General features: G+C 39.5%; 52 protein-coding genes and 1 tRNA gene (2 of these 53 only partly in view). 27 read left to right on the forward strand and 26 right to left on the reverse strand.

Annotated elements, in window-relative coordinates:
- The 3 genes from FZC41_RS07165 to FZC41_RS07175 all read left to right on the forward strand — a co-directional run.
- On the forward strand, positions 1 to 972 hold the 3' portion of the coding sequence (locus FZC41_RS07165) for a trimethylamine methyltransferase family protein (protein ID WP_148566716.1). It extends 444 nt beyond the left edge of the window; only the last 972 of its 1,416 coding nucleotides appear in the window; its start codon lies off the left edge, out of view; it ends in the stop codon at positions 970 to 972.
- Positions 973 to 1,099: 127 nt separating this feature from the next.
- Positions 1,100 to 2,560 carry a sigma-54 interaction domain-containing protein gene (locus FZC41_RS07170; protein WP_243136670.1) on the forward strand — a complete coding sequence of 487 codons (1,461 nt, stop codon included), beginning with the start codon at positions 1,100 to 1,102 and terminating at the stop codon, positions 2,558 to 2,560.
- A 184-nt stretch (positions 2,561 to 2,744) separates the two neighbouring features.
- The gene (locus FZC41_RS07175) at positions 2,745 to 3,389 is read left to right on the forward strand and encodes a DUF1638 domain-containing protein (RefSeq protein WP_148566718.1); all 645 of its coding nucleotides are present in this window, start codon (positions 2,745 to 2,747) and stop codon (positions 3,387 to 3,389) included.
- 216 nt (positions 3,390 to 3,605) lie between these two features.
- Here FZC41_RS07175 and FZC41_RS07180 read toward each other — a convergent pair.
- A tRNA-Pro gene (locus tag FZC41_RS07180) sits at positions 3,606 to 3,682 on the reverse strand.
- A 182-nt stretch (positions 3,683 to 3,864) separates the two neighbouring features.
- Between FZC41_RS07180 and rlmH the strand changes: the two genes are divergently transcribed.
- The 8 genes from rlmH (at position 3,865) to FZC41_RS07220 (ending at position 11,839) form a co-directional block, all read left to right on the forward strand.
- Positions 3,865 to 4,344, forward strand: a complete 480-nt coding sequence (gene rlmH, locus FZC41_RS07185) for a 23S rRNA (pseudouridine(1915)-N(3))-methyltransferase RlmH (RefSeq protein WP_148566719.1) — start codon at positions 3,865 to 3,867, stop codon at positions 4,342 to 4,344.
- Positions 4,345 to 4,456: 112 nt separating this feature from the next.
- Positions 4,457 to 5,350, forward strand: coding sequence for an Hsp33 family molecular chaperone HslO (hslO, locus tag FZC41_RS07190; RefSeq protein WP_148566720.1), 894 nt, complete (start codon positions 4,457 to 4,459; stop codon positions 5,348 to 5,350).
- A 1-nt stretch (position 5,351) separates the two neighbouring features.
- Positions 5,352 to 6,881: a 4-alpha-glucanotransferase gene (malQ, locus tag FZC41_RS07195; RefSeq protein WP_148566721.1), complete on the forward strand. Its 1,530-nt coding sequence runs from the start codon at positions 5,352 to 5,354 to the stop codon at positions 6,879 to 6,881.
- 169 nt (positions 6,882 to 7,050) lie between these two features.
- The gene (locus tag FZC41_RS07200; protein ID WP_148566722.1) at positions 7,051 to 8,217 is read left to right on the forward strand and encodes an ABC transporter substrate-binding protein; all 1,167 of its coding nucleotides are present in this window, start codon (positions 7,051 to 7,053) and stop codon (positions 8,215 to 8,217) included.
- A gap of 108 nt (positions 8,218 to 8,325) precedes the next feature.
- Entirely contained in the window at positions 8,326 to 9,219 is an 894-nt protein-coding gene (locus tag FZC41_RS07205) for a branched-chain amino acid ABC transporter permease (protein WP_148566775.1), read from the forward strand.
- A gap of 13 nt (positions 9,220 to 9,232) precedes the next feature.
- Entirely contained in the window at positions 9,233 to 10,339 is a 1,107-nt protein-coding gene (locus FZC41_RS07210) for a branched-chain amino acid ABC transporter permease (protein WP_148566723.1), read from the forward strand.
- Complete coding sequence (locus FZC41_RS07215; RefSeq protein WP_148566724.1) at positions 10,336 to 11,139, forward strand: ABC transporter ATP-binding protein; 804 nt, start codon at positions 10,336 to 10,338, stop codon at positions 11,137 to 11,139. The genes FZC41_RS07210 and FZC41_RS07215 overlap by 4 nt, the downstream gene beginning before the upstream one ends.
- Entirely contained in the window at positions 11,126 to 11,839 is a 714-nt protein-coding gene (locus FZC41_RS07220) for an ABC transporter ATP-binding protein (protein ID WP_148566725.1), read from the forward strand. Before FZC41_RS07215 ends, FZC41_RS07220 begins: the two co-directional genes overlap by 14 nt.
- Before the next feature lie 72 nt (positions 11,840 to 11,911).
- Here FZC41_RS07220 and ppx read toward each other — a convergent pair whose 3' ends face one another.
- The 3 genes from ppx to FZC41_RS07235 are packed head-to-tail and all read right to left on the reverse strand — an operon-like array spanning position 11,912 to position 17,105.
- Positions 11,912 to 13,441 carry an exopolyphosphatase gene (gene ppx / locus FZC41_RS07225; RefSeq protein WP_148566726.1) on the reverse strand — a complete coding sequence of 510 codons (1,530 nt, stop codon included), beginning with the start codon at positions 13,439 to 13,441 and terminating at the stop codon, positions 11,912 to 11,914.
- Positions 13,441 to 15,555, reverse strand: a complete 2,115-nt coding sequence (locus FZC41_RS07230) for an RNA degradosome polyphosphate kinase (protein WP_148566727.1) — start codon at positions 15,553 to 15,555, stop codon at positions 13,441 to 13,443. The genes ppx and FZC41_RS07230 overlap by 1 nt, the downstream gene beginning before the upstream one ends.
- Positions 15,552 to 17,105 carry a Ppx/GppA phosphatase family protein gene (locus FZC41_RS07235; RefSeq protein WP_170253895.1) on the reverse strand — a complete coding sequence of 518 codons (1,554 nt, stop codon included), beginning with the start codon at positions 17,103 to 17,105 and terminating at the stop codon, positions 15,552 to 15,554. The genes FZC41_RS07230 and FZC41_RS07235 overlap by 4 nt, the downstream gene beginning before the upstream one ends.
- Before the next feature lie 188 nt (positions 17,106 to 17,293).
- Between FZC41_RS07235 and FZC41_RS07240 the strand changes: the two genes are divergently transcribed.
- Complete coding sequence (locus FZC41_RS07240; RefSeq protein WP_148566729.1) at positions 17,294 to 17,983, forward strand: DUF554 domain-containing protein; 690 nt, start codon at positions 17,294 to 17,296, stop codon at positions 17,981 to 17,983.
- Positions 17,984 to 18,172: 189 nt separating this feature from the next.
- Here FZC41_RS07240 and FZC41_RS07245 read toward each other — a convergent pair whose 3' ends face one another.
- The 20 genes from FZC41_RS07245 to FZC41_RS07340 all read right to left on the reverse strand — a co-directional run bounded on the left by FZC41_RS07245 (position 18,173) and on the right by FZC41_RS07340 (position 36,502).
- A complete protein-coding gene (locus tag FZC41_RS07245) occupies positions 18,173 to 18,970 on the reverse strand; it encodes a methyltetrahydrofolate cobalamin methyltransferase (RefSeq protein ID WP_148566776.1) in 798 nt (265 codons plus the stop codon).
- A 30-nt stretch (positions 18,971 to 19,000) separates the two neighbouring features.
- Entirely contained in the window at positions 19,001 to 19,663 is a 663-nt protein-coding gene (locus FZC41_RS07250) for a cobalamin B12-binding domain-containing protein (protein ID WP_148566730.1), read from the reverse strand.
- 81 nt (positions 19,664 to 19,744) lie between these two features.
- Positions 19,745 to 21,124: a methyltransferase MtaB domain-containing protein gene (locus tag FZC41_RS07255; RefSeq protein WP_148566731.1), complete on the reverse strand. Its 1,380-nt coding sequence runs from the start codon at positions 21,122 to 21,124 to the stop codon at positions 19,745 to 19,747.
- 21 nt (positions 21,125 to 21,145) lie between these two features.
- Positions 21,146 to 21,535: a B12-binding domain-containing protein gene (locus FZC41_RS07260; protein WP_148566732.1), complete on the reverse strand. Its 390-nt coding sequence runs from the start codon at positions 21,533 to 21,535 to the stop codon at positions 21,146 to 21,148.
- A gap of 278 nt (positions 21,536 to 21,813) precedes the next feature.
- On the reverse strand, positions 21,814 to 22,290 hold the full coding sequence (locus FZC41_RS07265) for a hypothetical protein (protein WP_148566733.1): 477 nt from the start codon (positions 22,288 to 22,290) through the stop codon (positions 21,814 to 21,816).
- On the reverse strand, positions 22,291 to 22,911 hold the full coding sequence (locus FZC41_RS07270) for a GTP-binding protein (protein WP_148566734.1): 621 nt from the start codon (positions 22,909 to 22,911) through the stop codon (positions 22,291 to 22,293).
- A gap of 11 nt (positions 22,912 to 22,922) precedes the next feature.
- Entirely contained in the window at positions 22,923 to 23,585 is a 663-nt protein-coding gene (locus FZC41_RS07275; protein ID WP_148566735.1) for a cobalamin B12-binding domain-containing protein, read from the reverse strand.
- Between the two features lie 12 nt (positions 23,586 to 23,597).
- Positions 23,598 to 24,923 (reverse strand): PocR ligand-binding domain-containing protein, encoded by a 1,326-nt coding sequence (locus FZC41_RS07280; protein ID WP_207725032.1) that lies wholly within the window; start codon positions 24,921 to 24,923, stop codon positions 23,598 to 23,600.
- A gap of 218 nt (positions 24,924 to 25,141) precedes the next feature.
- A complete protein-coding gene (rd, locus tag FZC41_RS07285; RefSeq protein WP_148566737.1) occupies positions 25,142 to 25,303 on the reverse strand; it encodes a rubredoxin in 162 nt (53 codons plus the stop codon).
- Between the two features lie 93 nt (positions 25,304 to 25,396).
- Positions 25,397 to 26,317 (reverse strand): ROK family protein, encoded by a 921-nt coding sequence (locus FZC41_RS07290; protein WP_148566738.1) that lies wholly within the window; start codon positions 26,315 to 26,317, stop codon positions 25,397 to 25,399.
- Positions 26,318 to 26,486: 169 nt separating this feature from the next.
- Positions 26,487 to 27,737, reverse strand: coding sequence for an ABC transporter permease (locus FZC41_RS07295; protein WP_148566739.1), 1,251 nt, complete (start codon positions 27,735 to 27,737; stop codon positions 26,487 to 26,489).
- Entirely contained in the window at positions 27,724 to 28,452 is a 729-nt protein-coding gene (locus tag FZC41_RS07300; RefSeq protein WP_148566740.1) for an ABC transporter ATP-binding protein, read from the reverse strand. Before FZC41_RS07300 ends, FZC41_RS07295 begins: the two co-directional genes overlap by 14 nt.
- A gap of 1 nt (position 28,453) precedes the next feature.
- On the reverse strand, positions 28,454 to 29,386 hold the full coding sequence (locus FZC41_RS07305) for an efflux RND transporter periplasmic adaptor subunit (RefSeq protein WP_148566741.1): 933 nt from the start codon (positions 29,384 to 29,386) through the stop codon (positions 28,454 to 28,456).
- A gap of 94 nt (positions 29,387 to 29,480) precedes the next feature.
- Positions 29,481 to 30,305 (reverse strand): ABC transporter permease, encoded by an 825-nt coding sequence (locus FZC41_RS07310; RefSeq protein ID WP_148566742.1) that lies wholly within the window; start codon positions 30,303 to 30,305, stop codon positions 29,481 to 29,483.
- Positions 30,299 to 30,994: an ABC transporter ATP-binding protein gene (locus FZC41_RS07315; RefSeq protein ID WP_148566743.1), complete on the reverse strand. Its 696-nt coding sequence runs from the start codon at positions 30,992 to 30,994 to the stop codon at positions 30,299 to 30,301. The genes FZC41_RS07310 and FZC41_RS07315 overlap by 7 nt, the downstream gene beginning before the upstream one ends.
- Positions 30,975 to 31,364, reverse strand: a complete 390-nt coding sequence (locus FZC41_RS07320; protein ID WP_148566744.1) for a GntR family transcriptional regulator — start codon at positions 31,362 to 31,364, stop codon at positions 30,975 to 30,977. The genes FZC41_RS07315 and FZC41_RS07320 overlap by 20 nt, the downstream gene beginning before the upstream one ends.
- A gap of 220 nt (positions 31,365 to 31,584) precedes the next feature.
- Positions 31,585 to 33,216, reverse strand: coding sequence for an ABC1 kinase family protein (locus FZC41_RS07325; protein WP_148566745.1), 1,632 nt, complete (start codon positions 33,214 to 33,216; stop codon positions 31,585 to 31,587).
- On the reverse strand, positions 33,203 to 33,553 hold the full coding sequence (locus tag FZC41_RS07330; RefSeq protein ID WP_186855140.1) for a phasin family protein: 351 nt from the start codon (positions 33,551 to 33,553) through the stop codon (positions 33,203 to 33,205). The genes FZC41_RS07325 and FZC41_RS07330 overlap by 14 nt, the downstream gene beginning before the upstream one ends.
- A 57-nt stretch (positions 33,554 to 33,610) precedes the next feature.
- Positions 33,611 to 34,807, reverse strand: coding sequence for a threonine ammonia-lyase (gene ilvA / locus FZC41_RS07335; RefSeq protein ID WP_148566746.1), 1,197 nt, complete (start codon positions 34,805 to 34,807; stop codon positions 33,611 to 33,613).
- Between the two features lie 30 nt (positions 34,808 to 34,837).
- Positions 34,838 to 36,502 (reverse strand): NAD(P)H-dependent oxidoreductase, encoded by a 1,665-nt coding sequence (locus tag FZC41_RS07340; RefSeq protein WP_148566747.1) that lies wholly within the window; start codon positions 36,500 to 36,502, stop codon positions 34,838 to 34,840.
- A gap of 331 nt (positions 36,503 to 36,833) precedes the next feature.
- On the opposite strand from FZC41_RS07340, the gene FZC41_RS07345 reads away from it, so the two are divergent.
- The 8 genes from FZC41_RS07345 (at position 36,834) to larC (ending at position 45,846) form a co-directional block, all read left to right on the forward strand.
- Complete coding sequence (locus tag FZC41_RS07345; protein WP_148566748.1) at positions 36,834 to 38,135, forward strand: DUF362 domain-containing protein; 1,302 nt, start codon at positions 36,834 to 36,836, stop codon at positions 38,133 to 38,135.
- Positions 38,136 to 38,252: 117 nt separating this feature from the next.
- Positions 38,253 to 40,232, forward strand: a complete 1,980-nt coding sequence (locus FZC41_RS07350) for a sigma-54-dependent Fis family transcriptional regulator (protein ID WP_148566749.1) — start codon at positions 38,253 to 38,255, stop codon at positions 40,230 to 40,232.
- Positions 40,233 to 40,928, forward strand: a complete 696-nt coding sequence (gene lipB, locus FZC41_RS07355) for a lipoyl(octanoyl) transferase LipB (protein WP_148566750.1) — start codon at positions 40,233 to 40,235, stop codon at positions 40,926 to 40,928.
- An 11-nt stretch (positions 40,929 to 40,939) separates the two neighbouring features.
- Positions 40,940 to 41,176, forward strand: coding sequence for a biotin/lipoyl-containing protein (locus tag FZC41_RS07360; protein ID WP_148566751.1), 237 nt, complete (start codon positions 40,940 to 40,942; stop codon positions 41,174 to 41,176).
- Positions 41,177 to 41,180: 4 nt separating this feature from the next.
- Positions 41,181 to 41,924 carry an SDR family NAD(P)-dependent oxidoreductase gene (locus FZC41_RS07365; RefSeq protein WP_148566752.1) on the forward strand — a complete coding sequence of 248 codons (744 nt, stop codon included), beginning with the start codon at positions 41,181 to 41,183 and terminating at the stop codon, positions 41,922 to 41,924.
- Between the two features lie 60 nt (positions 41,925 to 41,984).
- A complete protein-coding gene (locus FZC41_RS07370; protein ID WP_148566753.1) occupies positions 41,985 to 43,841 on the forward strand; it encodes a non-ribosomal peptide synthetase in 1,857 nt (618 codons plus the stop codon).
- 60 nt (positions 43,842 to 43,901) lie between these two features.
- Positions 43,902 to 44,651: a nickel pincer cofactor biosynthesis protein LarB gene (gene larB / locus FZC41_RS07375; RefSeq protein WP_148566754.1), complete on the forward strand. Its 750-nt coding sequence runs from the start codon at positions 43,902 to 43,904 to the stop codon at positions 44,649 to 44,651.
- 43 nt (positions 44,652 to 44,694) lie between these two features.
- Entirely contained in the window at positions 44,695 to 45,846 is a 1,152-nt protein-coding gene (gene larC / locus FZC41_RS07380; protein ID WP_148566755.1) for a nickel pincer cofactor biosynthesis protein LarC, read from the forward strand.
- 103 nt (positions 45,847 to 45,949) lie between these two features.
- On the opposite strand, the gene FZC41_RS07385 is transcribed toward larC, so the two are convergent.
- Together FZC41_RS07385 and FZC41_RS07390 are read right to left on the reverse strand one after the other, a co-directional pair.
- Positions 45,950 to 47,161: a sensor histidine kinase gene (locus FZC41_RS07385; protein WP_148566756.1), complete on the reverse strand. Its 1,212-nt coding sequence runs from the start codon at positions 47,159 to 47,161 to the stop codon at positions 45,950 to 45,952.
- A 7-nt stretch (positions 47,162 to 47,168) separates the two neighbouring features.
- Positions 47,169 to 47,840 (reverse strand): response regulator transcription factor, encoded by a 672-nt coding sequence (locus tag FZC41_RS07390; RefSeq protein WP_148566757.1) that lies wholly within the window; start codon positions 47,838 to 47,840, stop codon positions 47,169 to 47,171.
- Positions 47,841 to 48,064: 224 nt separating this feature from the next.
- Between FZC41_RS07390 and FZC41_RS07395 the strand changes: the two genes are divergently transcribed.
- From FZC41_RS07395 to FZC41_RS07425, 7 genes are all read left to right on the forward strand, one after another.
- The gene (locus tag FZC41_RS07395; protein ID WP_148566758.1) at positions 48,065 to 48,739 is read left to right on the forward strand and encodes a polyphosphate polymerase domain-containing protein; all 675 of its coding nucleotides are present in this window, start codon (positions 48,065 to 48,067) and stop codon (positions 48,737 to 48,739) included.
- A 38-nt stretch (positions 48,740 to 48,777) separates the two neighbouring features.
- Positions 48,778 to 49,449, forward strand: a complete 672-nt coding sequence (locus FZC41_RS07400; RefSeq protein ID WP_148566759.1) for a DUF4956 domain-containing protein — start codon at positions 48,778 to 48,780, stop codon at positions 49,447 to 49,449.
- 14 nt (positions 49,450 to 49,463) lie between these two features.
- On the forward strand, positions 49,464 to 51,539 hold the full coding sequence (locus FZC41_RS07405; protein WP_170253896.1) for a CotH kinase family protein: 2,076 nt from the start codon (positions 49,464 to 49,466) through the stop codon (positions 51,537 to 51,539).
- A 292-nt stretch (positions 51,540 to 51,831) separates the two neighbouring features.
- Complete coding sequence (locus FZC41_RS07410; protein WP_148566761.1) at positions 51,832 to 54,960, forward strand: EAL domain-containing protein; 3,129 nt, start codon at positions 51,832 to 51,834, stop codon at positions 54,958 to 54,960.
- Positions 54,961 to 55,139: 179 nt separating this feature from the next.
- Complete coding sequence (locus tag FZC41_RS07415; protein ID WP_148566762.1) at positions 55,140 to 56,258, forward strand: helix-turn-helix domain-containing protein; 1,119 nt, start codon at positions 55,140 to 55,142, stop codon at positions 56,256 to 56,258.
- On the forward strand, positions 56,255 to 57,160 hold the full coding sequence (locus FZC41_RS07420; protein ID WP_148566763.1) for a CPBP family intramembrane glutamic endopeptidase: 906 nt from the start codon (positions 56,255 to 56,257) through the stop codon (positions 57,158 to 57,160). The genes FZC41_RS07415 and FZC41_RS07420 overlap by 4 nt, the downstream gene beginning before the upstream one ends.
- A 151-nt stretch (positions 57,161 to 57,311) precedes the next feature.
- Positions 57,312 to 57,671 carry the 5' portion of a DUF3862 domain-containing protein gene (locus tag FZC41_RS07425; RefSeq protein ID WP_148566764.1) on the forward strand. Its footprint extends 150 nt past the window's final position, so only the first 360 of its 510 coding nucleotides appear in the window; it begins with the start codon at positions 57,312 to 57,314; the stop codon falls past the right edge of the window.

The raw sequence follows: 57,671 nt of genomic DNA on the forward strand, positions 1-57,671 counted from the left end.
CGGGTACAGTCTCAGGTTACCTTTATTGAAACCCTTAAAAATTTTGATAAGACCATTAACTTTTCTACCAATGATATTGAATCTCTTCAAGAGATTATTGACATTGCGGCTGTTGTTGCAGGCGGACATAAAGAATTAACAGAAAAGCCCTTTATTTTTAATTATTGCGAACCAATCCCACCGTTGACACACCCGATTGAGAGCACGGAAAAATTATTTGTCAGTGCAACCAATAAAATACCAGTAGTTTATATGCCTTACAGCATGATGGGTGGTACCTCTCCCATTACCATCGCCGGTGCCTTAACTCAAAATAATGCTGAAATTTTGGCTGGTGTCGTTATTACCCAGGCCGTCAACGAAGGTGCTCCATTGATTTATGGTTCCATGCCCACCGTATTCGACATGCAAACTACCATTGGTTCTTATGGTGCTCCGGAATTCCATAAATCGGTTGCTGCAGCTTCTGAACTGGCAAATTACTATAATCTTCCTTTTTATGGAACAGCTGGTTGCAGTGATGCCAAAACCGTTGATTCACAATCCATTGCAGAAGTACAGATGGAACTTTTCTCTTCTATTTTAAGCAAGGCAAACATCGTTCATGATATTGGTGTACTTGATCACTGTAATTCTGTATCACCTGCTATGGTCGTCCTGGCTAATGAAATGATTAATCAGCTTTCTGCTTATTCCAGTGGTGTAGAAGTGACCGAAGAAGCCCTGGCAATAGACGTCATTAAATGTGTAGGTCATGGCGGTCACTACCTCAATGAAATGCATACTTTAAGCAATTTCAGAAGTGTCTGGTACCCAGACTTTTTCAAACGTCGGATGGTTAATCCTGATCAGTCGGATATCATGGAAATGGTTAATGAAAAAATTGATGCCATTATTAATACCCACAAAATACCTGAACTGGATCCATCTATCCTCTCAAGAATTGAAGAAATCGAGAAAAGATACCAATAAAAACCTTAATTATTAAAATCCCCTTATCAGACAGACAACTTCGCTCAGGGGTTGTCTATATGATTTTTTGGGGAATCATGTTATTATACAATCAAAGTTAAAAAACCATGAAATGGAGAATCAAAAAGTGAAAGATAATAATGAATCCATTTTGGAAGCTTTTGATGCAAATTCTTTTCCCATTCAAGATGTAGAACGTATTGAAGATGTTTGTATCCATGTTGTTGATTCAAGTGGAAAAATTGTATGCTATTCAAAAGGCTGCGAAATCATCGAAAATATGAAACATGAAGATGTTATCGGAAAAAACATGAGTGACATCTATGATTATCTTGAAAATGAATCCATGGAATCTCTGGTTTTAAAAACCGGAAAAAAAGTTCAGGATGTCCATGTGAAATATACATCCCCATCTGGAAAGGTTGCTGATGTCATTAGTAGCACTTACCCGGTTTTTTCCAGAACCAAACCAAATAGAGTAGAAGCCGCCATCTGCATCTACCGAGATATTTCCGATTATATTCATATGGCTTCTACCATAAAAAAATTACAAAATGATTTAAAGTCTCAACAGCTTAAAAATAACGGCACCCAATTTACATTTAAGGATATTATAGGTACTAGTGCGAATATGACTGAATGTATTCGACATGCAGAAATTGCCGCCCAGACCACAGCCCCAATTCTCATTGCTGGCCCAACCGGTACTGGGAAGGAAGTTTTTGCCCAAAGTATTCATAACGCAAGCCCCCAAGCAAATAAGCCTTTTATAGCCATCAATTGCAGTGCTATTCCTGAGAATCTTCTTGAAAGCACACTTTTCGGAACTGTAAAAGGTTCCTTTACTGGTGCGGTTGATTCTGTGGGGTTATTAGAGACGGCTGAAGGAGGCACCATTTTTCTGGATGAAATCAACTCAATGAACCTGGGTTTACAATCAAAGCTCCTTCGTGTACTGGAAACGGGGAAATACCGAAAAGTTGGGGGTAATAAAGAAATCACTTCCAATATTCGTTTGCTCAGTGCATTAAACCAGGATCCTTTAAAAGCCATTGAAGAAAAAAGACTTCGTTCAGATTTATATTATCGTTTAGCTGTTTTTTCCATAAATTTACCCCCACTCAAAGATCGCAGACAAGATATTCTTGATCTTGTCCCTTTTTTTCTTTCAACTGAGGGAACGGCAATGGGTAAACAGCTTTTTGAAGTTTCCAAGGAATCCCAGGAAGTTCTTCTCAGCCATGACTGGCCTGGAAATATTCGGGAACTGAAACATGCTGTAACTCATGCCATCTACTTAGCACAATATCAAGACACGATACTAACACCAGATTTATTGCCTGCATATTTACGAAAAAATATTTCAGATAAAAAAATATATGAAAAGTATCTATCTGTAAGTATAGACGATAAGAATTTAAAAGCTACTCTCAATAAAATCGAAAAACAAATGATCATGGATGTCTTAGAAACAAATAAATATAATATTTCGAAAAGTTCCCGTGATCTTGGAATTTCCCGACAGAATTTACAGTACAAGATACATCTTCATCAAATAAATGTCATTGAAGATAACTCTATAATTTAAAAAATAGTTCGTTTATTGTAAGATAAAAATAAAAATGTAGAAATGGGGATACACTGAAAACCGAGACTGTAAATAATTTTGTATCGAGCTAGAAAGCACATCCCTGTTCTGTCCCCTTATCAAAGAACATTCAGGTGGAGATTTCAGCCCTTACCCTAACACTATTTTACAAAGAGGTAGTTATATGAAAAAAATAGTAATCGGATGCAACGTAATCCGTAAGGAAATAGAGAAATATTATGACAACTCATCGGATTTTGAGTTCGATTGGTTAGAAGATCATTTACATAACATTCCTGAAACACTTCATAAAAAAGTACAATCAGCCATTGATAAACATTTTGACGCTGATGTAATTTATCTTTTGTATGGCCATTGTGGGCAGGCATTATGTGGTATACAAACACGGCAATGTCCAATTATTTTACCTAAAGTCGAAGATTGTATTGATATTTTACTCTGTCATAATCCGCATGTTAACGATATGCGTCGAACATCCTATTTTATTTCGCAAGGCTGGTTATGGGGTAATGAAAACCTTGGTTATGAATATGACCGTATTAAAGAAAAATATGGAGAAAAACGTGCCTTGCGTGTAGTAAAAACTATGTACAGAAACTATCATTATCTAATGTATGTCAATACTGGAATAGAAGAAGATCGAGTTCGTCATGATTGTTCTACCATTGCCGAACGTTTAGGTTTACAACTTCAAGAAACATCCGGTGACATTCATCTAGTTTTAAATATGCTAAATGGTATAATGGATGATCGCTATTTAATGATTCTGCCAGAAGGCTATATTTCCGAAGAAATGTTTCGCAAATAGCATTCACGTTACTCATAAAAATGATTTTTAATGTATGACCGCTCTTTTTTTAATAACTTGCCATAATATAAATACACAATTTTTGAAACGGTCTCCATCAGCTGGAAAAGCAGCGTTGCTTTTCGTTACTTTTTGCAGACCTATTAGCTCGGCAACATGCCTCGCAAACAAAAAAGCACCTTTCTCAAGATGCTAAATATCGATAAAATAAAAAAATGGTCGGAGTGAGAGGATTTGAACCTCCGGCCTCATGGTCCCGAACCATGCGCTCTACCAAGCTGAGCCACACCCCGTTGATAATGTTTTAATTCCAACTGTTGCAATTCCGACTTGTTTATTGTAAACTATATTTAGAAAAATATCAATCCTTTGGAGGAAAAAAATTATGCACACAAAAAATAAATGGTATCGCATCGGCGCATTAGTATTGGTTGCTGTCATTGCTGTTAGTATGCTTGCGTTATATGCATTCTAAATGAATATTCGAATTGTTGCGGTGGGGAAAATCAAAGAAAAGTACCTTAAATCAGCGATTAACGAGTATTTAAAGCGCTTAAGCGCTTATTGTCGTCTGGAGATAATTGAAGTTAAAGATGAAAAAATCCCTGAAAAATCAAGTGATGCCCAACGAATGAAAGCCTTGGAAATTGAGGGGAAACGAATTCTTCCTTATTTAAGAGATGAAGACATTCTAATAACCCTTGAAATCCATGGACATCAAATGGATTCTCCAGCTTTCGCAAAAAAAATTGAAAACTATGGAATTCAAGGAAAAAGCCAACTTACTTTTGTTATTGGCGGATCAATCGGGTTATCATCAGAAATTACCAATTGTTCAAACTGGAAATTATCTTTTTCTGAAATGACTTTCCCCCATCAGCTCTTTCGGGTCTTGCTTTTAGAACAATTGTATCGTGCCTTTAAAATCAATCGTGGAGAAACCTATCATAAATAAGACTTCCTGGGGAAGTTGTTATAAAATTCTGCTTAAGCATCCAGATGAAATGATTGTCATTTGGATGCTTAAGCAGGTTTACTCAAAATCATTAAACTAATAGAGGTGAAATATGCCAGATTATGTAATAAAAGCCACCGCTGGAAATGGACAAATCCGAGTATTTGCAGCCACAACACAAAACATCGTTGAAATTGCACATGCAATCCATCAAACCAGTCCTGTTGTAACTCAAGCTCTGGGTCGACTTCTTACCGCGGGATCCTTAATGGGGTCCATGATGAAAAATGCTGATGAAATGATCACATTAAAAATAGCCGGCGATGGTCCTGTGAAGGGTCTATTAGTAACTGCAGATGCTAACGGTAACGTTAAAGGTTATCCTTATGTAAATGATTTAAATGATTCATATGCGTCACCCATGTCTGTATCAGAGGCTATCGGGGAAGGTTCTTTAAATATTTTGAAAGACATTGGCCTTAAAGAACCTTATGTGGGATACTCCCCTTTAATAAGCGGAGAAATAGCTGAAGATTTGACCTATTATTATGCCCAGTCTGAACAAATCCCGACTTCTGTATCTTTGGGCGTTCTGTTAAATAAAGATGGTTCCGTTAAGCAGGCAGGCGGTTTTATTATTCAGCTGATGCCTGATACCGATGATGCCACCATTGATGCCTTGGAAAAGGCATTGGCAAGTACTCCTTCCATGACCAAACTATTAGATGAAGGAAAATCCCCAGAAAATATTTTAGCAGAGCTCTTTAAAAATATTGGGGTGAAAATCTCAGAAATAGAAGAAGCCCGTTTTTTCTGCGACTGTTCCCGTAATCGTGTCATAAAAGCTCTCACTGCCATTGGAGCAGCGGATCTCATCGATATTATTGCTGATCAGGAAATTATTGAAATCAAATGTGATTTTTGTCAAGAAAAATATCATTTTACACCTGAACAACTTCAATCGATCGTCGATCTTATTCAAAATGAAATAAAAAAAGGGGAATAAAATGCAGTTAACAAAACGTTCAAGCGGAGTTCTCATGCATATTTCATCCCTTCCGGGTGACTATGGCATTGGTACTTTAGGTCTGGAAGCTCAAAATTTTATTGATCTTCTTGTTAGTATGAATTGCACCTATTGGCAAATCCTTCCAACCGGACCAGTAGATGACTACTTTTCACCATATAAAAGCATTTCAGCTTTTGCCGGCAACCCGCTCCTGATTGATTTGGACATCCTTTTTCAATGGGATTTGTTATCAAAAGATGAACTATCAAGTTGTCAGTCTTTTGATTCACCTTATTCAATTAATTACTCAGCTATTATTAAAAATCGTAAAACAATCTTCAAACTTGCCTTCTCTCGTTTAACTCACAAGCAAAATGAAAGAATCCGGAATTATTGTGAAGCCAATAGTGAATGGCTTCCCGATTTTTCTCTTTACTCGGCTCTTTCAGATTTTTTTTCTGAAAATGATTGGACGAAGTGGATTGATACAAACCTTGTTCATCGTAACCCGTCGGCCCTTTCTTCTGTGCGAGCAAAATTAGCAGAAGAAATTAATTATCATAACTTTCTTCAATATGCATATGATAAACAATGGCGAGATCTTAAAAACTATGCCAATTCAAAAGGAATTAAAATCATCGGTGACCTTCCTATTTATGTTGCTCATACTAGTTCAGATGTGTGGAGTCATCCCGAACTTTTCCAATTGAATAATAAAGGTTATCCTCTGGAAGTTGCCGGTGTTCCTCCCGACTATTTTTCTGAGAATGGTCAACTTTGGGGCAATCCCCTTTATCGGTGGGATGTCATGAAAGAAAATGGCTATTCATGGTGGATGAATCGATTAAAAACAGCTCTACTAACCTATGACTACGTTCGGATTGACCATTTTCGAAGTTTTTCTGCCTACTGGTCTATCCCCGCATCTGAACCAACTGCTAAAAATGGTCGATGGGTTTCTGGACCGGGCATTGATTTTTTTAATGCTTTAAATAATTGTTTCCCCAATCCCAATATTATTGCAGAAGATCTTGGACTACAGGACGTTGCACTCACCGAACTTCTGTATCAAACAGGTTTCCCAGGAATGCGAATCATGGAATTCGCTTTTATGGATAACAACGACAATATCCACCTGCCACATAATTACAAACCAAATATGGTCGTCTACTCTGGCACTCATGATAATAACACCCTCTTAGGCACCCTGTTTGAATATTCTATAGAGCAACGAACCTATGCATTTAACTATTGCGGTTATAACGATCAATGGGAAAATCAATGGCAGCTTGGCGGATATCACAGTTTGTCCTGCCGGGCATTTATTCGTACCCTTTGGCAAAGCGTCGCCAATTTAGTAATTCTCCCCATACAGGATATTTGTGGATTTGGAAAAGATACCCGAATGAACAAGCCTGGAACAACAAGTAATAATTGGCTTTTTAGAATGACTCGAGATGGTTTATCACAAATTGACATCGACTGGATGAAACAAATGAATTCAATTTACAAACGTACCATTGGATAAATTCAACTCACCTGCTATAATTAGCCATTTTTTAGCAAATAAAAAATAATAGACAAGTGTCCGCAGTCTTCAAACATTTTTTCAATATAACCTTGCAATGAAACCTTAAGTTTTGGTATAATAATCAAAGGTAAATTTAAGGAATGAAAAAAAAGAGGAGGACTTTACCATGAAAAAATCACTATCATTGCTGTTATGCTTAGCATTAGTTGCTACCATGACCGCAGGATGCTCTGGATCATCTACTTCTTCAGATAACAGCGACGTTATCAAAGTAGGTGTATTCGAACCTTTAACCGGTGCAAATGCTTCCGGTGGAGAATTAGAACTTGAAGGGGTTCAATTGGCCAACCAATTACACCCTGAGGTATTAGGCAAAAAGGTAGAACTTGTCGTTGCTGATAATAAATCAGACAAGGCCGAAGCGACTACCGCCGCTGCTCGATTAATCGAGAAAGACAAAGTTTCTGCAATACTGGGTTCATGGGGATCTTCACTTTCCATGGCAGCTGGCGACATTGTAAAATCAAATAAGATTCCAGCTATTGCTCTGTCCGCAACAAATCCACAAGTTACATTAGGAAATGATTATTATTTCCGCGTCTGTTTCTTGGATCCTTTCCAGGGAACTGTAATGGCCAACTATGCATACAAAACCTTGGGTGCCAAGAAGGTTGCCATTGTTCAGGAAGTTTCCAATGACTATTCTGTTGGCTTAGCTAAATTTTTCACCGATTCATTTACAAAATTAAGCGGTGATGCCAGTGCAATTGTTTCTACTGGTAACTATAACACCGGCGACCAGGATTTCAACGGTATTTTAACCAATATCAAAGCAACCAACCCAGATGTAATCTTTGCACCTGGTAATTACACAGAATCCGCTTTACTCATTAAACAAGCACGTGCACTTGGCATTACTTGTCCAATTATCGGTGGGGATACATGGGAAACCAACGAATTTATCACCGTCGGTGGAGCTGATGTTGAAGGTGCTGTTATGTCAACGTTCTTTGATGATACCAACCCCCCAACTGAAGCAGGAAAAACTTTTGTAGCAGAATACAAAAAACTTTATCCTGATCGTCAAAATATTCCAGCGGTAACGGCTCTTGGTTATGACGGTTACATGATGCTCATGGATGCCATTCAACGCGCTGGTTCTGCTGATCCACAAGCCATTCGAGATGCCCTAGCTACAACAACTAATTTCGAAGGTGCTACCGGTGTTATCACCATTAATGCCAATGGCGACGCTGAAAAGAATAGTGCCATTGTAAAAGTTGTCAAAGATGGTAAATTCACTTATTTAGACACAGTTACCATTACACAATAAAAAAACAGAAATACGAATAAGATAGTTTAAACTTTGAGGGTATTTATTTTTGGATACCCTCAATTCAATTCTAAAGATATAAATGAGGTTATAATTATGGTCGTCGGAATGACACTTTCAACATTCTTACAGCAACTCATTAACGGATTATCGCTTGGAAGTTTATATGCCTTAATTGCCATTGGCTATACGATGGTTTATGGAATATTAAAGCTTATCAATTTTGCCCATGGCGATATATTTATGATGGCTGCTTATTTTGCATATTTTGGGATTTCAGTCTTTTTTCTTCCATGGTATGTGACATTTATTATTACAATTTTACTAACGATGCTTTTGGGTGCCGGAATTGAGCGAATGGCTTATCGCCCACTGCGTGAAGCACCAAAAACATCACTTTTAATCTCTGCTATAGGGGTTTCTTTTTTGCTTGAAAATTTGGCAACCTATCTTTTCTCTGGCAAACCTCAAGCATTCCCGGAATTTCCAGTTATGACGACGCCTATTTTCGTTGGAGGATTATCCATTCAGCCAGTTTCCATTGTTATCCCAATTGTTGCTTTTTTTCTCATGACAGTACTGCTTTTTATTATCAACAAAACAAAAGTTGGGATGGCAATGCGAGCCGTATCTGTCGATTATGACACCGCAAAATTGATGGGTATTAAAATCGATAACGTCATTTCCTCAACCTTTGCAATTGGTTCCGGTCTTGCCGCTGTTGGTGCACTTTTGTGGTGCATGAAATATCCATCGGTACTGCCTCTCATGGGTGTTGTTCCCGGATTAAAATGTTTCATCGCCGCAGTTATCGGTGGCATCGGTAATGTTAAAGGAGCTGTTCTTGGGGGCCTAATCCTTGGATTTTCTGAAGTTCTAATGGTTGCCTTCTTCCCTTCACTGACCGGTTATCGGGATGCTGTTGCTTTTATTATTTTAATTATTATTCTCTTGTTTCTTCCCAATGGAATTCTTGGCAAAAAACAAGTTGAAAAGGTTTAGGGGGGTACCAGAAATGAAAAATACTCAGAACAGTTTAGGTGCCTACTTAAAAAAGCATTGGAAAACAGTCGTTTTTTTAGTTTTAGTTTTAATTGGTATCGGTATTGCGGATCAATTTGTTAATTCTTTCATGCGCAGACTCTTAAATCTTAGCGCGATTTATACAATTGTGGCTTTATCCATGAATTTAGTTAATGGTTTTACCGGACAATTTTCCCTGGGTCAGGCTGGTTTCATGGCCATAGGAGCATATACGGTTGCTATATTCACCGTTCCGGTCGGACTCCGTTCAACTATATTTTACCTGGCGCCGATGGCACCCTTGCTAGCAAATATTCAATTGCCATTTGTTGTCGCACTCATACTTGGTGGATTTTTATCTGCTGGCGTTGCTTTCCTAATTGGTTCACCGTGTCTTCGACTTCGAGGGGATTATTTAGCGATTGCAACACTTGGTTTTTCTGAAATCATCAGAATTATCTTCACCAATACTCAAACCATTACAAATGGCGCTCTTGGAATCAAAAGCATTCCAACCATCAACAGTCTTTGGTGGACTTTCGGGATTGCATTAATTGTCATTATCGCGTGTTTCCTGCTTATAAATTCTTCCTATGGACGCGCCTTTAAATCCGTTCGAGAAGACGAAATTGCCGCTGAAGCGATGGGCGTTAGTTTATTCAAAACAAAGATGACCGCCTTTTTAATCAGCGCCTTTTTTACGGGAATTGGCGGTGGCTTATACGCAGCACTTCTGGGTACAGTCGATCCAAAACAATTCTATTTCACCTTAACTTATAACTTTTTGCTCATTATTGTTCTTGGTGGTATGGGCAGTATTTCAGGAACTATTATTGCCAGTTTTGTTGTAACTTTAGGGCAAGAAGCGCTTCGCTTCCTTGATGAACCCATGGCCTTCGGATTAGATCTTCCTATTTTCAGGCCTGGCTTGAGAATGGTCGTTTTCTCATTTCTGCTAATGGTTGTTGTTCTCTTTTACCGAAAAGGTTTAATGGGTACCAATGAGCTCACCTGGAATTTCATCATTAACAAATACCGCTCTATCAAATCACGGTTTACGAAAAAAGCGGCATCAGCACAAGGAGGTGACAGTAAATGAGTCTTTTAAGAACTGAAAATGTCATCATGCAATTTGGCGGGGTTATCGCTGTCAATGATTTAAATATAGACATAAAAAAAGGCGAACTGGCTGCCTTGATCGGTCCAAATGGTGCCGGAAAAACGACGGCATTCAATGTGATCACCGGCGTCTATACTCCGACCAGCGGAAAGGTTCTTTTTTCGCCTACAGACAGCGCCGGTGTCGCCTCTGAAATTGACATCAGCGGAAAAAGGCCTGATAAAATTACCGGCCTGGGTATTGCCAGAACTTTCCAAAATATTCGGTTGTTTAGTGATCTCTCTGTTTTAGAAAATGTTCTGATTGCAACTCATTTAAATATTAATTACAGTTTTTTATCTGCTATGTTGCGCATGCCAAAAGCCCGTAAAGGTGAACGCGAAGCAAAAGAAAAATGCGAGTTTCTTTTGGAACGCATGGGACTGATCGACCTGAAAAACGAGAAGGCTTCATCTCTACCTTATGGGCAACAACGACATCTTGAAATCGCTCGGGCGCTTGCTACAAATCCTCAGCTTTTACTTCTTGATGAACCGGCAGCCGGAATGAATCCACAGGAAACAGATGAATTAACTGATCTTATTTTTAAATTGAAAACCGATTTCGATCTTACTATTTTCATGATTGAACACCATATGGACTTGGTTATGGAAATCTCGGATCATATCTATGTATTAGATTTCGGATGCACCATTGCCAAAGGAAATCCAAATGAAATTCAAAATGATCCTAAGGTAATTGAAGCATATTTGGGGGTAGACGAAGATGTTGAAGATTAGTAATTTAGAAGTCGCTTATGGCGGTATTGAAGCAGTCAGGGGTATCGACCTTGAAGTACCAGAAGGCAGTATCGTCACCCTGATTGGCTCAAATGGGGCAGGAAAAAGCACAACCCTACGTTCCATCGTTAATCTTGTTAAATCAAAATCAGGAAGCATCAGCTATTTTGGTGAAGAACTAATGGGATTGGATACAACAAAAATTGTTGACAAAGGAATTACATTGGTTCCCGAAGGTCGTCATGTATTCCCAGATCTCACGGTGCTTGAAAACCTTAAAATCGGTGCATATATGCGAAAAGACAGTCTTAAAGAAGATATCCAAATGATTTATAATCTTTTTCCTCGCTTAGAAGAACGCTCCTGGCAACTGGCCGGAACTTTATCTGGTGGTGAGCAGCAAATGCTGGCTGTCGGTCGTGCCATGATGAGCCGACCAAAGCTTCTCATGATGGATGAACCCTCTCTTGGATTAGCACCTCTGGTTGTTAAAGGTATTTTTGATATCATCCAAACTTTGAATAAAGAGGGTATGACGATCCTCCTGATTGAACAAAATGCTAACTCGGCATTGAAAATAGCAGACTATGCTTATGTATTGGAAACAGGAAAAATCACCAAGCAGGGTACTGGTAAAGAACTGCTTAATGATGAAAGCATCAAGGAAGCTTACCTTGGGAAAAGCCAACGAAAGAAATAATTTTCAATATATTTACAACGTGAAAAGCTCCGATTGTTTTAGAAAAAATAATCGGAGCTTTTCTTTTTAATATTATTGAGGAATCACCTTGTTTTTTATTGTCAAAGTTTTATTAAAGACACGTTTGAATTTCTTCCCGCATTCATTGACAATCATGTTGTCAAAAACAGAATGTCCAGTTGTCAGAACATTCAACTGAACTTCTTTATCTATAATCACACAATTCAACTCTTTTACAACCCCATCCATACTGCGATCCAAATATTCAGATATTTGCAAAAAAAGACTCAGCTGATCAATTAATCGACGGTCCTCTTCTCGAAGCAAGTCTACATATTCTTCAGAAACCTTAATCTTTTTGTTCGTACGATGATTAAGTGCAATAAAGGCACTCATTAAAATATCTTTTTGTTCAATCCCCACTAAACCCGCATTGAGAATAATATAAAAGCTATGCTCATGGTGATTTCCATATTGAATTTTAATACCAGAATCATGAAGCATCGCACTGGCTTTTATCATTTTTCCAACATCCCGGCTTATCCCATGCAATGGTTTCAGCTGGTCAAATAATGCATTTGTGAGTTTCAGAACATGATAGGCATGTGGAATATTCACATTATAATTAAGCACAATATCCAATAATGATAATTCAAAAATATCATAAACCAGATTTTCTTCATTATAGCCAAAATAATCAAAAATAATGCCATCCCGAATCCCAGCATTGCTGATGACCAGCTCCGGAGAATCAATATGCTGCATCACCCGTTCAAGCATATGACTGGATCCTACAAAAATATCCGTTCGCCCCTTGGAAAGCCCTTTAAGGTTTGAGCGCTCTGCCAAATTCATCCCTGCAGCCAAATCACAGACCTGCTTAATTTCACCGGGTTTCATATGGTAGTTATGTTCAATCTCCATCGGGTAATCAATCATATTACGGTGAATTCTTGCCACATTTCGAATCGTTCCCCCGACGCCGATAACAGGAAGTCCTTCGGCCTCTGATAAAATTGGAATTTCTTCAAAAAGTTTATTAAGATATTGATCCAACACGTTGATTTTGTTCTCCGATATCTCATCGGCAAGATCAAATTTTTCGGATAAATCAACAGACCCCAAAGGTAGGCTGATGGAAGCAAGCTTCCTGCGATTCTTTATCAGGACAAATTCGGTACTCCCACCTCCGATATCCATTAGTAATGCGTCTTTAATCTCAAGCGTATTGATGGCCCCTAGATAATCCATCGCGGCTTCTTTTTCACCTGAAATAATCTCAACATCCATGCCGATTTTTTTCTTGATCTCTGCCACGTAGTCTTTTCCATTTCGAGCTTTTCGAATCGCCGCCGTTGCAACAGCGATCACCTTTTCAATGCCATATGCCTCACACATACTCTGGAACATCGATAGTGTTTCCAGGCCAAAATCCATACGTTCCTTTTGCAAGCATCCTGTTTCTGCGACTCCTTCACTGAGACGCACATTAACCTTAACGTCATCAATTATTTGGAAATATTCATTGTTAAAATATTCACCAATCACCAGATGAACACTATTGGATCCAATATCGATTACTCCAATATTATGTCTTACCACTATTTTTTTCCTCCCATATCATTACTAAGCAGCATTGCTTTTCTTGCCGCTTCTGATTCTTCTTCTTGTGCTTCTTCACAAAAATATTTTTGGCAGGAAAGCAATTCTTTACCGCGTTTATCAATACGCTGATACTCACCGGTTTCGGTCATCAACCGTGTTTTGATTGTATCTCTTAATGTAATATCAATAATATGTTTAATTTTTTTCTTCAAATCCTCATCTTCCACGGGAAAAAGAGTTTCAATCCGCCTGTTTAAGTTCCGTTCCATCCAGTCTGCACTGGATAGGAAAATGTCTTCTTTTCCCTGATTATAAAAATAATAGATTCGGCTGTGTTCGAGATAAGTTCCGACAATGCTGCGAACGGTAATATTCTCGCTTATTTTGGGGACTCCAGGAATAATTGAGCACATGCCTCTCACAATCAGTTGAATTTCAACACCGGCCTGGGATGCCTCATACAGTTTATTAATGATGCCTTCATCGATGAGGGCATTCATTTTGGCAATAATTTTTCCTTTCTCACCCATTTTCACATTATCAATTTCCCTTTCAATCGCTAAATAAAAGGCATTTCGCAGAGTTTTAGGTGCCACTTCAATTTTTTTCCATAAAGTATAATGACTATAACCCGAAAGAAGATTAAACAATGTTGACACGTCCGAAGCATAGCTTTCTTTCGCCGTAAACATTCCTAAATCAGTATATTGGGCTGCGGTAACATCATTATAGTTTCCCGTTCCTAGGTGAACATAACGCCTTATTCCGTCTGACTCTTTTCGAACAACCAGAATCATCTTACAGTGAATCTTCAAACCCACCAATCCATAAATGACATGGCATCCGGCCTTCTCCAACTTTTTCGCCCAAACAATATTGTTGGCCTCATCAAAACGAGCTTTGAGCTCCACCAAAACCGTGACCTGTTTGCCATTCTGCGCAGCCTGAATTAAAGCTTCAATAATAGGGGAATCTCCGCTGACGCGATAAAGGGTTTGCTTGATTGCCAAAACATCAGGGTCTGACGCTGCCGTACGTACAAAATCGATGACTGTATTAAATGACTGATAGGGATGATGCAAGAGCCGGTCTTTTTCACGAATAACATCAAAAATGTCTTCACGTCCATAAAATTCATTTGACATCAGCGGAATATATCGGGGTTCCCTTAAATCTTCAAACTCAGGCCGTCCCTGAAATTTCATAAAACAGGTTAGATCCAGATTTCCCTTCAACTCGTAGAGTTCATTTTCTTCGATTTCCAACTCATTCATCAGCCACTTTTTCATTTTTTTACTCATCGTCTTCGAGACTTCCAGCTTTATGCTGGCACCCCATTTACGCTGCTGAATTGATTTTTCAATTTCAATCAGCAAATCCTCTGCTTCATCCTCATCAATTGCCAGGTCGCCATTTCTGGTAATTCGAAATTCAGTGACTTGTTTGACATCATATCCTGTAAAAAGTTCATTAACAAATGGACTGATTAAATCTTCTATAAAAATATAATTGAATTCTTTTGCCTCCTGTGATTTCGGCAAAGCAATGATTCGATCAAGCACTTTTGGGATTTCCAGAATCACCATATAATCTTTCTCATCTTTATTCTTTAATTCAGTGTCATGAAGCATGATACAAAGATAAACCCGATTATTTTTTACCAATGGAAATGGACGGCTGTTATCAATAGCCTGGGGAGTCAATACCGGATAACATTCATGTCTGAAATAATGGAGTGCAAAATCTTTGCCTTCTTCATTAAGTTCGTCGAAATTCAAAAAAAACACATTATTTTGATTAAGCTCAGGCATAATTGATTTAGCAAGACAGGTATACTGGCGATCCATCATCTCCTGAGTGATTTTCCTCAAATCTGTCAGGAGTTCTTTCGGGGTAAAGCCATCAATACTTTTCTTGCTATAGCCAACATTGATCTGATCCATAATACCAGCCATCCGCACCATAAAAAACTCATCCAGGTTGGATGCTGTTATAGCCAGGAATTTCAGCCGATCCATAATAAGATTACCTTTATCATAGGCCTCTTCTAAAACACGGTAGTTAAAATCCAGCCAACTAATCTCCCGATTGATAAATAATTTATTTTTCATGACTCTACCCTCTTAATTTTCAATATTGGTTTAATGCCATATACTTCTTCCATTGTATTTCTGCTCGCTTTAAAAAAATACTCTTCCAGTTGAAAGTTTTTTCCCGTTGTCACTTCAACAATCAGTTTTTCCTCTTTCAAATGACACTGGAGCTTTTGAATTTTCTGTTGGCCGCTTTTATCGAGGGCAATCGCCAATTTTAATATCGCCGCAAGTTTTGCCAGGACTAATTGCTCATCTTCATCCTTTGAATACGTATTTTCTTCTTCATTTGAGAGAAAACTGGTCTTCACTGCTTCAGCGACCTTACCCATAAGAGCTTTTTCTTTTTGGGTGACACCGATAAGATCGGTTGTCTCAATAATATGCCGGCTTTGAACCTGATAATTTTTGTGATCAATAAAACTGCCGACCTCAAGTAGATAACACAGGATGGATAGCAACTGTCGTTCACGTTTACCCAACTGATGATACTTTTTCAAAGAATCAAATATTTTAAGGCTCATCCTTTCAACAAATTCGGCATGCTTTTGATTCGTGTGATATTTTTGGCCAATCGCCTTTGCTGAATAGTAACTCCCCTCTTCAATCCATTCAAACAATTGTTGTTTCTTGATGACCTGAAACTCGAAATCCAAATAGGCATCTCCGATCATCATCGGAACCAATACAACGGTTTCAACACCGGTTTCAACCAATAATTTCAAATAAAGTGCGAGGGTATGATTCAGCGTTTCGGCCTCATTTTGATCCAAAAACGGGTTTTGTTTCATTAGCTGGTTCGCGGTAAGATCGGCGGTTGTTTTCCACAGCTTTTTAAATTCTTTTACATTAACGATATAATACTCTTGATGTTCTGTAAAGCCGCATAATTGCGCAATAACATTGACTTCATGTGACGATACAAATAGCCTTTTTACCTTTCGCTTTTGAATGTTTTCGACAATATCTTGAGTGTATGTTGAAATGAATTCCATCAGCAGGGTCTCGAATCGCTCTGCGTTTTCTTCAATGGACTTAAGAATCTCTTTTGTTTTTAAATACCCCAGCTCAGCCGTCTGATGATAGTCAATGATCCCATTTTTCAGCAATGCCACCGATACATTGCCACTTGAAATTGCGGCAAACATCTGATCTTCAGTCTTATCACCGGTAATGTTAAAGGCCGAATCACATTTTAAAACCATATGACGATATATTAAATGGATTTCTTCTTCTTTCTCCAATATTTCGACTTCATAACCACCTGTGTTAATTTTAATCTGCTCTAGAATGTAAAGCCGATTTTTCGCCTCGCGGAGCGCCGTTGTCCCAAATATTTTTATCGATTCGACAGCATATGCATTTGACATCTCAATATATTCTTTAATTGTTTGACACAACGCATACGCAGATTTAAAGCTGATTTCTCCCTTTGCAAAACTCTGGCTTCCAAAACTGATAGGGTACATCGCCCGATCTAGAATATTAATGCAGCCTTTTCCCCTTTGTCCAACAATCAGCTCGCATCTGCTGGAACCGATATAGATAACTGAAAATCGTTTTAACATTACCATCACCCCCAAATCTTTCTATCATTTTATCATATTTTATATAAAATGGATGTTAAAAGTCTAGAAAGAACGACCTTTTTAACTTTTTTTTATATTGAGTTATTTCCAACTACTTGTTATTGTGTCAGCGGTTATTATTCTATGTTACAATATAAAGATAACTATCAACATCAGGAGGAAAAATTTTGCTCGGTACAATTATTAATGCAGCAGCTATTGTCTTCTGCAGTCTTATTGGCCTTTTATTAAAAGAGGCTTTACCTCAGCGGCTTTGCGAAACCATTACTCAGGGACTGGGTCTGGGCGTCGTCATTATTGGCACTACTATGGCTCTTAAAACTGAAAATATTACTTTGATGCTGGTGAGCCTTTTGCTTGGGGCCATTGTTGGCGAACTCATTGATATCGAAAAGCAGCTCAAACGCATCGGAGATACACTTGAATCAAAAATGAGAAAAAGCAATAACAACGTATCCATTGGTTTTGTAAGTGCTTCCTTATTATTCTGCACCGGCTCAATGGCAATAATGGGTTCACTCGAAAACGGCATTACCGGAACCTACAGTATTTTACTCAGCAAATCACTGCTGGACGGAATTTTTGCCATGATTCTTTCTTCAACCATGGGCATTGGCGTTCTACTGTCGGCCATTCCGGTTTTTTTATATCAGGGCAGCATTTCTCTTCTGGCCAATTCAATCAAACCATTCCTTTCAACTGAAATGATCACTGAAATGAATGCTGTTGGGGGTATTCTGATCATGGCCATTGGAATAAACATGCTGAAGATCAAAGAATTCAAAGTCGGCAATCTCCTGCCGTCCATCATCATGCCCATAATTATTCTTTGGATTACTAGTCTTTTGGGGTTGTAATTCATGGTTTCTTTTTCTCATCAGATTTTTTTCAAAAAATTAACTACAATTGTCTTATCACCCTGTGTGTCTCTTGATGGACTGGCAAAACCGGTCCGACCTAAACGCATACAATGATAATCAATTGTAGTTAAAATATATTTTTCTAGTCATATTTATTTTATTGGAGTAATGAATTAATGTTAAAAATTAGATGAGCAGTCCCCGGCGGTGTGCTTTTATATAACCACCACAATAGTTATCCAACCCAAGCAACGCCTTGGATGTCACAATATCGGCCATTGTGTTGGCATTGGTCGGATCCAGTACGTATCCATCCATTCCTAACGTCATGGTTTGAACGACAAACAAGCGGTTGAGAATACCCCGATTCGGCAGACCATATGAAATATTACTGAGTCCGCACATGAAGTGAACATCCGGAAAGTCTGTCTTTATTTTCTTTATCGTATCAAGCACCTCAATTCCGGCAGTACCCACACTGCTGACCGGTTTCACCAATGGATCAAAGTACATATCATCTCCAGCAATACCTTCATTCGACAATTTCTCATGAAGATTTCGGACGACTTTAATTCGATCATCCGCCGTAACCGGCATCCCAGTACTATCCATACACAATACCACAATTTTAGCGTCATATTTTTTTATCAGCGGTAAAACTGAATCATATCGTTCCTCCTCATCAGATATCGAATTGATCATCGGACGACCATTTTTGCACAATGCCAAACCGACATCAAGTGCCGCTGCGCTGGGGCTATCAATGCATAAGGGAAGATCAACTTCATCCTGAATGCTATTGACCAGCCATGCCATTGTTTCCTCTTCATTATTAATCATATTGCCGCAATTTACATCAATATAAGTTGCACCTGCCTTAGCCTGTTGAGCGGCAAGATTGCAGATATACGCTTTATCTTTGTTCATTACTGCTTCTTTTACCGACTTCCGACTCGTATTAATTAATTCTCCTACAATTGTCAGCATGATTATTGCCTCCTCTTTTCATCTAAATCAAGCACTGATTGCCTGCTGTCCGCAAATTTCATACATCATTCTGTCGCAAAGATCAACTGCCGTTGAAGCATCCTCAGAATAACCGTCGGCGCCTATATCATCGGCGAATTCCTGCGTGACCGGTGCTCCGCCGATGATAACTTTAACTTGATCGCGAACCCCTTCTTTGATTAATTGTTTGATGGTGGAATCGATTTTCATCATCGTCGTCGTCAGTAAAGATGACATCCCTACGATTTCAGGCTGATGTTTTTTAACAGCTGCGACAAAATCTTCTTCTTTGACATCTACACCTAAATCAACAACGACATACCCATTGCTTTCCATCATCATAATCAGAAGATTTTTTCCGATATCATGTAAATCGCCATTCACGGTTCCGATGATAATTTTCCCCTTACTTGGCATATCGGCATCCATTATCAACGGTTTAACCAGTTTCATGCCTTCATTCATTGTATCCGCGGATTCCATTACTTCCGGTACAAACATCTCGCCGCTTTTAAATAAAGGAGCAACAATATTCATTCCGGCAATCAGACCTTCATTGATAATCTTAATCGGATCCATACCCTCATCAATCAATGCTTGTACCAATACTTTAATTTCATCCAAATCACCATCTAAAACACATTGCGAAACATTCTCTAAAGTTGCCATTTTAATACCTCCTGGAATTTTTATATTTTTATTTTTACCGTTCTCGTTATTTGTCTTACTCTCTTTTAACGCATCATTTTTTTATAAACCATATTCGCTGGGAATAAATTTGTCCATATCCAACTCTGATTTTATCTGATTGTAGAATTCGATGGCATCATCCGGAATCGTATCAATTTGTTTTTGCATTTTATCAAGCCATTTCATATCGCGTTTATCACTTTTAACTTTTCCTTCATTGATTGCTTTCTTTAATTCTGCTACCGTGAGTTGAGCAGCCATTTTTGTTCTCAGAAAATTATCTTGTGTTTTTACCAGCTCAGCACTAATTCTAAAAACAACATCCGGTTTAAGAACGTAAGCCTGAACATCCAATGCGGCATCAGATTTTACCAGTAAATCTCTAAAAATCAGCTGTTGTCCATTTTCGGTTGCCGCATTCATCAATCGACAGTCGTAAATCAATTGTTCCATACCTACAATCGGAGCCATTTCTGAAAGTAATTTAACCTGTTGAATTGATTCATTACTCCAAGTATCCGCTACTGCTGCCGCAATATTGCCAATCGGACTTAAATGGGCCCCTGCTGCTGATTTACCTTCCATGGAAATTGGACATCCCGTAATGGCCTTGATGAAGGGTCCTTCATAAGCACAGTCTTTGCTTGGTCCGACAGCTCCTTGTTCAAAAGCCACTAGCGCTCTTGGTACTGCAATCACACGAATGACTGCTGCAAAAACGTGTGGGATAAATCCTTTTTCAGCTAATACCATGGCGGTGTTGGCAAAGCCACATGCGGAGTCACCAGCGGCATAACAATCTTTACCGAGACCGGCAATATCCACCAAATTCTTCCATAAGAATTCCATATCTCGACAGCCCAGTACACCTAAAGCAAAAATAGCTTTTCGAATATCCGCTTTAACCAATGCAGAATCATTGATTTCTTTTCCACCTGTCGATTCAATGGAGATAAAATCAGATCCATCTTTTACACTCTGCTCAAAAAGCTCCAGCATGGTATCCCAGTATTTTCCACTCCGCATCACTGGCGGGCGGTTCATTTCTCTTAAATCATTTGGGGTTGTTCGGATCGCTGTTTTTAAACCGTATTTTTCAGCTGCTTCTTTCATGCTGTTTATGAGAATACGATTGATTTCGATTCCATACTTGGGATGCTCTGTAAAATCAGGAAGCGTTTCATATTCTACTAAAACGCCTGGTGTATATAATTCAGCTGCCCGTTTCAAAACGCCGTCGATAATATTTGAATAAATCGTTGCTGCCTTCTTTATAGTTGAATCATTAATATCCATTCCCGGCAAAGTGAAATTAATTTCAGGATAAACCGTTCCACCGCCAATAACCATACCACTTTTTGTCGTTACCGGTTTGGGGCTGGACCCATATACAAAATCATCTAAATTACGATATGCCAGTTGATTAAATTTCTTAGCCATTTTTTTCCTCCAAAATTTTATTTATGAAACTTTAACGGTTGAATTAACCACAACGAAACCCGCCATTCTCACGATTTTTGCTAAAATCTCTTCTCCTTGTTCAGATGCATCTCCGTACACTGGACCAAGGGTAATGTTACCGGATTTTAAATAATTAAGATCCTCTCCAATAATTGGCTGAAGCATCGCTTTGGCTTCTTTTAACATCGCACCGGCAAATAACAGATCCCCGGCGAAATACTTCCCCTGTTCAAACAGCCTGCCAACTTCTTCAGTCCCCTTTTGGCACGCTTTCATCACATTTATTCCTTCATCTCTTGTTGGATTACGAGCAATAAAGTCATCTAATATTTCCACAACTATTTCTTCTTCCAAATTTTTAACATGCCCTATCAACGCCTTACAATCCATATAATCCTCCAACAATTTAAAATAGCAGTAATCTGTTATTTTTAAATTTCCTTACCCCTCCTCTAACGTTCTTTTTTATTTTTAGTCCTGACAGGATTACTAAAATAAATATTTTATATTCTTATCTTACCGTATCATTTATCATTCGTCTTTAGACGATTTTCACTCTATTCGGTATTATCTTGCTTTCTGCATTAATATCGCCAAAAAATAACTATAACCAGCACTATTTATTGTAAATATTGATGGTTATACTATTCAATCATAATTTGTCTTGATCAATCTTTGTGTAGATGATGCTCCCCGCAGATTGGGCAGACTTCATTTTCTTTATGATGATGCGTTTTTTTGATTGTTATTTTCTCGTTTTTTACAATCTCGATATTTATCTGATCGCCGGCTTTTTCAGCTAACAGACAGGATTTTTCTAAAAACTGACAACTTTCATTTTCGCTGATATTTGAAACAAGCGAGTTGATGATCATATTTATTTTATTGATATTATTTTGCTTACAATGAACTTCGCTGTTAATATGATTCAAATCATTGATACAACTATATTTAATAAAATTCGCTTTATCAATTTCTGCTAATGCTTTAATGTGACCAATCAAACATTCCTCATTTTTTGAAATATCATCCACATATGAACGCAGAATGGTATTAATAAGCTTCTGCCACTTTTCTACTGATAAGCATTGCTCTGATCTCAGTTCAACTTTAAAAACAACCGGAAGAAACTCCTCTTGATACATCTAGCTTACCTCCTTTCCCATAAGATATTGGCTAAATTCAGACGTTAATTCGTTGTTTAAGTTCATTTTAAAAGATTTAATGCCGGGTTTAATCGATGCTGCCATCTCTGCTGCTTCCTCCGTTCTCTCTTTTGATACCTCATCAATTTTGTTGATCACTACATATTTTGCTAAATTCACAGAATCCCAAAACAGTGTTTTTAAATGTTTTTGATAAAAGTCGATCCTGGTTGGATCGAAAATAAAAATATTCTGAATGTCACTTTCAGCATATCCACAATTGGTTATGGCCTCATATAAAGCTAATGGATCTGCCACACCGGATGGTTCAAATAATATATAATCTAAATCATCGTTGTTTTCTAGCAAGTGATTAATTGTCGCCTCCAATGTTACTTTCATTGTGCAACACACACAACCGCCAAACAAATCCAGAACATCATAGCCCAACATGCGCATCTGCCGATTATCAATACCCACCTCACCAATTTCATTGATAATAATTGCGCATTTTTTCTGATAAACCGAAGCCATTTCAATCGTTTTTAAAAGCATGGTTGTTTTACCGGAGCCCAGGAACCCGGTAAACAGAATAACTTCCGGGCGATTATTTTTTATCATTTTTCCACCTTTTAAACATTAAAGTAACCTTCCTTATTTCCCAATAGTTTGTTTGCCACCTCAATGGCTTCAAAAAGATCTTTTCCATAACCATTTGCGCCGATTTCATCAGCGTAATCCTGGGTTACCGGTCCGCCGCCAACTACGATCTTAACCCTGTCCCTCAATCCTTCGTCGATGATCGCTTGAATGACATTTTTAAATTCTCCAATGGTCGTTGTTAACAGTGCTGACATCGCGAGAATGTCTGGTTTATATCGTAGAATTGCCGAAATATAGGATGCCGCCGGAACGTCGATTCCTAAATCAATGACATCATAACCATCCCCTTGCAGGATCATTGAAACCATGTTTTTTCCGATATCATGGAGGTCTCCGGCAACTGTCCCAATAATCACAATGCCTTTCTTTTTGCTCTGATTTGTTTCGATCAGCAGTGGCTTTAGAACATAGAGACTGGCATGCATTGCTCTTGATGACATTAACACATCCGGAATATAAATATCCCCTGCCTTAAATTCCTTGCCAATTTTTTCCATCGTTGGAATCAATGCCGTTCTTATGATCATATCAGCATCAATCCCCTGCATTAACGCTTGTTCCGTGGAATTCTTGACAAGTTCTGCATTACCATCAATGATTCCATCCTGAATTTTTTTTAAGCATACATCCATATTTTTCTCCTTTTAAAGGTTTTGTCTAAATTGTGTCGGGGTCATCCCTTCATTACGACGAAAAACTTTTGAAAAATAACTGCCGTCACTGTAACCCAATGTCATAGCGATTTCTTCGATTTTATAACGGGGATTTCTCAGCATTTTTTTAGCTTCGTCCAACTTAACCTTTGTCACATAATCCATAACTGTTATGTTCTGACTTTCTTTGAAAATTCGACTGACGTAAAAAGGGCTTAAATAAACAGAATCCGCAATCTCTTCAAGGGTACGGTTTTTATCATAATTATTCCGAATGAATCCTTTGATTCCCTCAATTGCGGTTCTGTTTTTTGATTTGTGATGATGCTGAATTTCATCCAAATAACGTTCCAATAATGATGTTGCCACAATATTTATTTCTCTGATGCTGTAACAGCTGTTCAATTCCTGCAATAAGTTTGCATTGAAGCTAATCGACTTTTCAATATCAACACCTGCCTCTATAGAAGCTCGTGACATCACCACGATCAATTCATAAACACGGCCTTTAATTTTTAGAATTTTTTCTCCACCCTCAGAAAAAATATCAGCCAGCATCACTTTGAATATTTTTCGACATTCTTCCAAATCATTTAACTTTATTTTTCCAATAAGTGCTTTTTCCTTTTCGAAAAAAAAGTTTAGACTCTGGCTATTGAGTTTCTCTTCAAGATTTTTTCGGGTTTGAATCTCTTCATTTAGTAAAAGTTGTTGCAATTCAAATTCTTTTTTTTGATGTAAGCTTTCCCATCCCGTTTTGATGATATAGTTTGCAATCACATACAAAAGTGATGCTGCCCCCTGAACCTTATCACCTGAAACGACTTGCAGCTTTTTCGCTGCTATAAATAAGTCTTTGAAATCATCGGTCAGGCATCGATTCATTTCTTCTAATTCAATCCAGAAGAATTCTTCCGGCTCCCACATTAAAACCTGTCCACAGATGATGGTTCCTAAATATTCTTCATCAAAAATAATCGGTGCCGCCCATTCAATTAAACCAGCAGGGCATCTGAAAATATAGGGTTCATCAAAAATAGCTGCTTGTTTCCCGGCACGGGCATAGGCACCCACACAACGATTAATGCCTTTCTTTTTTTCCATTTTCCATATCATGTGACAAAATTCACAATTTTTTTGAGCATCTTTTTTTGAAAAAATCGAGTGTCCTTCCACATCAACGATATTTGCTGTTAAACCGGTTACCTTAGTAAAAGCATCTAATATTTTGACAATAATATCTTTATCAACTAGCTGCAGTAATCGTGCCCGATTGGATAGTGTAAAACAATTTTTATTATTAAACTCTTTTTTCATAATTAGCCCGCCTATTCCAAAGAATTGTAAACGTATAATTCCCTATGTTGTAAGGATATCTCATTTTCAACTATATTAATAGGTAATTTATTGCTTTTATTTGTATTATTTTGTGTTGCTTGTATTCTTATTGATACCAAATAATTGGTGTTGGCGGAATTCCAGCACTAATTTTTTGTACAAAAAAAAGAGCCGAAGCTCCTTTTTAAACAATAATATTAGTCTATCGCTGAAAAATCATCTTTACCAACGCCACAGGTTGGGCATTCCCAATCTTCTGGAAGATCAGCAAAAGCTGTTCCAGGAGCTACGCCATTGTCAGGATCACCTAAAGCTGGATCATAAACATAACCACATACATCGCATTCAAATTTCTGCATTTTATTTTTCTCCTATTCATAGTCTTTTTATATTTCTATTATATTTATTCTGAGAAATATTTCAATCTTTTTTATGAATTATTTTAAATTAAATCAAATGAATCTTTTTAGGTTTGCCGCGCCTATCATTCCTGCTTCATTTCTGAACATTGCTAAAACAATTTCCGGCACGGCATTTTGTGGATAGGTTAGCCGTTTTAATGTTTCCATGCGTATTTTTTCAAGCAGAAAATTTCCCGCATAAGATAATCCTCCACCAATCGTATAAATCTCAGGATCAACGATGTCACTAATATTGGCGATTGCCCAACCTAAGTACTTGGCAAGCCGATTAACCGCCTCCAGCGCCAAAGGGTCACCGGCTTTTGCCGCATCGATGATTATTTTTCCGTCCAGCATTTCTTCAGTGGTCAAGGACGATTCAACGCCAAGCTCCATCCGCATTTTACAATAACGAATCAAAGCGGTCGCTGAAGCAAAGGTTTCCAGACATCCGTTTTTACCGCAACCGCAGGAATAGAAATTTTTCTCCATCAGCATATGTCCCACTTCGGTTGCAACGCCATGAGAGCCGGAAATGATCCGACCATTAAGGATGAGCCCCCCTCCCACACCTGTTCCCAACGTAATCATCATCGAACTCGTTTTCCCAAGAGTACTCCCAAAAGCCGCTTCGGCAATACCGGCCGCTGTTGCATCATTTACCAGGTTGACTTCCTGTGTTAATCTAGCTTCGAGGTCTTTTTTCAATGTCACATTTTTCCATCGCAGATTCGGACAAGATACCACGATCGCCCCATCCCCAGACAAAATACCGGGAATTCCAATTCCGATCAACTGCTCATCTGGGGCATACAAAAGCAATTCTTTGATCAATGTCAACAAATCATTCAGCAATTCAGAATATCCGCGGTGACTTTGCGTTTTAATTAAACGTTCCAGCAGAATTTTCCCCTGGTTATTCACTATTCCGCCTTTAATGGTCGTCCCACCTAAATCGATTCCTATTCCCATGCTGTTACCTCACTGTTTATTTTACTGAATTATAACACGATTTTTGTATATATCAGCAGTTTTTTTCCTAATCAGTTGCCAACATTTAAGTCAAGTGATTGTTTTAAAATTGAAATACGGACAACTGATTAACAATTGTCCGTATGATTCCAGCACTTTAAATTAATTATTACTCATAACGCAAGGCATCAATGGGATCAAGCTTTGCGGCCTTATTGGCAGGATAATAGCCAAAGAAAACACCAATACCCATTGAGAAACAAAGAGCGATGATCATCGGAGTAAAAGGTGGAGTTGTCGGAAATTTCAGCAATGAACTCCCTAATACCCCAAGAACTGAGCCGAGGCCCACTCCGATAATTCCGCCGATGAGACAAATAATAATCGCTTCAATGATAAATTGACTGCGAATGGCAGAGTTTCTCGCCCCCAAAGCCTTCCGGATGCCAATTTCTTTTGTCCGCTCGGTTACTGAAACCAACATGATATTCATCACCCCAATCCCCCCAACCAGCAAAGATATTCCGGCGATTACTGAAATGCCAAGTGAGAGGGTGCTCAACATGCTTGTCGCTTCACTGACCATGGCTTCCATGCTTTGAGCTTCAATCGTATAGTCGGATAAGGCTCCCAGATTTTTGATAAAATACTGCTTGGTAATTTGAGCAAAAGCCGTCGTGTCGGTATTTGCTGAAGCCATGATCGTAAAATTTTCATAGCCTGGAATGGCAGTAGATTGAGAATTCAGAGCCTTTGCCGTGGTAATCGGAATAAAACACTCAATCCGAGTATCATCTCCCATATTGAATAACGGATTGTCAATAACTACTTTTTCATATACTCCGATAATCGTATAGGTTTCATTGGTATTTTTAGTTTCTACCGTAATATCCATGCCTGTTGGATCGCCATTGACACCAACCAAATTATTTCTTAGGGTGGTATCAATGATGATGACGTTTCTGGAACTTTGAATATCCCGATCAGAAATAAAGCGCCCTTGAACCAGGTTGATGTTATTAACTAAACGATAATCCGGGTTTGCTCCAGTGACACTGACATCTTTGTGAACATACCCGCTGTTAAGCTTGCCGGAGCCAAGACTGCTTGAAAGGCTGATTGCTCTAATTTGATCAGCATAAGTTTCTTTAAAGCTGTTAAGCTCATCCTGAGTGATGTAATCCTCCGGCTGCAGAGTGGCCTGGGAATCATAATTTTTAGGAGTTAAATACACCGAAATATTTTTTCCACCAATTTTGTCCATTGTTTTTGAAACAGAACCAGTCATCGCCGAACCAAGAGTTGAAATTGCCATAACCGAAGCAATCCCAATAATGATTCCCAGCATCGTTAAAAGGGCCCGCATTTTATTCGCTCTTAAACCTTCCAGAGCCAGCCGAATATTTTCAAGCAGATTCATAGCTTCCCTCCAACTGAATTTTTTCATTAATTTTATTTTCCACAATTGAACCATCCTTGAGGCGGATAGTTCTTTCTGTTTCCAGAGCTAATTCGGTGTTGTGGGTAATCAGAATAATCGTTTTTCCCTGTTCCTGATGGAGACGGTGAAAAATATCCATGACCATCCGACCCGTGTGGGTATCCAATGCCCCGGTGGGTTCATCTGCAAGAATAATGGCCGGATCGTTGGCCATCGCTCTGGCAATGGCGACCCGCTGTTTTTGACCGCCTGACAATTCGTTGGGGCGATGATGGGAACGTGCAGTCATATCAACTAACTCAAGCAGTTCTTTTGCCCGTTTTGTCCGTACGCTTCGGGATTTTCCGCCATAGAGCATCGGGAGAGCCACATTATTCAACGCTGAGGAACGGGGGATCAGATTAAAGGTCTGAAAAACAAAACCAATTTTTTCATTTCGTATTTTTGATAAGCCCTCATCTTTGACATTTTCCATCGGAAGTTGATCCAGAAAAAAATGTCCCTGAGTGGGGCGATCCAATGCTCCAAGGATGTTCATTAAGGTAGATTTTCCAGAGCCAGAAGCCCCGACAATGGACAAAAACTCGCCTTCATAAACATCGAGATCAATTCCGTGGAGAATTTCCAGTTCATTAGGAGTTCCCAGATAATAAGATTTGACAATTCCTCTCATTTCAATTATTTTTTTTCTCATATTATACAGTTGCTCCTGCTTCTAGGGAAACCGCATTGCCTGGTTGCAGCGCTTGGGGTTGAACAATAACCGCCATACCGGGAGTGAGTTGGTCGCCAGATATTTCTGCAAGCGAGTCTGTTTCCATACCGAGCGTGACCGGAATGGATGCAACTACCCAGGTACCCGCTTTATCCGGATTTTCTTTTGCAATATAAATGCATGCCTGTCCCGAGTTATCCGTAACCAGAGCATCGAAGGGAACGCTGAAGACATCATTTTTTTCTTCACTTATAATGCTCAACCGGGTGGTCATCCCTATTTTAAGTCCCTGAACATTTGCAGGAAGATCAACCTGGATTTCGAACTCAGCGTTTTTTGTGGTCGCATCTGTTGAAGGCTGCGTATCTATTGCTGTTGGTGCGATTTTACTGAGGTTGCCCGAAAAAGTCTGATCTCCGGTGGCATCAGATTTCACCGTTACCGCCATATCTTCATGAATAAGGTTTAAATTCACCTCTTTTATTTTTCCTCGAACTTTAAGATCACTGGTGTCTTCAATCGTAAAAAGCTCGCCACTGGCCATCGCTCCTTTGATGGCATTCACAGCGGTTATGGTACCACTGGTATCCGCTTTTACATTGGTATAGGTATCCGTGGCTTTGTTGTAAAGCTGACATAACCAGTCTCCGCTACCAACCCAATCACCAACAGACACATATATTTTTTCGATCTTATCGCCACTGGCATCACTCACTTTGACTTTTGTGGTGCTTTCCACAACCCCTGTCGCCGAAATCGTATTTTGAAGGGTTCCTTTTGCAAGCGGGGATGTTTTTACAATGGTCCCAGTGGTGTTTGTTGTTTGTGAGCCGGCATAAACAAAAGCTCCTCCGCCAATCACAATGGCTGCTCCGATTACAATACACAGGATTATTCCTTTTTTCTTCATCATTTTCTTGTATGATCTGGATGCAATTCAAATCATACTTCTCCCTCTTAAATAATTTTTGTTGTTGTTTCAAAATCACTTCTATTCTATTATTAATTTATTCCAAATTCAAATGTTTTTCCATAATATACTGAGTGCAAAAATAAAACATGACACATAATGCCAAGTTAATTAAGGTTGTGCCATTGATAAACCACTGTGCTGCTTTTATCCCATCAATACCCGAAAAAAGTATATCCAGATTAGCCAGAAGGGGCACGGCTACCAGTATAATCGATACAATGATCTGTAAAACAATGGTAATCACAATATAGGCTCCAAAAGAAGCTAAAACACGATGTTGATTAAACAATTGCCCGATAGAGATAGAAGCATAAATCAACAGGATGGATGAAATCGCACTAACAAGCATACATAAGAATAATTCAAATAAAATTATATTAAGACTCATTCCAAACTGAGTATTAAAATCGGTATAAGCCATGTTGATATCCTGAACCACTTCCATCATTGAAAAACTTCCAAATGAAAGAATAAAAATAGAAATAACCAGCATTAAACAGCAAACGACTGACCACATTAATCCCACCAATAATTTGGACAATATCAGTTCCCAGGTTTTAACTGGTAAGCTGAACATTAAATAGCCTTCATCAGTAAATAGATTTTTATAAAACCGTTGTATAATAACCACGAAGGTCATCACACATAATGCCGTGATGACAATGACATATAGAGTAAAAGTGATTCCCAAAATGACTTCTGCAACCGGGCCTGTTGCAATATCATCGGTAAAAAAGTCCGGTGCCCCAATGGTTAATGCCATTTTTGTGAAAATTGTTAATATTAGTAACGCGCCATACATCGGTAAAAAAGTTCTTCCCGTCGCCTTTACTTCATGTTTAAATAACTTTCCTAACATTTGAACACCTCCCTGAATAATCCATCCACTGATTTATTATACTTTTCCCTGATTTCATCGACTGTGGATGTCATGGTTATTTCTCCCTTTGAAATGAAAACAATATCATCCAGCACCTGCTCGATATCGGCAATCAGATGCGTTGAAATGATCACTGATGCATTCTCTTTATAATTGGTAATAATCGTATTGAGGATGTAATCCCTTGCAGCCGGATCGACTCCGCCAATCGGTTCATCTAATAAATATAGTTCTGCCGAACGGCTCATAATCAAAATCAGCTGAACTTTCTCTTTGGTTCCTTTGGACATGGTTTTCAATCGATCACTGGGATTGATGTTCAATTCTTTCAACATGTTTTCCGCTTTGATGCGGTTGAAATCTTCATAGAAATCTTCAAAGAAAGCGATGATATCTTCCGCCCGCATCCAACCGTTTAGATAGGTTCTTTCTGCCAAATAGGATGTTTTAGCTTTCGTTTCAACGCCCGGAATTGCCCCATCAATGGTTATTTCTCCCTCCGTTGGAACAAGTAAACCCGTTGCCAATTTTAAAAATGTACTTTTTCCGCTGCCGTTTGGTCCTAGTAATCCAATAATTCGGCCTCTGGGGATCTCCACGTTTACGTTGGAAAGGGCAATCTTCTTGCCAAAACTTTTTGTCAAGTTCTTAGCGCTTAGTATTATCATTGCTGTTTTCCCCTTCCTCAACCTTTTTAATCAATGTCAAAATTTCTTCTTTTCCAAAGCCAAGCAGTTTCATTTTTTCAAAGAACTGTTCGATTTCTCTAAAAGCTAAAGCCTTCTTTACTTCATCTATCACTTTTTTATCCTCCGTAATATATCTGCCACTTGTTCGCTGTGCAAAAACAAGATCCATTCTTTCAAGCTCTGCTAATGCTTTTTGCATGGTATTGGGGTTCACGCCAGCATCCATTGCCAAATCTCTTACTGAACTAAGTTTATCTCCTGGTGAATAAACTCCTGAAATGATTCTAAGCTCAATTTGTTCCACCAGTTGTTTATAAATAGGTCGATCTGAATCAATGTACCATTTCATCGCCGTCCTCCTTTGTATTATTGTATTGTTGTACTGCTTGCTTAATACAATAATACTATTTGTAAGTTTTGTCAATGGTTTTTCGATTTTTTGACAAAAATAAAAATAAACTCGCAATCCGAGTTTACAAACTGTCGATAAGTAGCTAAAATGCAAAAATAAATCCTGAAGACAAGTGTAACATCCGTTGTCTCCAGGGCGAGGTTGTCAACTAAGCATTTCACCGTCTTTTTTTCTTTTTACGAATCGAAATCATCAGGCCGCCACTAAGAATAATGGCTGTTATATAACCAATCGTCCCTAAAGCGGGGATTCCTAACAGCTTTGGGGTCATATCCGTGGTTGCAATAAAGCTTGATCCGATCAACAAAGCAGCATTGATAATACAGACAACAATCTTGTTAACCATTTTATCAACTTCAGCCAGTGGCTCCTCTGATCCTATAAGCTCCAAATTAACCTTAATCTGTCCCTTGTTCGCAAGACTGAGAAAATCCGATATTTGTCCTGGTACACTAATCGCTTTTTCACTAGATATGATAAACTTACGTCCATTGTCTTCAATAATCTTGTTTAAATCAAAACCACCAGCTTCCTGACCAGCAATGTGATTTGCCATAATATTTACAATATTAGTACTTGGAGATACCGTCGTTATAACGCCTTCAATCGTTATCATTCCACGGCTTAACATACTGATGCCGCCTGGCATTGCAATATGGTTCTCACTGGCAATGCGCAATATTTCTTCCAGCAATCTACCCATGTTGATGTTGCTGAATTCTTCCGTTCCATATTCCTCAAGCATGCCGGCAATCGCTTCATACAATTGGGGCTGATTAATTCGTCTCCCCTTGTGAACGCCTAAAGCTAAAACGGCACCTTTGAGCATCTCCACATCACCTGTGGCAACAGCCTTGACATAACGTCTTAAAACGCCCATCTCACGTTTGGATAATCTCCCCATCATTCCCAAATCGATCCAGACAATTTGCCCATTTCGAATGAAGATATTACCCGGATGAGGATCGGCATGAAAAAAGCCATCGTCAATAATTTGTTTAACATAATTTTCCGACAACTTTTTCCCTATTTCCTGCAGATCATACCCTTCCACGGATAAGGCCTCTGTTTCATCAATTTCAATGCCCTCGACAGCTTCCATGACCAATACTTTTGAAGTCGTAAACTGCTTGTAAATGAGAGGACAACTTATATAATTAATGAGGGCATTGAATTCATAAAACAATTGAGCGTTCTGAGCCTCGATCAAAAAATCCATTTCCTGTTGAGCGGTGCTCCACATCTCATCCACAATCATTTTAAAATCAATCACATCACCAATTCCACTGGCAACATTTAAAATCCCGGTTGCTCGATTCAGAAGCACAACATCCTGAGCCATTATCCGATAGATTCCCACCCGTTGAACCTTTATAACAACCTTTGATCCATCATTTAATTCAGCCTCATGCACCTGGGCAATGGAGGCTGAACCTAAAGGTTCTTTTTTGATCACGCGGAAAACTTCTTTTGCCGGGTGCTGGTATTCTTCTTCAATAATTTTTATAACAGTTTCAAAAGGCATTGGTTTTACCTGGGATCTTAGTTTTTCAAGTTCCAGGCAATAATCATAAGGCAAAACATCCCGCCTCATGGACATCATTTGACCGATCTTAATAAAGGTCGGCCCCAGATCTTCGATGATCAGTCTCAATTTTTCCGGGGTCAGCCCTTTGGTAATTTCATGTTTCATAAGAATAGCAATGATTTTTCCAAGTCTTCTTCCATTGGTGTCTATTTTTTTATTATTCAGTTCATCCATTATTGTGATTGGATCACTGACACTCATCTATTCCGCTTTTTTCAGATGGTTCTGTCTCCATCATCTCAATTGTTTCTTTGATCTTTTGAATTTCTTCAGGTGTCATTTTATTCAAGTTTTCAACAACCGTATCAACTGTTGGTGGAGTTTCTGGATGAATAACATTCACCGTAACATTGTCCTTAATCGTTTCTTTAATATTGTGTTTCAACTCTTCATTTAATACTTTTCCCTGTTCTACCGTTAATTCACCCTTTACCACAAGCTCATCAATAAGCTCTTTAGATTTTTCAGCCGTAGTAGCCACAGCTCCAACTCCAAACAAAAATATTCTTCTTAAATCTTCACCAATATTTTCCAACATGTTTTCTCCTCCTTGTAATTTGAATTTTATATTTATATTATACCCTAATCTGAATGATTAATCCTGTAATTTAAATCCGCCCTCAGTTAATGCCTTCCTGATTTCCAGAATATGCTCGTAATTTCTGGTCTCAAGTTCAATACGCAGGAAGCATCCATTAATATCTGAACCTTCATTGCTACGTTCATGATGAATTGAAATTACATTTCCCCCACAATCTGCGATAATCTGAGAAACGCCCTTTAATTGTCCCGGTTTATCAATCAACTCAATATTAAGTGAGCAGGACCGCCCTGATGTTAACAGTCCTCGTTTTATAATCCTTGATAAAATGGTAACATCAATATTCCCCCCTGATATGAGGCATACCACTTTTTTTCCCTTAATCGGAAGTTTGCCAAACATGGCCGCCGCAACTGCTACCGCACCCGCACCTTCAGCAATCAGCTTTTGCTGTTCAATCAGGGTCAGGATGGCTGTTGAAATTTCATCTTCCGTGACCGTTACAATTTCGTCAACATACTTACTGCAAAGATCAAACGTTATTTCCCCAGGTTGTTTTACTGCAATCCCATCAGCGATGGTGTTGGCATGTGACAGGCAGCATACTTTTTTCTCTTTTAGCGATGTCTTCATACTCGGTGCTCCTGAAGCCTGAACCCCGTAAACTTTCACATCAGGCTTAAGTGACTTAATAACATAGGCAATTCCCGATATAAGTCCGCCCCCGCCAATCGGAACAATCACTGCATCCATATCCGGAAGGCTTTCAAGCAGCTCCAATCCGATGGTTCCCTGTCCGGCAATCACATCATCATCATCAAACGGATGAATAAAGGTATAACCCCTTTCTGCTTGAAGCTCCAGCGCTTTAGCATAAGCTTCATCATAGCCACCTTCTACCAAACATACCTCAGCACCATAGGACTTTGTTGCTTCAACCTTCGAAATAGGCGCTCCATCCGGCAGACATATCAGCGCTTTGATATTATTGATGGCGGCCGCCATAGCAACACCCTGGGCATGATTTCCCGCCGAACAGGCGATGACCCCTTTGGACCTTTCTTCTTCAGTTAGCTGTGAAATTTTATAGCATGCTCCACGGACTTTGAAAGATCCGGTAATTTGCAAATTTTCCGTTTTTAGATAGATCTCACTGTCCGGACAGATTTTTGGTGCATGAATTAAATCCGTGGGACGGATGTATTTTTTCAATGTAAAAGATGCATGATAGATTTTATCGAGTGTCAACATTTTTTATTTCTCCTAAGTATATTTTGTTTGTTATTCCGGTTTTGCACTCTGCTCCGGATACCATTCGATAAACCACATGGTAAAGAAAACACCCGGAACCAGTAAAGCAAGTGGGAAAATGGCTGCTAAGTATGTCATAAACGTCGTGTTAAGCCAAATTGTGATGACGCCCTGAATAATGAAAATTCCAGACCAGACCAAAGTTAAAATCCGGTTTGTTTTTAGAAACAATGCATTTCTCAATGCATTTCTGCCATTAAAAAAATGCAAATAATCTGCCGTTAACGGAACTGTCTTCAATAGTGAAACCAGCCAGATTAAAGCAAGACTAAAATATTCAATAATTGCAAAAGTATTGCCATCGAAATTTTTTCCAAAAGTCATGAAAATCAATGTGTATAGTGAAAACAACAAAAGTGTCCCCTTTTCGAAATAGACCAAATCAGCACCTCTTTTTATGGTACATAAGATGCCACAAATCACCAGCGGAATGACAATACCAAATAAAGCACTATAATCTAAAAACAGCAAACTAACGATCCACGGGACGATTGTCAGGAAAAACCAATAAGGTGTGTTTTTAAAACTAATGGGAACCACCTTCTTTTTCTTTTCCGGATTAAGTGCAACACTCCCAAACAACCCATCAAAAAAAGCATTTAACAAATTCATGTCTCCCACAACTGAATATTTTTTTTCGATTAGAGCTTGCGCCGCATCAATTTTTCCCTCAAATATCCGTTCCAGTGTTGATAAATTTAGATTGATCGAGGCTGTTTCGTCCTTAAAATCATTTTTAAGCAATGTACATTCATTATTTTTTACGACCAATTGGTATCGTTCTTTAAGATCTGTGAAGTCGATTTGCAAAACAGCGTCCAGATCTGGGCGCACCTTCGGATTAAATGCCGCCAGAACCTGTTTCATATAGGTCCAGGCAATCAATCCGCCATCTAAATCTCTCATCCGGATATCATCAACCCCCCAGCTCAGATTGGCTGTTTTTAAATAGGTAGGAATTTCTATAAAAGGTTTTTCAAGACCTTCACGAATGTTGTCTGGAATTTTCAAATGCTCACTGTATTCTTTTCCCGCAATTCTGACTAAATCAAGATAATGAACCGTGAGATTATCAAGTTGTGATATGCCGAGCAATTCACCTTCAATGCATAGTATTTTTTCCCATTTATCTGCTCCGAATAAATTGTTGAATTGTGCTACAACACCTTCATAATTGTTTTTAGTTGTCGGCAAACCGCAAGTACTGATTAAAATATGCTTTTTATTCTTCATTTTTTCAGGATTCCGAAAAGGCCGTCCATAAGTACCGCCGCCTTCTGGATCCATGAACGGTAATAATAATGGGGTCGTCCGTTCCATAAATTTTTTCATAATACTTGAAATTCCACAATGATAAAGGGGGGTTGTCCAGATAATGATATCAGCCTCTTCATATTTGGTTATAAGCTCAGTCATATCATCTTGAATAACACACTGACCGGGTGTTGTTCTCCAACAGAAAAAGCATCCTGTACAGGCACTGATATTTTGATCTGCTAAATGAACGGTCTCAATTTCAAAATCTTTTGCATTTTCAGCTAGACCTGACAAAAAACTCTCAGTTATTTTCATGGTAAAGCTTTTATCACTTTTATCACTTTTATGACTGCCATTTAATATTAAAATTTTACGCATTTTTCCCTCCTTTTTCTTAACAATATTTTTTTCAATCTCTTTTGAAGTATTATATCAAAAATAACTCTGGTAGAATACCCCATAATTCGATTATAATGTAATCAAGAATAATCTCATTTTGAAACACATAAAGTGTGTCATGTCTTATAATAACACACAACCGCGTCTCTTTTTGACACGTGGCGCAGTCTGTTTAGCATTTCTACTATTAAAAGTGGTGTTTTAATGCCGTTTTACTGTTTTCTTTTTTTGGCATGATAATTGCTTTTCTTATATATATATCCATGCATTTGGATAAATATATGGTAAATGTACCAAAAAGGAGATTATCATGAGTAAACCAGTCGTATCCGTTGTAAAGGTTGAACAACCTAAAGGCAATGCCGAATTCATGGGCGGCAAATTTGTTCGTTATGAAGAGGACATCAAAAAAATAAAAGCTGCTGTTGCTGAAGCAATTAAATTATCCATTGGTTCCCTTGATACTATCATTAAAGAAGGCGACACCGTATTGATCAAACCGAATCTCGCATTTCAGGCTCCCCCTGAAAGCTTTGCTGTCGTTGATCCAAGAACCATCGAAGCTGTTGTTTCTTATGTGAAAGAAAACTCCAAAGCAGGAAAAGTCATTGTTGGCGATAATCCTTCCCTGGGAATGCATGTTGGTCGTGCTAAACCAGCCTTTAAAGATTCTAAAATGGAAGAAGCTGCTAAACTGGGTGGCGCTGATGAAGTCATTTATTTTGATGAAACAGATGTCGTTCCGGTGGAAATTAAAGACGCTAAAGTATTTAAACATGCTACTGTTTTTAAACCTTTTCTGGATGCTGATGTTGTCATTAACCTTCCCAAAATGAAAGTACATTTGGCCGGAACCGTCACCCTGGGACTTAAGAACTGGAATGGGATTATCCCGAACTGTCATCCAGATGCACAGCAACAAGGTGCTCATCGGATCGAATTAGGGCAGAAAATGGCTGACTTGTATCGCGTTCGACATGCCGATCTTGTCATCGTCGATGCTGTAATTGGTATGGAAGGCCAGGGACCACATGCCGGCACACCGATTGAAATGAACCTGATTGTTGCCGGCGCCGATACCGTTGCGGTAGATTCTGTGGCCTGTTCAATTATGGGCTTTGAACCGATGGAAATTCCCGCCATTCGGTGTGCCGGTACTGAAGGCCAGGGCGAAATAGATTTAAATAAAATTGAAGTTGTTGGCAATTCTATTGAATCCGTTATGAAACATTTCAAACGTCCCGGCGGCGATCCGATTGGCATGTATGCCGGTTTAACCTGTGCCATGCAGCAAACTTGTCCTGGTTGTCATGTAAATGTTCGTGGTGCTTTGGATTCTTTTGCAATCAGTGGTATTGACATGAAAAAATTTCTGGAAAAACATGGCGAAGTCGTTGTTATTGCCGGTGGGGTTCCCAATTTCGAACCAGAATTCTGTAAAGATAAAAATGTATTTATCTGCGGTGACTGCTGGGAACTTTTCCCATCAGCTGATAAAGTACGAGAAGGTGCAGCACTTGCTAAAACAGTAACCTATTATCCAGGCTGTGCTCCAGTTTACATCTTTGCTCAGCTTAATAATGATCTTCAAAAACTGGCGGCTGGGAAATAAATTTCATTTGTATATGCCAGGGGAACATCCCCTGGTGTATACAATGTCTGTTTGAATTCATGCAATCATCTTCTTGAAAAAAAGCTTATTCATCAAACTTAAAGGAGTGTGAACGCTTTGAAAATTCATTCAGATGCTGATATGATAAAAAAAACCTGGAACGATTTTGTAAATGATGGAATCATCGGAAACTATATTCGAAAACCCATTGTGGATTCCTGGATACGCTGTCAAAAAGCAGGAATTGATCCTCGGGCATTAAACCGAACCCCGACTGTAAGTGAAGCGAATTTTCAAAAGCGTCTGGAACAGAATAAGATACTTTTAGATGTCAGTATTCCTTTTATGGTAGAATTACAGGAATTTGTCAACAAGTCAGGCTTTTCAACCACTCTGAATGATCCGAACGGAGTCATCCTTGAACTTATTTGTGATCAATCGATTATTGAAGAAGCCTTTACTAAAAATCTGGTCCGAGGCAGTATCTGGAATGAAGCCATGGCAGGGACCAATGCAACCGGTTTGGCCATTAATCTTCTTCAGCCTATCCAGGTTATCGGCGCAGAGCATTATTATGAATGCTACCATGATTTAACCTGTTCAGCTGCTCCGATTCTAGATGAAAACGGGAAATTGCTCGGTATTCTTGACATGTCTGGTCCTAAAGAGATGGCCTATCCCCACACCCTGGGTATGGTTGTGGCAAGTGCCAAGGCAATATCCCGACAACTTTGCGTTGCAGAATCCAATCGTAAGGTTGATTTAACGAATCATTATCTCAGTACTCTGATCGACTCCATGTCCGATGGTGTTGTTGCGGTGGATGTAAAAGGAAAGATTATCGGTATCAATTCTCATGGAGCTAAAATTCTTAAGACAACTACTTTCGAGTCTTATGGAAAAAATATTTTGGATATTATGGATGGCGAAACTATTCTAGAACGCAATGGTCATCAGTCTTCTCAATTTGAAGAAAAAGAAAAGCATATCGTAACTAAAAGCAAAAAAATTAATTGCCTTGTCAATAGTAAATTAATACTACGCGATAACGGTACCATCGTTGGAGCCGTTGCAACTCTCAAAGATGGCGAAATAAAATCGATAGTTCCTGAAAAAAGCAAAAGAAAGGGAACCCGGTTTACATTTGATGATATTATCGGTGAAAGCTCTGAACTCCTGCGATCCATTCATCTTTCTCAAATAGCCGCCAAAGGTACCTCCACGGTATTATTACAGGGAGAAAGCGGTACCGGAAAAGAAATGTTTGCCCAGGCTATTCATAATGCCAATCAATCGGACAAACCTTTCATCGCCATTAATTGCGCCGGAATTCCTGAATCTCTGATTGAAAGTGTTCTTTTTGGTTATGAAGAAGGTTCCTTTACCGGTGCTAGCAAGCATGGTAAAATCGGCAAATTTGAATTGGCAAAAGATGGAACCATCTTTTTAGATGAAATAGGAGAAATGCCACTTGGCACCCAAACCGTTCTTCTCCGTGTTTTACAGGAACGTTATATTCAGCGAATCGGCGGATCAAAGGATATTCCGATTGATGTGCGCATCATTGCTGCCACTAATAAAAATCTTGCTGAAGAAGTAAAAAAGGGAAAGTTTCGACAAGATCTTTACTACCGACTCAATGTTCTGCAAATCGATATTCCACCGCTTCGCAAGCGAAAAAAAGATATCCCTGTTTTGGTAAACTTCTTTCTTAATGAAATCACTGGGACCTGTGGGAAATTCATTGAGCCTCTGCACCCCTCAACCATTGCAACGATGCAGGAGTATGAGTGGCCGGGAAATGTCAGACAATTTAAAAATGCCATTGAACAGGCGGTAAATTTTACCGAAACCAATCGAATCGATGACTACTTTATTTCCAATTATCTACCAAATATCAATGAAGAATTGACAGAAGTCAACCGTGTATCACCCCCGATTGATGATACCAATGTGGATTTGAAAGATCTTGAACTTAGCACCATAAAAAAAGCATTGCTGCTTTTTCCTGAGCGAAAAAAAGCTGCCGAGTATCTGGGTATCTCACGAAGTACCCTTTATCGCAAATTAAAGCAGTATCATCTGGAGGATTCGTAAATGAAAAAGGACTTGAGTTGGATTGATCTTGGCTTGATTTCTTATGAAAAGGCCTTTAATCTCCAGGAAAAGATTCATCAAAAATGTGTAGAAGCTGACTGGACGGATACCCTTCTTTTTCAGGAAAATGATCCCATCATCACACTGGGCCGCGGCAGTCATGAAAAGAACCTTTTGTACACGCCAAAAGAATTAGCTGCTATGGGAATCAAGCTTACTTCCGTAAGCCGTGGCGGAGATATCTCCTATCACGGCAATGGACAATTGATTGTATCCCCGATTCTGCATTTTGAACGATACATCAAGGGTGCCCATCATTATGTCCGCTGCCTGGAACAGGTGGTCATTAACCTTTTGGGGAACTACGGTTTACCGGGCAAACGAATAAAAGGGCTCAGCGGCGTCTGGGTGAACGATCCGAATACCAGAGACGATTGCAAAATATCTGCACTTGGAATAGCTATCTCCCATGGTGTTACCCTTCATGGCATCTCGATTAATGTTAATCCCAATCTCAAACATTTTTCAACCATTATTCCCTGCGGTATTGAAGATAAGGGTGTGACCTCGATGAAAGCATGCGGATTAACGCCACCGCCGCTGACAGAAGTACGAGATCAGTTTATTCTGGCCTTTGATGCCATGTTTGGAACTCAGACAAGCAAACAAACAATTGACAAAATTAATGAAGTTTAAGGAGAATTATAATGAAATACGAAATTATTATGCCCGAATTTGCTGAAGGCGCTGAAGAGATTAATTTAAGACAATGGTTAGTTGGAGTGGGAGATACTGTAAAAAAAGGTGACAATATTGCCGAAGCCGCAACAGATAAGATATCCATCTATGTGGAATCTCCTGCCGATGGTAAAATCACATCATTTCTAGCCGAAGAAGGCGACCGTATTCTGGTCGGTCAAATCATCGGCGAAATAGAAGGTTAAGATTATGTCTGGAATACATCAAGATAAAGTGGTTATTATCACTGGCTCCTCCCGCGGAATCGGTTATTCAATTGCAGAATACCTCAGTAATGAAGGTGCCAAGATCGTTATTATTGGCCGGTACATCGAAACCGCACAAGCGGCGGCAGACAAACTTCCAACCGACTCCCTTGCCGTTCAATGTGATATTTCCCGTGAAGAAGATGTGAAAACAATGGTTGAAACAGTTATGGAAAAATATGGCAAGATTGATGTTCTCATTAACAATGCCGGCGTTTTCCCGGTTAAAACCTTTAGTGCCATGACCTTAGCAGATTGGCGGTCCGTCATGACCATCGACCTCGATGGCACATTCATTGCAACCCATGCTGTTTATAAAGTTTTGGAGAAACAGAAGCATGGCAAGATTATCAATATTGCTTCCGTCGCCGGACGAATCGGCGGCTTGGGCTTCACCCATTATTCAGCCGCCAAAGGCGGTGTCATCGCCTTTACCAAAGCTCTGGCAAGAGAAGCTGCCCGACTTAATATCCAGGTAAATGCCATTGCTCCGGGAATCGTCGAAACGGACATGGCTAAATCGAATTTTCCCCAATATGCTTTAACTGAAGCGACCAAAAACACCCCTGCCGGTCGATTGGGAACTGAAGCAGATTTGTTCGGCATCATCTCCTTCCTTTGCTCACCAGGCAGCGACTATATTATTGGTCAGACCATCTCCGTTGACGGTGGTTACACCATGATTTAGCCAAAGCTCGAATTGCAACAAATTGCTCGATCACCAGTATCTTTATAAGGAGAGGCTTCGATGAATATTCAAGACGCTTTTATTCAACTAAAGACCAGTAATGAAACCATCACCTATCTTGAAGCAGACGGTCGGGAATTAACCGAAACCTATGCCGTTCTTTTTGAAAATGCTCTGAAAGTGCTTGGCGGATATCAGGCTCAAGGGCTTAAAAAGGGAGATCTTCTGGTCTTCCAGCTAAAAAGTATTCGAGCACAAATTACATCGTTTTGGGCTGGTATTCTGGGCGGTATGGTTCCCTCCATTCTGCCCATTGCCCAGGACGAAAAATCCAGGCAAGCTCTTCATCGTATCCTGGAATCTTTAGAATCGCCGTTTCTGGTCACCGACTTGGAGGGAATCACGACTCTCTTTGAGAATACGATGCATATGTACCGGGCCTTGATCGAATCCCCCCCCGGGGTTATCACTTCAGTTAAGGATAATGACCCCGGTATGATACAATTGACTTCCGGTACTTCATCCAATCCGAAAGGTGCCGTACTGACCTATAAAAATCTTTACGAAGGCGGAATTGCAAGCAGTATTATCGTCCGCGAAAACATTCCGGAGCGTTATTTAAGCTGGCTTCCGCTTTCCCATTGCTTTGGTTTTGTCGGCTATCACCTGGTTCCCATCGTCAATAATTTCCCGCAGTACCTAATGAGTCCCATCCAGTTTGTTCAAAACCCAAACCTCTGGCTGGAAAAGCTTTCCGATTTTTCCGCCACGGTTACCGGCGCTGCACTTTTTGGAATTGAGCACTTATTAAAAGTCGGGATAAAAACGAATACGGCTGTTGATCTATCCGCTGTTTATATCTGTTTTTGCGGTGGTGAAGATGTCAATCCCCTTTCTCTCACAACCTTTGAATCCCAGGCTGCCCCGTTGGGATGGACAAAGAATACCTTAAAGCCCGCTTACGGACTCAGCGAAACAACCATGGGTGTTGCCTATACCCCTTATGGCGCTGAATTTCGAGTGGATCATTTTCTGGGCAACGGGATTGCCATTGGCGAAAAACTATTCTTCTGTGATCCCGATGAGGATACCATCAACCGAGTTGCGGTCGGCATTTTAGATGCATGCAATGAGGTCGTCATCAAGGATCTTTCGGAAAATATCCTTGATGATGAATATCTCGGACTTATTCATATCCGGGGAACCAATGTCATGAAAGGTTATTATGCCAAAAACAATGAAGGGCTCGCTTCAATCGATGCTGAAGGCTGGTTTAATACCGGTGATCTGGGATTCTTCCGGAATGGCTGGCTGACGGTTTTCGGCCGCTACAAAGATATCATCATCGTCAACGGTGAAAATTATCTAGTTTCCGACCTCGAAAAGACCGGAAAACAGACGCTGTCTGAAGACATCAATCTTATCCTGATTCAAGGAAAGGATAAGGATAATCAATCGAATTGCCTGATTCTTTTTAGTGATGCCATGAATCCAGATGCTCTGGTCTCAGCCAGTCGGTCCATAGCGACTTCCTGGAATATTCCCATTCAGTGGGGAGTCCTTATTGATACTATTCCTCAAACCCCATCCGGCAAGATCGATCGCCTTTCCTTGTCAGTCGGATGGGAAAACGGTGAGTATCAGGAACGATCCATTCCTCTGATGCCGCCATCAACCACCACATTAGAAGGAGACTATCGAGAAATGGCAGAATATTGGTCGAGAATATTAAAAGTACCGCTTTCAAATATTTCCCCAGACAGTCATTTTGTCTTTGATCTCGGCGGGGATTCTTTAGGGCTGATTGATTTGGTTAGCCAGTTAGAAAGGATCGATGGAAAAACAATTAATCCGGAACTCCTACGCAGTCACTTAACCCTAAAAGAAATGACAGATTATATTCAATCAATCAGTTAGTATTTAAAATTTTTGTGATTAAAATATTGAGCTGAATCAACAGCAGTTATGGAGATAATTATGAATGTAGATCAATTAACGAAATTATTGGAAGATGTTAAAAACCAGGATTGCGATATAAACACCGCACTCGAATTGCTTAAGACGCTCCCTTATGAAGATTTATCCTATGCCAAAGTCGATCATCACCGGGAACTTAGGAATGGCTATCCTGAAGTAATTTACAGTCCGGGAAAGACCCTGGATCAGATCAAAGGGATTGTCGAAAATATGCTGAAACGCTCCACCGGAAATATCCTCGCTTCAAGAGCGGATCGTGATGTTTTCGATGCTATAAAATCCGTCACTTCTGATGCCATCTATTATGAAGAAGCCCGCTCTGTTGTCGTCAAGCGTGAGGAATACAAAACGACTGAAGGATACATTCTCGTTGTCACTGCTGGTACAGCTGATATTCCCGTTGCCGAAGAAGCCGCCATCACCGCTACCGTTATGGGAAATCAGGTTAAACGCCTTTATGATGTGGGTGTTGCCGGTATCCATCGGCTTTTAGATAATGTCTCCATTATAAATCATGCCAAAACAATTATTGTCGTTGCCGGAATGGAAGGTGCTTTGGCGTCCGTTGTCGGCGGACTCTGTGACAAACCGATTGTCGCTGTTCCCACCAGTATCGGTTACGGTGCCAACTTCGGCGGTATCGCAGCATTGCTGGGAATGCTGACCTCCTGCGCCAGCGGTATTGGCGTGGTTAATATTGATAATGGTTTCGGTGCCGCCTGTATGGCATCAAAGATCAATAAGTTATAATTGTTTGCATCAGGGCGCGGCCCAATAAAGGAGAGTTTGTCCAATGAAGGTTTTATATTTTGATTGTTTTTCCGGCATCAGTGGTGATATGGTTTTAGGCGCTTTCATTGACTTGGGAATCGACCCGGTTTTCTTGGAAAGCGAACTAAAGAAGCTTAATATCGACGGCTTTAAAATCGCCGCCGAAGCCACCATGAAGAAGGGTATTTCAGGCACACGCTGTCATGTTGTTTTAAATGAAGATGGTCATCATCACCGCCATTTTGAAGATATCAAACGCATCATTTCAAATTCATCCCTTTCAGATGACGTAAAAAAAACCGCCCTGGCAATTTTCAGGCGGGTTGCTGTTGCCGAGGCAAAAGTACACAATGTTCCTGTGGAACAGGTTCATTTTCATGAAGTCGGTGCCCTTGATTCCATTATCGACATCGTGGGCGCCGCTATTTGCTTCCACGCGCTAAAACCGGATATCATCTATGGTTCAAAAATAAATGTCGGCTGCGGATGGGTGCGATGCGCTCATGGACTTCTACCGGTACCCGCTCCGGCCACCACCGAAATTCTCTGTGATGCAAACTTTGAAATTTACTCTAAATGCATCGACGGTGAATCCGCGACGCCAACCGGTGTTGCCATTTTGGCTGAACTGGGAACCTATACTCCCACTACCCCCAGTTTTATTCCAGAAAAAACCGGTTACGGATTTGGCGGAAAAGATTTTGGTGTTTTAAATGCCTTACGCATTATTCAAGGCCGAAAAAGCGAACCAAACCAAATTATGGTGGTAGAAACCAATGTCGATGACATGACGGGGGAAATGGCTGGATATGTACTTGAAAGACTACTTAAAAACGGAGCATTGGATGCTTTCTACACCCCGGTTTACATGAAGAAAAGCCGTCCCGGTATTCATCTGACGGTATTATGCGAAGAATCAAAGCTTTCCAGCATTGAAGACACCATTCTCCGGGAAACCTCAACCCTTGGTCTTCGCAAATATCCGGTGGAACGCATCTGCATGCATCGCTATTTCAAGAACATCAGCACCCCTTTAGGCGAGGTTACAATGAAAATAGCTGAACATGGCGACATTCACCGTGAAACGCCTGAATATGAGGACGTAAAGAAAATTGCTCAGGAATCCGGCAAATCTCTTTGGGAAGTAATGGAAATGGTGGAAAAATATAAATAACTGATTGACTCTAACAAAAATGGACCTCAAATTGAGGTCCATTTTTTGTTTGCCTTGATGCAAACAATATACTTTCCATTTTATATCGAACGACATCAAACAATTACAAAGAAACAATAAATTTTACTCCATTATTAGCACTCTCAGTCCATATTTTTCCTTTATGTTCCGCAACGATGGATTTGGCAATAGCCAGACCAAGGCCGTAGCCGCCCGTCTGTTTTGATCGGGATTCATCACTTCGATAAAATCGTTCAAATATTTTTTCTTTCTCGTCTTCCGATATTCCCTGACCGGTGTTGAATACCTCCATACGAATTCTATTGGCATGTTTTTTTACGGAAATCTTCACTAGACCCCCCTCATCGGCATGCTTAATCGCATTGTCAATCAATATGGCAATGACCTGTTTTATTTTTTCAGCTTCTCCAATGTACATAATTCCTTCATCAATATTTAACTGATAGTCATTACCTGCTTCAAAGGCAGTGCTTTCAAAAGTCAGTGCCATGCTTAAAACGGCTTTACTTAAATTAAATTCAGCAAAAACGCCCTTGTTTTTCGTAACATCCAGTCTTGCAAGTGTCAGGAGATCATTTACCAATGTATTCATGCGGATCGATTCGGATTGAATATAGGAGAGATATCTATTTTCACCAACCTCATTTTCAAGAACATCAGCATTCACACTGATTACCGAAAGAGGTGTTTTGAGCTCATGACTGGCATCAGAAATAAATCGTTTCTGCTTTTCAAAAGCTTCTCCGACCGGCTTGATCATAATGTCTACCAGAAACAGCGAGATAAAGAAAAAAACCAATAGGCTGAGACTGCCAATTGTGACGGAAGTAATTAACAACCGCTCCGTCATCCCATTAGAAATCCGCTGATCCAGAAAACCGATGATTTTCCCATAGCTTTTTCCCATGACCAAATAGCGATAGCCGTTCACTGATCCCGTTTTTTCGCGGCTTTCCAAAACATTCCCCACAAGATCCGACATTTCTTCCGACAATGTTGAAAGGTCGGTACTTCCATTTAGTTCGAACACACTGGCATTACTGTCAATTTTGACAGTAAATGTTTTTTGGGTTTCATCCTGATTGGGTGGTTGCGGGTTCGCTGAACCTGGCGTAATCGGAATATCTTTTGACATGACGCCATCATTTTCAACCAGTGATCTAAGTAACCCCATGTTTTGCATATCGTTTGATTTATAGTTGACATAATTAATGGAACCAATAATCAATATGAAAACAACCGCCAATATGCCCATCATCGTGGCGACGAATTTAAATTTAAGCTTTTTTATCATATCATTTCTACACCATTTCCAAATAGTATCCGATTCCCCTATTTACTTTTATTTGAACCATAGAATCAACAAAATTAATTTTTTTTCGAACAAAGGAAATATAGACCTCAACATTGTTGTATTCTGATTCGGTATCAAAACCCCAGACTTTTTCGGTTAACCGTTCTTTTGTGACAATTTGGTTTGTATTAAACATCAAGGTTTCAATTAACAGGAACTCTTTTAAGCCCAATTTCACAGAAGCACCACCGCAGTAAAGTTCTCGGGTCTTTCTTTTTAAAATCAAATCTCCAAAAGATCGGTCATCCTCAGTAATTTCCCCTTTTCGTCTCGTCATGGCACGGACCCTCGCCAATAGTTCGCCTGTTTGAAAAGGTTTTGTGAGATAATCATCTGCGCCGCTGTCAAGCCCTTCAATTTTATCCTCCAGCTCGGCCTTCGCGGTAAGCATTAAAACCGGAGTTTCCAGCTTGGATGTTCGCAGCTCTTTTAAAACTTCTATTCCATTTTTCTTCGGCAGCATAATATCCAGAATGATCAGGTCATAAATACCCGTAAGGGCATTATCCAAACCACTGACCCCGTCCATCACCGCATCGACCGAATAATTTTCTTTTATAAATATCGCTTTAAGTGCCTCCACCAATCCACTTTCATCTTCAACCAGTAATATTTTCATATTGAAAGCACCTCCTCTGCATTATTATCCTTTATTCCGAACTTTACAATCTCAAACCAACATTATTTCACCATTGCTTATTTTTAATTGTATCATTTTAAATTGAATGAATCTTGAAATTTATCTTAAATTATTTAGTTTCAACATATTTTCAAGGTTGCTAAACTATTATGGCTATGTAAAGAGCATGTTAAATATATGTTAAGAACTTAGGAGGTGAAAACTTGAAATTCAGACATGAACATAAACATTACATCAATTATATGGATTATGTTGTGCTGCGAAGCAAGCTCAAAGCCATTATGAAACAAGACGACCATACCGACACAGATGGCGCCTATCAGATTCGCAGCTTGTATTTTGATAATTTCAGAGATACTGTCTTAAATGAAAAAATTGATGGCATCAATCATCGGGAAAAATTTAGAATACGATGTTACAACAATGATTTTTCATTTGTTAATCTTGAAAAAAAGACCAAGATCAACTCACTCTGTTCAAAGATCTTGGCCCCCATTACACAAGAAGAGGCTGAATCAATTCTTGACTGCAATACGGAATGGATGGCTGAAAGCAATTATCCCTTAATTGTCGAACTGTACACGAAGATGAAATCGCAGGGACTCAGACCCAAATCTATTGTTGACTATAGCCGCGAGGCCTATGTCTTTAAGACGGGAAATGTTCGCGTCACGATCGATCGAAATATTCGAACCGGACTTCTCAGTACTGCTATGTTCAACCCTAATCTGCCAATGATTACCGCCGGAGATTCTCAGATCTTACTGGAGGTGAAATATGATAATTTTTTGCCGGAAATCATTTCAAACATTGTTCAATTGGAAAGCAGACGCCAAACTGCTTTTTCAAAATATGCAGCCAGTAGAATATACGGCTAAGTGTAATAAAAAAATAAAAAAACAGGAGAAATTCAAGAATGAATATAAGTGATCTTTTAAAATCAAATTTTTTAGAAAATGTAACTTCCGTATCAGTTATTGATATGATCATCGCAATGGTACTTGCTTTTGGAATCGGCGTTTTTATCTACCTTGTCTATAAAAAAACCTATAAAGGTGTTATGTACTCATCTGGTTTTGGGATTACCCTTATTGCTTTAACGATGATTGCCACCTTTGTTATCCTCGCAGTCACAAGTAATGTGGTGCTCTCCCTGGGAATGGTTGGTGCACTTTCAATTGTTCGCTTCAGAACAGCCATCAAAGAACCCCTTGATATTGCTTTTTTATTCTGGTCCATTGCCTCCGGCATCGTCATTGCTGCCGGAATGATTCCACTTGCGGTCTTCGGCAGTGTGATGATTGGGCTCATTCTTCTTATCTTTGTTAATAAAAAACCCACGGATATGCCTTATATCATTGTCGTGAATTGCAATAACCGAGAAGCTGAAGCCAAGGTGAAAAGCTTTATTGATGCAAATGTCACCAAAAGTATTATTAAAAATAAAACTGTTTCCAAAGAAGGCATTGAACTGAACATCGAAGTTCGTCTTAAAGATGATAACACCGACTTTATTAATAATGTTGTCGACTTAGAAGATGTCAATCATGCCGTACTTGTCAGCTACAATGGCGAATTTATGAATTGAAAGAGGTGACACAATTGGCAAATCACAAAAATATCAATAAGATTTGCATTATCATTAGTGTCGTGACGATTCTTATTGCAATAATCTATATCTTTTTTGGCCAAACACTTGGTATCACCGCAAAAACGGCAGATTTGAGCTATACTACAAAACTTTTTGATGACAGCACGGTGCATACGATTAATATTGAAATCAGTGATAGCGATTGGAATGATCTTCAGGCGAATGCTGCTGATAAAGACTATCAACAATGTGCAATAACGATTGATGGCGAAACCCTTCAAAATGTTGGTATCCGGGCAAAAGGAAATTCATCGCTTTCTGGCGTTACATCTTTGGATTCAGAACGCTACAGTTTAAAAGTCGATTTCGACCAATATAACGACGGCGAAAACTATCATGGTCTGGATAAGCTTAATCTAAACAACGTTATATCAGACAACACTTATTTAAAAGATTACCTCACCTACGATATGATGAATTATATGGGGATAGCTGCTCCCCTTACCAGCTTCACCCGTATTTCCATCAATGGTGAATATTTTGGTTTTTATCTAGCTGTTGAAGGTGTTGATGAGGCCTTTGCGGAGAGAAATTATGGTTCCGACTCTGGCAATATCTATAAACCGGACAGCATGGAAAATAACGATAATGCTGCTGGAGATATGGGTGAAGTGGCAGCGGATATGGCCCAAATGCCGGATGCAATGACACAGGCTACCGCTACAACACAGACTGCTGATAAAACTCAGATCGCTACGCTGCCGGATATGAGTCAGATGGCTGGTATGGGCGGCATGATGAGCAAAACTGACGTTGCGTTAGTCTATTCAGATGATCAGCTATCAAGTTATGAAAATATTTTTAACGGTGCGATTTTTGATATCACCACAGCTGATAAGAAGACACTAATTAATTCCATTAAGCAGCTAAATGAAGGAGAAAATCTGGCCGATGTGGTGGATGTGGACGAAGTGCTGAAATACTTTGTCGTCCACAGTTTTGTTGATAATTTCGACAGCTATACCGGCAGCTTGATGCACAATTATTATCTTCGTGAAGTAAATGGCCAACTATCTGTTATTCCCTGGGATTACAACCTTGCCTTCATGAATTTCAGTGGTGGTGGCGGTCAGGGCGGTGGAGCAGCAACCACAACTGCCAGCACGGTGGATGAAGCAACAACTTTAGTGAATTATCCCATTGACACCCCAGTATCCGGCACCACCTTGGCGGACAGACCACTGCTCAATGAGCTTCTTTCAAATGAAGAATACCTGAGTTTATATCACCAATACTATAATCAATTCATAACAGACTATTTTGACAGCGGTCATTATACCGCGGTTATTGATACAGCCGCATCGCTTATATCATCTTCAGTAGAAACAGATCCCACTGCATTTTGTACCTATCAAGAGTACCAGGATGGGGTTGCGGTATTAAAAGAATTCTGTGCCCTTCGAGCAGAAAGTGTCAGTGGTCAACTGGACGGAACCATTCCATCTACAACAACGGAACAAACGGAACAGCCGACTACCCTGATTGATGCCAGTTCAATTGATATTTCAACAATGGGGACCAATACTGTGGGCGGCGGTATGAATATGCAAAAAACCGCTAGCAGTGATACCTCAGCAACTGCAACAACTACCGAAAATACCAAAACTACAGAAACTGCAAGTAACAAAACAACCGGAACCACAACTAATGGTGCTGGAGCGAATCCACCAACCAATGGTGCTGGTGGTAATCCCCCAACTAATGGCGCCGGTGGGAATCCCCCAACTAATGATACTGGCGGAAATCCAGCAAAGACAGACGTATCCACAAGCGAAACAGCCGCTGCTGCAACCGGCACTACACCAGCAAATGAAACTGCCGTCGCAGGAACAGCTGCGGCCACAGCTGATGCAACTGGTGCATCCAATCAAGCGCCGACTATGAATGGCAGCGGAAAAGGGCTGTCAAACGCCAATAGCTTAACGGAGATAATCAGTAGTAATCTGTCAGCGATTATTCTGCTGGGTGGCTCTTTACTGCTTCTGATTATTGGAATACTTGTGACAAAATTGTTTAGACGAAGATAAATTTTTATACAATTCGATCTTAACAATAAAGATAATTATTATAATTCTAAACCCACTCTATCATCAATATAATTTCGTGAGTAATTTTTTCATCGCCTCCGGCAGCTTTTATCCAGCACCCGGGGGCTTTGTTTATGCTCAAGACTACCCAGCTATCGCCTTCCTATCTTTTACCATTTTTCAATCATTGTCTTAATTACAACAATAAAATTAAAAAAAACAAGTAATTTTCAATTTTCAGGGAATAAATCATTACGTGGTGTATCGCAAAAATATATAATGGAGGTGAATAATGATTACCTTACCGATATTTCTTTCCTTGATATTATATTTTTCTTTTATGATCTATATTTTCTTTGGTTTTTATATGTTAAACAATGATGCTCAGACCAATCGGAAATACGTTTTTTTTGCCATATGCATAACCCTGTCCATTTGGTCATTTTCTTTTTCCATCTCCACTTCAGCCCCAGACTATAACACTGCTTTGCTCTGGCGTCGAATTTCCGCCATTGGCTGGGGTTCCATATTCAGCTTTTTACTGCATTTTATCATCATCCTCACCAATCAGACAAAGTGGCTGAAGAAAAAATGGCTAACTCCATTAATTTATTTTCCGGCTCTAATCAATATTTTCGTATTCACCCTCTATACACCAATAGCCATCAATCAGTATCACCTGGATTATACCATCTACGGATGGATCAACAAAACCGGCAACAGCACTTGGAGCTTGTTTTTCAACTTATATTATATCACCTTTACTCTAGTCAGTATTGGGCTCACTATCTACTGGGGTTTAAAAAGTGATATAAAAGCCAAAAAATCAGCGCACCTACTCTTTCTATCCTTTGCAACGGCATTAATTCTAGGATCTGTCACCGATATTATATTCACCACTAATCTCACTGGTGCAGTACCCCAGATAGCACCAGTGATCATCATCATTCCCATCGCCGCTATTTTTTACTCCGTTCGCTATTATGATCTCATGAAACCTAAAATTTCAACAGTCCCAACCCAGCAAGGCAGTATTCTAAGCAGCACCAACCGTAAAAATATTTTTGAATATCTTTCCCTGTGCTATTTACTTGGTGGCAGTCTCAATTTCGTTATCAGCTATTTCATGCTTCAAACTGATTTCGAATCCAGCCTACTTTATAGTGTTTTTTTAGTTTTGTTGGGATTAGCAGTACAAATAATTTATCATTTGAAAATAAAAGATAAAAGCCAAAACATCATCTTGGTTACTATTCTAACTTTAACCATACCGCTCATTATCCTAAAATATATTGATTATGCCGGAATCACGGTATGGGCAATACCTTTTCTGTTTTTGATCCTTTTAATTCCTTTTCGCAATTATCGGTATATGATTGTAGTGGGATCAGCGTTGATTCTTACTCTGGTATGGGTGTGGTTCAAAGAACCGGTAGCGATGGTTTCAGTAAATGCATCCGACCATTTCGCCAGAATCATTCTCACTCTCTTTTTTCTACTCATAGCCGTATATGTCAATAAAGTTTTTATTAACCGACTGGATGAAAATAACAAGCAGGTCCGATTTCAAAAAATGATTTCCGATATTTCCGCTGACTTTATTACCACCAATGAATTAAATTATCATCAAAAAATCATGCATCTTCTGGAATTATGCAGCACTCAGTATCAGATAAATCGTGCAAATCTGTTTATTTTTTCTCCCGATATGAAAACTGTCAGTTGCACCCACGAATGGCGCAAAGACACCATTAAAGCCGGCATTGATAAAGCCCAGATAATTCATACAGATACCATTCCCTGGTGGATTTCCAAAATTATGCAAAACCCGTTGGTGTATATCACCACTCTTGAAGACTTCCCCTTAGAAGCGTGCATTGAAAAGGAACTTTTTAAAAAGTATCAGGTCCAGTCTTATTTATCAATTCCAATAAGAAACAATGAACATTTAACTGGTTTCTTAGGATTTGATGCTGTCAAAAACGAGCATGAATGGATTGGAGACTATCCGAAAATGCTCCAAATCATTTCTAATATACTGGCCGACACCCTGACGAAAATAACCGCTGAAAAAGAAATCAAATATATGGCTTTTTATGATAATTTGACAGGTCTTCCCAATCGAACCCTTTTTAAAGACCGCTTAAGATCAGAGATTAGTTTAGCCAGCCGCACCGAAACTTTTATCGGGATAGTCCTATTGGATTTGGATTCATTTAAATCAGTGAATGATACGATGGGTCATGATGCCGGCGATGAGCTTTTAAAAAAAGTTGCCCAGAGACTGATAAAATGCATTCGTAAATATGACACTGTTTGCCGATTCGGCGGAGATGAATATCTAATTATGCTTCCCAATATTGCAGCTTCCAATAACATTCATCACATTACTAAAAATATTATGGATTCCTTTGAAAAGCCACTTGAAATAGAAAACCAGGAATTTTTCATCACCGCCAGTGCCGGGGTTGCACTGTATCCAGTTGATGGAGAAGACCCGGACACACTTATAAAAAACGCCGATCTGGCCATGTACGCATCCAAAGAACAAGGCAAAAATAAATACACCCTATGTACAACCATTTTGAAAGAAGATATTTTAACAAAAATGAAGCTGACCAACTGTCTGTACCGGGCACTGGAACGTAATGAACTGATATTGCTCTATCAGCCTCAAATAAGCCTTAAAACAAATAAAATTATCGGCGTTGAAGCCTTAATCCGCTGGCATCATCCTGAATTCGGAACGATTTCCCCCGCAACTTTTATTCCTTTAGCTGAACAGCATGCGGGATTGATCGGCCCGATTGGCGATTGGGCGCTCCTGACCGCCTGCCAACAAAGCATGGCCTGGAAAGCCGTGGGAATTCCTCCTCTTCGTATGGCTGTGAACCTTTCCGGAGAACAGTTTCGCAATAACAATCTTGTCAGCACAATGAAACGGATCATTGTTGAAACAGGTATTAAACCGGAAATACTTGAATTAGAGATTACCGAAAGCGTTGCTCTCAAAGGAAATTTTAATATGAATCAGGTTATGAATGATTTGAAAAGTCTGGGCGTTACCATTGCCATTGATGATTTTGGTGTTGAGTATTCCTCTCTTAATCGCCTGAAAACTCTTCCCATTGACCGTATCAAAATGGATGCCGAATTTGTTCGCGGTCTTGCTAAAAGCACGAAAGATGAGGCTATTGCCAAGATCATCATTCAACTTGCCAAAAGTCTCGACATCCACGTGATTGCTGAAGGTGTAGAAAATAAATTACAACTGGATTTTTTAAACAAACAACGATGTGATGAAGTCCAAGGTTTTTATTTCTATAAACCCTTGCCTCCAGAAGAACTAGAATCTATTCTTCTAGAGCCTGCAGCAAGTAAAATATTGACTTTAGGACCTTACCCTATATGGGAAACGTAAACATTTCGTTTTGAAAAAGCATTGAGAAATTCACTTGTAACATACTAAGTTACCAATTAAAAAGAACACCATATAGAAAAGCAGTTGTATCCTAATGGTTGATTTATTCAACTAAAATCAACTATGTGCCCATTGCCATTTTATTCACAACTCCGTATAATAATCCTAGAGGTGATGAAATGAACGAAATAAATATTGCAAAAACACTAATTTCAAAACGAAGAGCCAAAGGAATTACCCAGGAAGAACTGGCCGCCTATATCGGCGTAACCAAAGCATCGGTTTCAAAATGGGAAACCAGCCAAAGTTATCCAGATATTACCTATCTGCCACAACTTGCGGCTTATTTTAACATCAGCATTGACGACCTCATCGGTTATTCACCACAAATGACCAAAGAAGACATCAAAATCCTTTATCACGAGCTTGCTTCAAAATTTGCCGAACAGCCATTTGCTGAAGTGATTGCGGAATGCCGATTTATTATCAAAAAATACTACTCCTGCTTTCCGCTGCTTCTTCAGATGGCAATACTGCTTCTCAATCATCATATGCTGACTCCTGACAAAAAATTGCAGGAAGCGATCATTCAGGAATTACTTGATCTCTGCCAACGAGTGAAAACGGAAAGCGATGATGTATGGATCAAGAAAGAAGCTGTTACTATTGAAGCCACCTGTTATCTCATGACGCAAAAGCCCCAGCTGGTGCTGGATCTTTTTGGAGAAGATCTCCGTCCAATCCCACAGGATACAGAGATGATCGCCCAATCTTATCAGATGATGGGAAATACAAAAAAAGCCAAAGAAGTCGTGCAGATCAGCATGTATCAGCATTTGCTATTCCTTGTCTCAGAGGCACAGTCCGATATGATGTTGAATGCCGATCATCTGGAAAAAGTGGACGAAACGCTGCGCCGCACCCTGGGAACTGCTGAGCTCTATAACCTGGATTCCCTCCATCCCAATACCATGGCGCAAGTCTATTATGTCGCCGCTCATGTCTACTGTCTGAATAATCAAACCGCAAAAGCGCTCGCTATGCTCCAGCGTTACGCCGATGTGTGTGTATCTGACTTTTTTCCCTATTCCCTGCACGGCGATGACTACTTTGATGCCATTGAAAATTGGTTTGAAGATCTCGAATTGGGTGCTTCCGCACCACGTAGTGATAAGTTCATTAAAGAGAGTATGATCGAAGGTGTCCTTTCAAATCCAGTGTTTGCCAGTTTGGCAGACGATCCCAAATATAAAAATATTGTCAACAAATTAAAAGAAAATTTAGGAGGCAAGCAATGAAACGATTAGGTGTTTTTCTGGGAATTGTATTTGTACTGACATGGAGCGTAGAGTTCACGTTAATGGCTAATGGCGGCTATTCAAATCCTTATCTGACTCTTATCCTGGCCGGCGTGATGCTCATTCCCGCTATTTCCGTTATCCTTACCCGACTCATTACCAAAGAGGGATTTAAAGAGTTTGGATTGAAGCCTCATTTCAAGGGTCACATTCGGTTTTATCTGATGGGATGGTTTGGTCCTTCCCTGCTGATAATACTGGGAGCTGTATGCTATTATCTGATTTTCCCCGCCAACTTCGATCCGACCATGAGCAATTTGGCCGAGCTCTACAAAGCCAAAGGGGTCGATACCACCGCCTCAATGATGAGCACTATTTTTATTGCCCAGTTTGCCGCCGGGATGCTTTTAAGCCCGGTGCTCAACATTATCCCGACACTGGGCGAAGAAATTGGCTGGCGAGGCTATCTCCTGCCTAAATTGATGGAACGGTTCTCAGCCCGCACTTCGATTGTGATCTCTGGTGCAATCTGGGGTTTATGGCATGCCCCGATTATCGCGATGGGTCATAATTACGGAACCGGCTATCCATTTTTCCCTTGGGGTGGGATTTTAGCCATGATCGCTTTCTGTCTGTTCATCGGTTCTTTTTTCTCCTACCTCGCCATCAGAACAAAAAGTGTTTTACCGGCGGCCATGGCCCATGGTTCCCTTAACGGCTTCGTCGGTATTACAGCCTTTTTCACAATTGGCGAGACAAGTCCGTTTATCGGACCTATGGCCACGGGAATCATCGGCGGGATAGGGTTTATTATTGTTGGCACTATCTGCTTTGTCTTAATCGGTCGGCAGCGATCAACTGAAAAAGAAGATCTAAACCCCGTATCTGAAAAAACGCAATAGTCCACGGTAAAGCTCTGATCGGGTTATATCCATGCCATCTTTTGATATATTTTTCTTGACTTATCCGGCAAAGGTTCTATAATCAAGTTAGTGAGTCCGTTAAACGAAACGGCATTCACATGAAATTATCAAAAAAGGAAGGCGCTTATTTTTGGAAGAAACTATAAAAGTACCATTTTACCAAAGAATTTGGTTTGTAATGTTATTTTTGGTATTTATTCCACCGATTGGAATTTTATTTTTATGGTTAAACAAACGGTTCAATCTTGCCGTCAAAATCATATTAACCATTGTTTTCGGATATTGGATAGTGATATTATTCGGTTACATGACCGATTCAAAAACAACCACGCAGCTTGCAGCAACAGCTGCTAAACAAGCAGTAACTGAACAACAACCAGAAATTGTTGTCCCGGACAACACTCCTCAAATAACTTTGGCTGAATTTGATACCTTAAAAAAAGGCATGACCTATGACGAAGTCGTAGCGATCGTTGGTAGTCCTGGGACT

The organism is Acetobacterium paludosum, assembly GCF_008086595.1.
Lineage (GTDB): Bacteria > Bacillota > Clostridia > Eubacteriales > Eubacteriaceae > Acetobacterium > Acetobacterium paludosum.

Bases quoted from the DNA above. Each gene is read 5' to 3' on its own strand.
- rd (WP_148566737.1), bottom strand. From the start codon at position 25,303: ATGCAGAAATTTGAATGCGATGTATGTGGTTATGTTTATGATCCAGCT.
- FZC41_RS07360 (WP_148566751.1), top strand. From the start codon at position 40,940: ATGAAATACGAAATTATTATGCCCGAATTTGCTGAAGGCGCTGAAGAG.
- FZC41_RS07295 (WP_148566739.1), bottom strand. From the start codon at position 27,737: ATGAATCTGCTTGAAAATATTCGGCTGGCTCTGGAAGGTTTAAGAGCG.
- FZC41_RS07365 (WP_148566752.1), top strand. From the start codon at position 41,181: ATGTCTGGAATACATCAAGATAAAGTGGTTATTATCACTGGCTCCTCC.
- FZC41_RS07255 (WP_148566731.1), bottom strand. From the start codon at position 21,124: ATGGCTAAGAAATTTAATCAACTGGCATATCGTAATTTAGATGATTTT.
- FZC41_RS07400 (WP_148566759.1), top strand. From the start codon at position 48,778: ATGAATATAAGTGATCTTTTAAAATCAAATTTTTTAGAAAATGTAACT.
- FZC41_RS07340 (WP_148566747.1), bottom strand. From the start codon at position 36,502: ATGCGTAAAATTTTAATATTAAATGGCAGTCATAAAAGTGATAAAAGT.
- FZC41_RS07270 (WP_148566734.1), bottom strand. From the start codon at position 22,911: ATGATAAAAAATAATCGCCCGGAAGTTATTCTGTTTACCGGGTTCCTG.
- FZC41_RS07390 (WP_148566757.1), bottom strand. From the start codon at position 47,840: ATGAAAATATTACTGGTTGAAGATGAAAGTGGATTGGTGGAGGCACTT.
- FZC41_RS07275 (WP_148566735.1), bottom strand. From the start codon at position 23,585: ATGGATGTATGCTTAAAAAAAATTCAGGATGGAATCATTGATGGTAAT.
- FZC41_RS07305 (WP_148566741.1), bottom strand. From the start codon at position 29,386: ATGATGAAGAAAAAAGGAATAATCCTGTGTATTGTAATCGGAGCAGCC.
- larC (WP_148566755.1), top strand. From the start codon at position 44,695: ATGAAGGTTTTATATTTTGATTGTTTTTCCGGCATCAGTGGTGATATG.
- lipB (WP_148566750.1), top strand. From the start codon at position 40,233: ATGAAAAAGGACTTGAGTTGGATTGATCTTGGCTTGATTTCTTATGAA.
- FZC41_RS07420 (WP_148566763.1), top strand. From the start codon at position 56,255: ATGAAACGATTAGGTGTTTTTCTGGGAATTGTATTTGTACTGACATGG.
- FZC41_RS07280 (WP_207725032.1), bottom strand. From the start codon at position 24,923: ATGAAAAAAGAGTTTAATAATAAAAATTGTTTTACACTATCCAATCGG.
- FZC41_RS07290 (WP_148566738.1), bottom strand. From the start codon at position 26,317: ATGGGAATAGGAATCGATTTAGGTGGGACGACCATTAAAGGCGGAATA.
- FZC41_RS07210 (WP_148566723.1), top strand. From the start codon at position 9,233: ATGAAAAATACTCAGAACAGTTTAGGTGCCTACTTAAAAAAGCATTGG.
- hslO (WP_148566720.1), top strand. From the start codon at position 4,457: ATGCCAGATTATGTAATAAAAGCCACCGCTGGAAATGGACAAATCCGA.
- FZC41_RS07200 (WP_148566722.1), top strand. From the start codon at position 7,051: ATGAAAAAATCACTATCATTGCTGTTATGCTTAGCATTAGTTGCTACC.
- FZC41_RS07325 (WP_148566745.1), bottom strand. From the start codon at position 33,216: ATGAGTGTCAGTGATCCAATCACAATAATGGATGAACTGAATAATAAA.
- larB (WP_148566754.1), top strand. From the start codon at position 43,902: ATGAATGTAGATCAATTAACGAAATTATTGGAAGATGTTAAAAACCAG.
- FZC41_RS07300 (WP_148566740.1), bottom strand. From the start codon at position 28,452: ATGAGAAAAAAAATAATTGAAATGAGAGGAATTGTCAAATCTTATTAT.
- FZC41_RS07235 (WP_170253895.1), bottom strand. From the start codon at position 17,105: ATGTTAAAACGATTTTCAGTTATCTATATCGGTTCCAGCAGATGCGAG.
- FZC41_RS07410 (WP_148566761.1), top strand. From the start codon at position 51,832: ATGATTACCTTACCGATATTTCTTTCCTTGATATTATATTTTTCTTTT.
- FZC41_RS07205 (WP_148566775.1), top strand. From the start codon at position 8,326: ATGACACTTTCAACATTCTTACAGCAACTCATTAACGGATTATCGCTT.
- FZC41_RS07315 (WP_148566743.1), bottom strand. From the start codon at position 30,994: ATGATAATACTAAGCGCTAAGAACTTGACAAAAAGTTTTGGCAAGAAG.
- FZC41_RS07265 (WP_148566733.1), bottom strand. From the start codon at position 22,290: ATGTATCAAGAGGAGTTTCTTCCGGTTGTTTTTAAAGTTGAACTGAGA.
- FZC41_RS07215 (WP_148566724.1), top strand. From the start codon at position 10,336: ATGAGTCTTTTAAGAACTGAAAATGTCATCATGCAATTTGGCGGGGTT.
- rlmH (WP_148566719.1), top strand. From the start codon at position 3,865: ATGAATATTCGAATTGTTGCGGTGGGGAAAATCAAAGAAAAGTACCTT.
- ilvA (WP_148566746.1), bottom strand. From the start codon at position 34,807: ATGTTGACACTCGATAAAATCTATCATGCATCTTTTACATTGAAAAAA.
- FZC41_RS07345 (WP_148566748.1), top strand. From the start codon at position 36,834: ATGAGTAAACCAGTCGTATCCGTTGTAAAGGTTGAACAACCTAAAGGC.
- FZC41_RS07310 (WP_148566742.1), bottom strand. From the start codon at position 30,305: ATGTTAGGAAAGTTATTTAAACATGAAGTAAAGGCGACGGGAAGAACT.
- FZC41_RS07250 (WP_148566730.1), bottom strand. From the start codon at position 19,663: ATGGCAACTTTAGAGAATGTTTCGCAATGTGTTTTAGATGGTGATTTG.
- FZC41_RS07320 (WP_148566744.1), bottom strand. From the start codon at position 31,364: ATGAAATGGTACATTGATTCAGATCGACCTATTTATAAACAACTGGTG.
- FZC41_RS07260 (WP_148566732.1), bottom strand. From the start codon at position 21,535: ATGGATTGTAAGGCGTTGATAGGGCATGTTAAAAATTTGGAAGAAGAA.
- FZC41_RS07220 (WP_148566725.1), top strand. From the start codon at position 11,126: ATGTTGAAGATTAGTAATTTAGAAGTCGCTTATGGCGGTATTGAAGCA.
- FZC41_RS07175 (WP_148566718.1), top strand. From the start codon at position 2,745: ATGAAAAAAATAGTAATCGGATGCAACGTAATCCGTAAGGAAATAGAG.
- FZC41_RS07415 (WP_148566762.1), top strand. From the start codon at position 55,140: ATGAACGAAATAAATATTGCAAAAACACTAATTTCAAAACGAAGAGCC.
- malQ (WP_148566721.1), top strand. From the start codon at position 5,352: ATGCAGTTAACAAAACGTTCAAGCGGAGTTCTCATGCATATTTCATCC.
- FZC41_RS07330 (WP_186855140.1), bottom strand. From the start codon at position 33,553: ATGTTGGAAAATATTGGTGAAGATTTAAGAAGAATATTTTTGTTTGGA.
- FZC41_RS07385 (WP_148566756.1), bottom strand. From the start codon at position 47,161: ATGATAAAAAAGCTTAAATTTAAATTCGTCGCCACGATGATGGGCATA.
- FZC41_RS07370 (WP_148566753.1), top strand. From the start codon at position 41,985: ATGAATATTCAAGACGCTTTTATTCAACTAAAGACCAGTAATGAAACC.
- FZC41_RS07230 (WP_148566727.1), bottom strand. From the start codon at position 15,555: ATGAAAAATAAATTATTTATCAATCGGGAGATTAGTTGGCTGGATTTT.